The organism is Dyadobacter sp. 3J3 (genome assembly GCF_009801115.1).
GTDB lineage: Bacteria > Bacteroidota > Bacteroidia > Cytophagales > Spirosomataceae > Dyadobacter.
In genome coordinates this window covers 519,041-576,711 of sequence record NZ_VTOL01000002.1, presented here as the reverse complement: position 1 = coordinate 576,711, position 57,671 = coordinate 519,041, and the positions used below count along the sequence as shown (strand labels likewise).

The 57,671-nt window shown below is 39.6% G+C and carries 45 protein-coding genes and 3 tRNA genes (1 of these 48 cut by a window edge); 20 read left to right on the top strand and 28 right to left on the bottom strand.

The features are described from left to right. Positions 1-40 carry the 3' portion of a mechanosensitive ion channel family protein gene (locus tag FZF08_RS06300; protein ID WP_159467777.1) on the top strand. 746 nt of this gene lie to the left of the window's left edge, so only the last 40 of its 786 coding nucleotides appear in the window; its start codon lies beyond the left edge, outside the window; the stop codon is at positions 38-40. Positions 41-290: 250 nt separating this feature from the next. On the opposite strand, the gene FZF08_RS06295 is transcribed toward FZF08_RS06300, so the two are convergent. Next, positions 291-1,220 carry a Nif3-like dinuclear metal center hexameric protein gene (locus FZF08_RS06295; RefSeq protein ID WP_229216434.1) on the bottom strand — a complete coding sequence of 310 codons (930 nt, stop codon included), beginning with the start codon at positions 1,218-1,220 and terminating at the stop codon, positions 291-293. Positions 1,221-1,300: 80 nt separating this feature from the next. Further along, positions 1,301-3,766 carry a TonB-dependent receptor domain-containing protein gene (locus tag FZF08_RS06290; protein ID WP_159467776.1) on the bottom strand — a complete coding sequence of 822 codons (2,466 nt, stop codon included), beginning with the start codon at positions 3,764-3,766 and terminating at the stop codon, positions 1,301-1,303. Positions 3,767-4,122: 356 nt separating this feature from the next. On the opposite strand from FZF08_RS06290, the gene FZF08_RS06285 reads away from it, so the two are divergent. Together FZF08_RS06285 and FZF08_RS06280 are read left to right on the top strand one after the other, a co-directional pair. Continuing rightward, the gene (locus tag FZF08_RS06285; protein ID WP_159467775.1) at positions 4,123-5,244 is read left to right on the top strand and encodes a sensor histidine kinase; all 1,122 of its coding nucleotides are present in this window, start codon (positions 4,123-4,125) and stop codon (positions 5,242-5,244) included. 18 nt (positions 5,245-5,262) lie between these two features. After that, entirely contained in the window at positions 5,263-5,988 is a 726-nt protein-coding gene (locus tag FZF08_RS06280; protein WP_159467774.1) for a LytTR family DNA-binding domain-containing protein, read from the top strand. A 5-nt stretch (positions 5,989-5,993) separates the two neighbouring features. On the opposite strand, the gene FZF08_RS06275 is transcribed toward FZF08_RS06280, so the two are convergent. The 3 genes from FZF08_RS06275 to FZF08_RS06265 all read right to left on the bottom strand — a co-directional run bounded on the left by FZF08_RS06275 (position 5,994) and on the right by FZF08_RS06265 (position 7,485). Continuing rightward, positions 5,994-6,197: a KTSC domain-containing protein gene (locus FZF08_RS06275; RefSeq protein WP_159467773.1), complete on the bottom strand. Its 204-nt coding sequence runs from the start codon at positions 6,195-6,197 to the stop codon at positions 5,994-5,996. A 14-nt stretch (positions 6,198-6,211) separates the two neighbouring features. Next, positions 6,212-6,910: a lipid-binding SYLF domain-containing protein gene (locus tag FZF08_RS06270; RefSeq protein WP_229216433.1), complete on the bottom strand. Its 699-nt coding sequence runs from the start codon at positions 6,908-6,910 to the stop codon at positions 6,212-6,214. 287 nt (positions 6,911-7,197) lie between these two features. Continuing rightward, positions 7,198-7,485: an HU family DNA-binding protein gene (locus tag FZF08_RS06265; RefSeq protein WP_159467772.1), complete on the bottom strand. Its 288-nt coding sequence runs from the start codon at positions 7,483-7,485 to the stop codon at positions 7,198-7,200. Positions 7,486-8,107: 622 nt separating this feature from the next. Between FZF08_RS06265 and FZF08_RS06260 the strand changes: the two genes are divergently transcribed. From FZF08_RS06260 to FZF08_RS06245, 4 genes are all read left to right on the top strand, one after another. Then, complete coding sequence (locus FZF08_RS06260) at positions 8,108-8,296, top strand: hypothetical protein (RefSeq protein ID WP_159467771.1); 189 nt, start codon at positions 8,108-8,110, stop codon at positions 8,294-8,296. A gap of 176 nt (positions 8,297-8,472) precedes the next feature. Further along, a complete protein-coding gene (locus FZF08_RS06255; protein WP_159467770.1) occupies positions 8,473-10,224 on the top strand; it encodes an SMP-30/gluconolactonase/LRE family protein in 1,752 nt (583 codons plus the stop codon). Positions 10,225-10,372: 148 nt separating this feature from the next. Beyond that, the gene (locus FZF08_RS06250) at positions 10,373-12,886 is read left to right on the top strand and encodes a phosphocholine-specific phospholipase C (protein WP_159467769.1); all 2,514 of its coding nucleotides are present in this window, start codon (positions 10,373-10,375) and stop codon (positions 12,884-12,886) included. Positions 12,887-12,988: 102 nt separating this feature from the next. Next, positions 12,989-13,552: a hypothetical protein gene (locus FZF08_RS06245; RefSeq protein WP_159467768.1), complete on the top strand. Its 564-nt coding sequence runs from the start codon at positions 12,989-12,991 to the stop codon at positions 13,550-13,552. 1 nt (position 13,553) lies between these two features. On the opposite strand, the gene FZF08_RS06240 is transcribed toward FZF08_RS06245, so the two are convergent. The 10 genes from FZF08_RS06240 to FZF08_RS06195 form a co-directional block, all read right to left on the bottom strand. Further along, positions 13,554-14,627, bottom strand: a complete 1,074-nt coding sequence (locus tag FZF08_RS06240; RefSeq protein WP_159467767.1) for an asparaginase — start codon at positions 14,625-14,627, stop codon at positions 13,554-13,556. 30 nt (positions 14,628-14,657) lie between these two features. Beyond that, positions 14,658-15,425: a TatD family hydrolase gene (locus FZF08_RS06235; RefSeq protein ID WP_159467766.1), complete on the bottom strand. Its 768-nt coding sequence runs from the start codon at positions 15,423-15,425 to the stop codon at positions 14,658-14,660. A gap of 24 nt (positions 15,426-15,449) precedes the next feature. Continuing rightward, positions 15,450-16,451 carry a glycosyltransferase gene (locus FZF08_RS06230; protein WP_159467765.1) on the bottom strand — a complete coding sequence of 334 codons (1,002 nt, stop codon included), beginning with the start codon at positions 16,449-16,451 and terminating at the stop codon, positions 15,450-15,452. 60 nt (positions 16,452-16,511) lie between these two features. Beyond that, entirely contained in the window at positions 16,512-17,135 is a 624-nt protein-coding gene (locus FZF08_RS06225; RefSeq protein WP_159467764.1) for a polysaccharide deacetylase family protein, read from the bottom strand. Between the two features lie 168 nt (positions 17,136-17,303). Beyond that, complete coding sequence (locus FZF08_RS06220; RefSeq protein WP_159467763.1) at positions 17,304-18,812, bottom strand: glutamate synthase subunit beta; 1,509 nt, start codon at positions 18,810-18,812, stop codon at positions 17,304-17,306. A gap of 92 nt (positions 18,813-18,904) precedes the next feature. Next, complete coding sequence (gene gltB, locus FZF08_RS06215; protein WP_159467762.1) at positions 18,905-23,488, bottom strand: glutamate synthase large subunit; 4,584 nt, start codon at positions 23,486-23,488, stop codon at positions 18,905-18,907. Positions 23,489-23,887: 399 nt separating this feature from the next. Then, positions 23,888-24,310 (bottom strand): STAS domain-containing protein, encoded by a 423-nt coding sequence (locus FZF08_RS06210; protein ID WP_159467761.1) that lies wholly within the window; start codon positions 24,308-24,310, stop codon positions 23,888-23,890. Positions 24,311-24,360: 50 nt separating this feature from the next. After that, positions 24,361-25,296 carry a phosphoribosylaminoimidazolesuccinocarboxamide synthase gene (locus tag FZF08_RS06205; protein ID WP_159467760.1) on the bottom strand — a complete coding sequence of 312 codons (936 nt, stop codon included), beginning with the start codon at positions 25,294-25,296 and terminating at the stop codon, positions 24,361-24,363. Between the two features lie 18 nt (positions 25,297-25,314). Then, a complete protein-coding gene (locus tag FZF08_RS06200) occupies positions 25,315-26,034 on the bottom strand; it encodes a lipopolysaccharide assembly protein LapB (RefSeq protein ID WP_159467759.1) in 720 nt (239 codons plus the stop codon). 37 nt (positions 26,035-26,071) lie between these two features. After that, positions 26,072-27,034, bottom strand: a complete 963-nt coding sequence (locus FZF08_RS06195; RefSeq protein ID WP_159467758.1) for a VWA domain-containing protein — start codon at positions 27,032-27,034, stop codon at positions 26,072-26,074. A gap of 130 nt (positions 27,035-27,164) precedes the next feature. Between FZF08_RS06195 and FZF08_RS06190 the strand changes: the two genes are divergently transcribed. The 9 genes from FZF08_RS06190 (at position 27,165) to FZF08_RS06150 (ending at position 35,634) form a co-directional block, all read left to right on the top strand. Beyond that, a tRNA-Ser gene (locus FZF08_RS06190) sits at positions 27,165-27,251 on the top strand. Between the two features lie 87 nt (positions 27,252-27,338). Then, a tRNA-Pro gene (locus tag FZF08_RS06185) sits at positions 27,339-27,412 on the top strand. Positions 27,413-27,497: 85 nt separating this feature from the next. Then, positions 27,498-27,574: transfer RNA gene (locus FZF08_RS06180), tRNA-Arg, on the top strand. 675 nt (positions 27,575-28,249) lie between these two features. Further along, positions 28,250-29,356: an adenylate/guanylate cyclase domain-containing protein gene (locus tag FZF08_RS06175; RefSeq protein ID WP_159467757.1), complete on the top strand. Its 1,107-nt coding sequence runs from the start codon at positions 28,250-28,252 to the stop codon at positions 29,354-29,356. Positions 29,357-29,368: 12 nt separating this feature from the next. After that, positions 29,369-29,857, top strand: a complete 489-nt coding sequence (locus FZF08_RS06170; RefSeq protein ID WP_159467756.1) for a hypothetical protein — start codon at positions 29,369-29,371, stop codon at positions 29,855-29,857. A gap of 6 nt (positions 29,858-29,863) precedes the next feature. Beyond that, positions 29,864-30,025, top strand: a complete 162-nt coding sequence (locus FZF08_RS06165) for a hypothetical protein (RefSeq protein ID WP_159467755.1) — start codon at positions 29,864-29,866, stop codon at positions 30,023-30,025. A gap of 453 nt (positions 30,026-30,478) precedes the next feature. Continuing rightward, positions 30,479-32,770, top strand: coding sequence for a DUF1549 domain-containing protein (locus FZF08_RS06160; protein ID WP_229216443.1), 2,292 nt, complete (start codon positions 30,479-30,481; stop codon positions 32,768-32,770). A gap of 105 nt (positions 32,771-32,875) precedes the next feature. Beyond that, the gene (locus tag FZF08_RS06155; protein ID WP_159467754.1) at positions 32,876-34,297 is read left to right on the top strand and encodes a DUF1501 domain-containing protein; all 1,422 of its coding nucleotides are present in this window, start codon (positions 32,876-32,878) and stop codon (positions 34,295-34,297) included. 416 nt (positions 34,298-34,713) lie between these two features. After that, positions 34,714-35,634, top strand: coding sequence for a hypothetical protein (locus FZF08_RS06150; protein WP_159467753.1), 921 nt, complete (start codon positions 34,714-34,716; stop codon positions 35,632-35,634). A gap of 81 nt (positions 35,635-35,715) precedes the next feature. Here the strand turns inward: FZF08_RS06150 and FZF08_RS06145 are convergent, their stop codons facing one another. The 4 genes from FZF08_RS06145 to FZF08_RS06130 all read right to left on the bottom strand — a co-directional run bounded on the left by FZF08_RS06145 (position 35,716) and on the right by FZF08_RS06130 (position 43,683). Continuing rightward, positions 35,716-40,764: an ExeM/NucH family extracellular endonuclease gene (locus FZF08_RS06145; RefSeq protein ID WP_159467752.1), complete on the bottom strand. Its 5,049-nt coding sequence runs from the start codon at positions 40,762-40,764 to the stop codon at positions 35,716-35,718. 420 nt (positions 40,765-41,184) lie between these two features. Beyond that, positions 41,185-41,835 carry an HD domain-containing protein gene (locus tag FZF08_RS06140; protein ID WP_159467751.1) on the bottom strand — a complete coding sequence of 217 codons (651 nt, stop codon included), beginning with the start codon at positions 41,833-41,835 and terminating at the stop codon, positions 41,185-41,187. A 91-nt stretch (positions 41,836-41,926) separates the two neighbouring features. Continuing rightward, positions 41,927-42,796, bottom strand: coding sequence for an AraC family transcriptional regulator (locus FZF08_RS06135; RefSeq protein ID WP_159467750.1), 870 nt, complete (start codon positions 42,794-42,796; stop codon positions 41,927-41,929). 14 nt (positions 42,797-42,810) lie between these two features. Beyond that, positions 42,811-43,683: a M48 family metallopeptidase gene (locus FZF08_RS06130; protein ID WP_159467749.1), complete on the bottom strand. Its 873-nt coding sequence runs from the start codon at positions 43,681-43,683 to the stop codon at positions 42,811-42,813. A gap of 337 nt (positions 43,684-44,020) precedes the next feature. Between FZF08_RS06130 and FZF08_RS06125 the strand changes: the two genes are divergently transcribed. Continuing rightward, on the top strand, positions 44,021-46,999 hold the full coding sequence (locus FZF08_RS06125; RefSeq protein WP_159467748.1) for a DUF2723 domain-containing protein: 2,979 nt from the start codon (positions 44,021-44,023) through the stop codon (positions 46,997-46,999). Positions 47,000-47,066: 67 nt separating this feature from the next. Here the strand turns inward: FZF08_RS06125 and FZF08_RS06120 are convergent, their stop codons facing one another. The 5 genes from FZF08_RS06120 to FZF08_RS06100 form a co-directional block, all read right to left on the bottom strand. Then, complete coding sequence (locus FZF08_RS06120; protein ID WP_159467747.1) at positions 47,067-47,507, bottom strand: SRPBCC domain-containing protein; 441 nt, start codon at positions 47,505-47,507, stop codon at positions 47,067-47,069. Positions 47,508-47,525: 18 nt separating this feature from the next. Further along, positions 47,526-47,852, bottom strand: a complete 327-nt coding sequence (locus tag FZF08_RS06115; RefSeq protein ID WP_159467746.1) for a helix-turn-helix transcriptional regulator — start codon at positions 47,850-47,852, stop codon at positions 47,526-47,528. Between the two features lie 85 nt (positions 47,853-47,937). Then, positions 47,938-48,315, bottom strand: coding sequence for a VOC family protein (locus FZF08_RS06110; RefSeq protein WP_159467745.1), 378 nt, complete (start codon positions 48,313-48,315; stop codon positions 47,938-47,940). Positions 48,316-48,469: 154 nt separating this feature from the next. Further along, positions 48,470-49,060, bottom strand: coding sequence for a YiiX/YebB-like N1pC/P60 family cysteine hydrolase (locus FZF08_RS06105; RefSeq protein ID WP_159467744.1), 591 nt, complete (start codon positions 49,058-49,060; stop codon positions 48,470-48,472). A 72-nt stretch (positions 49,061-49,132) separates the two neighbouring features. Continuing rightward, complete coding sequence (locus tag FZF08_RS06100; protein WP_159467743.1) at positions 49,133-50,458, bottom strand: cytochrome P450; 1,326 nt, start codon at positions 50,456-50,458, stop codon at positions 49,133-49,135. Between the two features lie 369 nt (positions 50,459-50,827). Here FZF08_RS06100 and FZF08_RS06095 point away from each other — a divergent pair, with 369 nt between their 5' ends. Beyond that, positions 50,828-51,049: an NADAR domain-containing protein gene (locus FZF08_RS06095; RefSeq protein ID WP_229216432.1), complete on the top strand. Its 222-nt coding sequence runs from the start codon at positions 50,828-50,830 to the stop codon at positions 51,047-51,049. 17 nt (positions 51,050-51,066) lie between these two features. On the opposite strand, the gene FZF08_RS06090 is transcribed toward FZF08_RS06095, so the two are convergent. Both FZF08_RS06090 and FZF08_RS06085 read right to left on the bottom strand, forming a co-directional pair. After that, the gene (locus tag FZF08_RS06090) at positions 51,067-52,254 is read right to left on the bottom strand and encodes an esterase (RefSeq protein WP_159467742.1); all 1,188 of its coding nucleotides are present in this window, start codon (positions 52,252-52,254) and stop codon (positions 51,067-51,069) included. A 215-nt stretch (positions 52,255-52,469) separates the two neighbouring features. Beyond that, the gene (locus FZF08_RS06085) at positions 52,470-53,798 is read right to left on the bottom strand and encodes an acetyl-CoA hydrolase/transferase family protein (protein ID WP_159467741.1); all 1,329 of its coding nucleotides are present in this window, start codon (positions 53,796-53,798) and stop codon (positions 52,470-52,472) included. A 410-nt stretch (positions 53,799-54,208) separates the two neighbouring features. Between FZF08_RS06085 and cysC the strand changes: the two genes are divergently transcribed. Continuing rightward, positions 54,209-54,796, top strand: coding sequence for an adenylyl-sulfate kinase (cysC, locus tag FZF08_RS06080; protein WP_159467740.1), 588 nt, complete (start codon positions 54,209-54,211; stop codon positions 54,794-54,796). Next, positions 54,786-55,613, top strand: a complete 828-nt coding sequence (locus FZF08_RS06075; protein ID WP_159467739.1) for a hypothetical protein — start codon at positions 54,786-54,788, stop codon at positions 55,611-55,613. Before cysC ends, FZF08_RS06075 begins: the two co-directional genes overlap by 11 nt. Before the next feature lie 46 nt (positions 55,614-55,659). Here FZF08_RS06075 and FZF08_RS06070 read toward each other — a convergent pair whose 3' ends face one another. Together FZF08_RS06070 and FZF08_RS06065 are read right to left on the bottom strand one after the other, a co-directional pair. After that, positions 55,660-56,508, bottom strand: a complete 849-nt coding sequence (locus tag FZF08_RS06070) for an oxidoreductase (protein WP_159467738.1) — start codon at positions 56,506-56,508, stop codon at positions 55,660-55,662. A 227-nt stretch (positions 56,509-56,735) separates the two neighbouring features. After that, positions 56,736-57,638: an AraC family transcriptional regulator gene (locus tag FZF08_RS06065; RefSeq protein WP_159467737.1), complete on the bottom strand. Its 903-nt coding sequence runs from the start codon at positions 57,636-57,638 to the stop codon at positions 56,736-56,738. Positions 57,639-57,671 lie beyond the last annotated feature (33 nt).

Below are 57,671 nucleotides of genomic sequence, written 5' to 3'. Positions count from 1 at the left end.
AAGTCTGAAATCGTCGGGTCTAAAATTACCGGGTATGTGATTTGTATGAGTTTCGCGTCAAAAACTTGTTTGAAATCGGAGATTGAGCAACACTACCGGCCATCTCGGAAACCCATACATCCAACTAATAAAATTATATATTAGGTCACTGAGTGGGGTTATTTAACACTGTTAGATTTTTTTTCTACTTTAAATTGATTAAAAAAATAAAGTTATTGACATTTCTGGAGTTGGTAAGAAGAACCAGACCTGGATTAACCAGATCTGATTCTGAAACCTAGCTCTGGTTTTTAAATCCAAATAAAAGGATCACCCGATGCCAGATGTGTAATTTTCACGTCTGGCAATTTTGGTTGCAGCCACTCTGCAAACCATTCCATACCAGGTTCTTCACTTACGGCATGTCCTAAAACAATTAACGAGATTTTTTGACCAAAACTTCTCGCATCCCGAATGTATTCAGCCGTTTCCCATTCTGATAATTCCCCAACAATGAGCACATCCGGTTTTTCTTTTTCAGCTGTTGAAACTTGCATCGGTCCGCCCCAGGCTCCGGGCAGTAGCGCGATCCGTTCGCAATTTTGATCCAAATCGCCAATAATTCTTAGATGAGAAATAGCTAATGATTTTTTAAGATGTTCCACCAGTTTTTGCAAAGAAACCGGCGGAATTTTGAGCATAACTTCACCCGTTTTAAAGTATGGCAGCCAGTTGGCTTTTTTTGCCACACCGTAACTCACAGCATCCGGTTTCAGGGAATGGCAGTAATCATGAAAACGCCAGATTACCATTTTATGTTTCTCAAGCAATTCCTGCTTCTGTTTCAGAACTGCATTGTTTTTTACCCAATCCGATTTGTCGTTGTGATTATAAAATGACGGCTCATGCGTGATGATAAAATTTGCATTGCGTTTGACAGCTTCTTCAATGATCGAAATAGTGGGAAACATCGTGGAAATAATTCCTGTTACAACCTGATCCGCCTTTCCAATTTTGATGGTATCGACAGTATCTTTCAAAGGAGTAAGTCCGCCCTCTTTTAATACGAAATCCATTACTTCCTGGACCGTCCATTGCTTTTTTACAGACCAGTTATTTTCTTTTGAGAATGCAGGACTCAGGCTTAGCAAAGCCAAGCCAGCAGCAGATTTGATAGAATTTATAATGAATTTTCTTCGGTCTAAACCAGAAAGGTCGGACGATAGAACTTGGTTTTTCATGTGGTTTGACTGGAATAGTTTAAAAGTTAATCAAGGTATATCTAAATAATTTCGCAGCCAATACCAGAAAGTTGTTTGCTTTAATTATTATTTAAACGGTCCGCTTCATCTTTTGATCCGGACGAGGTACTACGTAGATTTTTACCGAGATTACCTCCAAAAGATTTAAAGTAGGTCAGTTTGAATATGGGAGAAACGCGCGATTCAGTATTAAAAGCCACATGATTTTTTATACAAAAAGCCTCAGTTGTCAGCGTTCCGTAGTAGTTGTTGATTTGCATGGTTCTTAAAATATCTGAAACTGAAAATTGCAGACTTCCTCCATTTCCTTTCAGCGTTTTCTTTATTCCTGAACTAAGCATCCCAAATCCTCTGGTTTTGATCGACCCGTTATAGGATGTTCCATTGTACCATCCGGAAATCTCCATCGTAAAATTTTGCGGCAGTTTAAAGGTCTGGCTAAAATTTGCAGAATATCCAAAATACGTTTTTTCTACCGGAACCAAAGTATAGCTCACTTTGAAATTTCTTATCCCACCAACAAAACCATAATTCATTGTCCACCAGTCCTTAATGTTAAATGGTAAACTGGCCTGGAAAGTAAAGTTATTTTGAAAATCCGGATTTTGGGGTGACACGTAAAGCAAATTTCCTTCCGGTTTTTGAGTAATCTGATAGCGGGCAATCGGATGGTCGTCATGACTAAAAAGTATAGCAAAAGCATAATTTCGGTAATTGTAGCCAATTTTTAGATTATCAGTAACGGTTGGTTTCAGTAAAGGATTTCCGGTATAAACTGCGGTCGGATCGCTGTATGAAACATAGGAAGCAAGATCCGTGTATGAAGGACGGCTGATTCTTTTGGAATAAGAAAGCTGCAATTCATTATTTTCATTAAATTTTTTGGAAAACGAAATGTTGGGGAACAGTTTTCCAAGTCTGCGATCGATCGTGTTTATATTTGTTTTCGGATCGTCCATATGTGTCTGAGAATATTCAAAACGGGCTCCGAAATTGAGATTTATACTTGGGTCAGGTAGTGTGCTGAAAGAAATATAACCTGCGCTAATGCTTTCTTTCATCTGGATCTGGTTCCAGGTTTCAGAACGGTTTACCCATTTTCCATCGATAAGACTTTCAATTCCCGACAAACTTTTCCCTTCCGAATAAGTCTGTTTTATCCCGGTTTCCATTTTCATTTTTTTTGAAATCTGTTTGGAATAATCTGATTTCAAAACGCCAACTTGTATGGCAGTCCTGGCAAATCCCTGTTGAATTGGGGCAAATAAACTGTCATTAGTCCCTCCCTGCATACCGTCAGCATTTAGAAAAGAACTCTTGATCTGTGAGGGATTATTATTTTTGAAACGCAGGTAGTTGAGATCAAAATTCAGTTTTTCACCTGACTTTATTTCCTTTTCGAGATAAAGAGAAGAAACTAAATTTTTCCAGTGATTATTTCCGCTTATTTGGCCGTCAAATGTGAGAAGTGAATCGGGCAAAACATTATATCTGGCATGCGTTTCTGATACGGAAGATGAGTTGCTGGCATTGTAAATTACGTTTCCACCAATAGTCACCCTGGAATTAATTTTATAGTCGAGCCCGGCAGTTGAGTTATGATTATTCTGGGCGGTTCTGGTTGTATCATAAACAGTTACGGCAAGTTTTCCGCCCAGAACAGGCATATTCTGAGAACTATTGATGAACATATAACTGTATGTCCGGTCATGAGAAAAAGAGTAGGAGCCGTAGCTTCTGATTTTCTCCGTGTTTTTACTCAGGTTAAAACCAGCCATTCCTTTTTCACGATAGCCGTATCCGCCTGTAAGTGAAACCGAGCCGCTCATGCCCCGATCCCTGTTTTTCTTCATCACAATATTAATTAATCCACCATTCCCGTCGGCGTCATAGCGGGAGGGAGGGGAAGTCAGTAGCTCAATTTTTTCAATATCATTCGCACTGGTTCCATTCAGCAATTCCACTACTTGCGACAATGCCATGCGCATCAGTTTTCCATTGATCATGACCATAACTCCGTCTTTCCCATTTAAAGAAATGCTGTTGTTTCGATGATCAATCACTACGCCTGGTGAGCGTTCTAAAACGGCTAAGGCGGAACTTCCTTTCGTGAGAATACTATTTTCAACATTAACTACTATGCCTTCAATTTTCTGTTCGAATAAAGGTTTCTCAGCCTTAATCACAACTTCAGCCAATTGCCTGGTATCTTCAATAATCTTTCTCGTACCTAAATTAAAAGAAATTCCGGTGCTGGGAATTTCGAAAAGTTGTGATGTCCAGTTTTGAAATCCTACGGCAGTAAAACGAATAACGTACTTACCGGCCGGAATATCTCCAATTTGGAAATCACCTGTTTCACTGGTTAGTGACCCTTTGATTAGTGAACTATCGACAGGATTCAAAAGAATTACATTTGCGAAAGGGATTGGCTGGTCTTTTTTCGTGACAAACTTTCCGGAGATCTGACCAAATGTTTGCTGTACCAATCCGAAGAGGATCAGGTTTAAAAGCAGTAATTTCATGGTATGAATTGTTTTATGAAATGCTGTCAATCAGTACATTAGAAAAATCATGAAGCTGACAACGATCACAAAAAAATCAGGAACCTGGTTGAAGAAGAAATTGGATTGACGTTTGCAGGAAGCTATTTGACCAAATACACAAAATGGGTCAATCTTGTCTTAATTTTTAAAAAATCACAGATAAAAACCGTTTACATTTCCAGAAACGCATTTTGTCAATCAATAGCCGCATTTCATATTTTTGATAAAGAAAAGCGCTTGAAAATCATTACTTTCGAAACTGAAATTTGTGATTAATATTGAACAAGTTAACAGAATTCAATATCACAAACCGCTATCCGAATCCAGACTGAAAAATGATAACTGAAAGTACATCAAACCAACACTGGTTTTTTAAATATAAACTTTACCATATTCCATTCTGGTGTGCATATCAGTATTTGTGGTGGGTCATTGCTATCGGAAACCCTTTCAAGGCGGCTGACAATATTCTTTTTACAGCGATGTCTGTAAAATTTCTGTTTTATGTTGTTTTTCAGGTCCTGGCTGTTTGCTTCAATCTATATTATCTGATCCCGAAATTTCTTGAAAAAAGCAGGTTTACTGAATATGTGATTTATCTGCTTTTGACAATTATGGCGGCTTCCTTACTCATTGTTCCGGGTTACTATCTGGCTGCTTTTTTTGCCGGAAAATCGCTCAATGAAATGTATGGGCCCAATGGAAGTTGTTTATATTTTTTGTCCACAACATCCTTGCCTTCAACCTTGGCGAGCATGACCCTGGCGATGAGTATCAAGCTTACTAAAAACTGGATCCAAACGGAAAATCGCCAGCGGGAACTGGAAAAGGAAAAACTGGAAACGGAACTGAAATTTTTAAAAAATCAGTTTAACCCTCATTTTCTTTTCAATACAATCAATTCCATCTTTTTCCTGATTCATAAAAACCCGGATATGGCCTCGGATGCCTTGGCAAGGTTTTCCGAACTTTTAAGATATCAGCTCTACGAGTGCAACGATATCCAGATTCCGCTAAGCAGGGAAATTGATTACATGAAAAATTTTATTGAACTTGAAAAACTACGGCAGAACGATAACATAGAAATTGGTTGCAGAATGAATGCGATCGATTCCGGGAATTTGGGTATTGCCCCGTTCGTTTTAATGATTTTTGTTGAAAATGCTTTTAAACATGTATCCAGGAATAGCGGAAAAACGAACTACATCAGTATAAATTTGGAGCTGAATAATACGCATCTGAATTTTTCAGTTTTTAACAGTACTTCGCCTAAATTGACCAGCGACTTGATTCAATATGGAGGAATTGGACTAAAAAATGTAAAGCGAAGACTTGATTTGATATATTCCGGACAGTACGCGCTTGATATACAAAACAATGATTCAGATTTTGAGGTAAAACTTTCCTTGAATCTTTCCGAACTTGTGATTCCTAAATTTGAAGAAATTGCTGCCTGATCCTCAAACTGCCCTATTATGTTGAATTGTGTGATTGTTGATGATGAACCGCTGGCAAGGGAAGGTATCGCCAATTATGTACGGGAAATTGATTTCCTGCATCTGACAGGCACCTGTGAAAATCCGGTTGAACTTATAAAAATGCTGGATGAAAATCCTGTTGATTTGATTTTTCTGGATATCCAGATGCCGAAAATGAGTGGAATTGATTTTTTGAAAATTATTAAAAATCCTCCGCTTGTCGTGATTACAACCGCTTTCCCAAGTTTTGCACTGGAAAGTTTTCAGTTGGATGTTCTGGATTATCTTCTGAAACCAATCACTTTTGAGCGGTTTTTCAAAGCAGCTTCAAAAGCCAAAGAGTATCATCAGTTGATAAACAGAGATATTACTAACGGAAATTCTCCGGAAGCAGCAGCGGATTATTTCTTTGTCAAATGCGGAAATAAATATGAAAAGATCATCCTGGCCGATATTCTTTTTATTGAAGGAATGCAGAATTATGTCACAATTTATACTGACAAAGGAAAATTTGTAACCTTACTTTATATGAAAAACCTTGAACAGAATCTGGATAGCCGCTTTTTTATCCGTGTTCATAAATCTTACATCGTTTCGGTGAACAGGGTGGAAGGTATTGAAGGAAATGAAATTTTTATTCAGTCGCACCGGATTCCTGTAAGCCGAAATCACCGTGAACAGGTTTTGAAGCAGATTGTGAGCAAAAATTTGTGGGTTAAATAAATATTCTACTTCAACTCAACTTTCACAAATTCGTAGTTGTTTTTAATATTCTGATTTAAAAAAGTCCCTTTGGAGTCTGAAGCTTTCATCGCTTCATAGACTTCCAAAAGGACTTTTTTATAGTCATAAACCATCCCGGAAACATAAATAACTCTTAATATTTCCGTTTCATCAACATATATCATTTTTGCAACAACGGATGACGGCATTTCTGACAAACGATTTATTTAAAACTTTCCAGTTTATTCTTCAAATCTGCAACAAGGTTTGAGCTTGTATGAGACGAAGTTAAAATAGTATTTGCATCCGACGAGTCATCATAAAACTCGTTGTTCGCTTTTTCATCAACAGATAAAGCGGCCCCATTCAGCGTGATACCCGCAAAAAGTCCTTTACTGCGTGAATAGGAGTACACTTCTGCCTCTAACTTGTAATCTGTTTGGGCCGACGAACTTCTTCCAACAGGTCCTGCCGCTACTGATAAATCACCGCCCAATGTAAAACTGCCTTTTCCAATTTCTGTAAGCGTTTTACTGCTTTTAAAAACCAGAATTAAATCGGTAGCCTGCACACCAATTTGTGCGCCAACACTGCCACCCGTAATGGTTACGAAAATAGGGTCGCTCCATTGCCCGTTTGTTCCTTTTATCATCGCAATACCTTTGCCATGTTTTGCTCCAACCAACAATCCGGCGTTAATCATTTTAGGTACAATGATAATTCCTTGCGAGAGTGTCATCAATTGTGCCGGTATGTTTTCTTTCATCTGGCTGAAATCATTTAAAACAGATGTAGCTGCTTTTATTTTATCATCTTCTTTATCCTGTGCAAAAGCAGGGGTGAAGGATGCAATATTGACAAGCATGGCAACCTGGAATATCTGAGAACTTAATTTCTTAATAAGCATGGTAAGTTTGGTCATATTTTAAACGAGTGGAAATACTTTCGCATTTGTATAAATGCTTAAACTATCGTGCCTGAGGTGTTTTTGGTTTTTTGGAATGAATTTTGGTTGTGATGATTTCGGAAAATATGGCTGGGAAAATTATCGATCCCCCAGGTTGAAACCTGGGGCTACCATGTCGGTCATGCCTACGGCATTTTGTTTTTGGTTGTGATTAGTTAAAATGGGTGTCGCATACACGAAAAAAAGCCCTGCAACGGTTAGCAGGACTTTTAGTATTTTGAACATTCAATGTGGTTGCAAACTTATTTTGGCTGTCCTTCTTTGACTTGATTTGTAAAATCCGGTGAAGGTTTGAAAAATGGAATGAAGCTTGCAGGCACCATTACCGAAGATTTCAATGAAATGTTTCTGGCGATTTTCGCCGCTCTTTTTTTGACAATAAAACTACCGAAACCGCGGATGTAAATATTTTCACCTTCACTCATCGAGTCTTTAACCGTTAAGAAAAAGGCTTCAAGGATTTGTTCAGTTTCCTCTTTTTGTATTCCGGTCATTTCGACCAGTTTGGAAACGGTTTCTGCTTTCGTCATTTGCTTAATTTTTAGGGTCGTTGTTTTACAAAGCTACAATTTTGCCTTGAAATAGAGCACTTTAATCGTAATTAGCAATTTAATTTTTTTGTTTGGCGGTTTAATTTTTCTCAAAATTACATTTTGGAAAATACATTCTGATTTAATTCCAGCTTTTCAACCGATTTTGGATATCCTCACTTCCAATACTTCCTTTGCGAAGAAAAATTATATGTTTTCTATAACGATATTATAGTGCAATTGTTGTCCTAACACCATAATCCCGGTGCTGAATCGTTCGGAATATAAAAATTGTCCTGTAAAATTTTCCACCGGAGTTTTCAAACAAAATGACTAATAAATAGCCGAAAATATTGTCCTTTCACTAAGGAGTTAGTTGTAATCTGATGGCAATTTATAAAGTCACATTTCGGAAGTTTTATACTCTTTTAAAGGCAACATGTTTATAGTAAAAGGTTGTATTTTTCTTAGGATTTTAAAAATCAGGTTGCCTTTATGTAAAGAAATGATCACTAAAAAATTGCTCGGTTGCAAGAGGTTCTGATCATTCAGGTTTTCTGCTGACATGTTATAGAGAAAACATTAGTTATATTTGCTGTTCTGAAAAATTGAAATTTGAAAAATGGCTGTACAGAAATATAATGACCGTGTGAAAGTAAAAGTTAAGAATCACCCTGATATCTGGATGATCCTGGAACACGAAAACATCAAAAAGGGCGCAACTACCAAATTTACTGGTAAGGTGAAATGTAGAAATACAGTAACCGGCGAAGTGAAATTTTTTAGTGAAAACAGCTGTGAGCTGGCTTAAAAGTATCATCGCTGATTTTTAACTTATTTATATTGAAAACTGGTAGCCGACAGCTGCCGGTTTTTTTGTTTTTGTATCAATTTGAAAAATGAATATGTAGAAGTCAGGATATGACAAGGAATAGTAGATTTTGAAGGATCGTCATTTTTACTATTAAATCCCTAATCCTGAAATCAATGAAACGAATTCCATTCCTTCTGCTCTTATTTTTTGTTCATTTTTTACAAGCGCAAAACACCGTTGAGAATTATGCAGTCGATCCTGCATCTGAGGAGCAGCCTAATGTTCCCAAAGGCGAGGTTTTGAAATTTACATTTGAGAATTCAAAAATATTTCCGGGAACCTGGCGTGAATACTGGGTGTATATTCCGGCTCAATATAAAGCCGATAAACCTGCTTGTGTTTATGTCAACCAGGATGGAATTCAGTGGAAGGCGCCAACGGTTTTTGATAATCTGATTCACAAAGGAGAAATGCCGGTAACTATTGGCGTTTTTGTCATGCATGGAAAAGTAAGAGCAGAATATTCCAATGAAGCTCTTGACCGGTTTAACAGGAGTTTTGAGTTTGACGGATTAGGAGATTCTTATGCGAGATTTATCCTGGATGAAATTTTACCCGAAGTAGAAAAGCAAAAGACAAGTGATGGCAGGGCGATAAAATTATCAAAAAATGGAAACGACCGTGCAATCGGCGGGTCAAGTAGCGGAGCGGTTTGTGCTTTTACGGCAGCCTGGGAAAGGCCGGATGCATTTACGCGGGTTTTCAGTGCGATCGGAACTTATATAGGTTTGCGCGGCGCCGACCGTTATCCGATTTTAATCCGAAAATACGAGCCAAAACCGTTGAGAATTTATATGCAGGATGGCAGCAATGACCTCAACATATACGCTGGCGACTGGTGGATGGCAAATCATACAATGCTTCGGGCTCTGACTTTTTCGGGTTATGAAGTGAATTATCAATGGGGTGTGGGCGGCCATAATGGTAAACAGGGAACGGCAGTTTTTCCCGCTGCGATGCGTTATTTATGGAAAGACTGGCCAAAACCGGTACCAGTTGGAAAAAGTCAGAATCAGTTTCTTTCAACCTTATTGAAGCCAGAACACAGCTGGGAATTAGTTGGAGAGGGATATAGATTTACCGAAGGCCCAACTGTTAATCAAGCCGGTGATTTATTTTTTCAGGATATTCCAAATGGTAAAACCTATAAAGTTGGGAATACTAATAAGGTAGAAATTGTAAACGAAACTTCATTTAATGCGACCGGAGCAGAGTTTGATAAGGAAGCTAATCGCTACGAAGTTGCCCAAAAAGCATCATCTATTGTTAAATATTCTCCGGATGGAAAAAAGGTGGATATTGCTACCAATATCGTCGGGAATGATTTGACGGTCGCCAATAATGGAAATGTATACGTGACTGTACCAGATGGCAAAGAAAAACCATCTTTGATTTTTCTGATCAGGCCAAATGGAGAAAAAGTGGAGGTAGATAAGGGTTTGCTTTATGCCAACGGACTGGCACTTTCACCGGACCAAACATTATTGTATGTTACGGAATCGGCCTCGCATTGGGTTTATTCCTATCAGATTTTGAAAGACGGAACGTTGGGAAGTAAACAAAAATTCGGTTGGCTGCATGTTCGGGATGCCGATGAAAATGCCTGGGGAGATGGCCTCACCTGCGACCGTGACGGCAGGATTTATGTGACGACAAAAGCAGGAATTCAGATTCTGGATCAGACTGGCAGGGTAAATGCCATTTTGCCAACACCCAATGGAAATGCATCAAATGTAGCTTTTGGAGGAAAAGATTTTGACATACTTTATGTAACTGCAAACGATAAAGTATACAAACGTAAGCTGAATACGAAAGGAGCAAATAACTGGGACAAACCAAATAAACCCGAAGCGCCTAAATTGTAAGATTTGAGTTTAGCTATTCGTACAGGATAAGCCGGATAATTAAAAGATAATCTGCACTTAACATTTGCTTAGATTTCCCGGGATAAATTTGATCTTTTACAGGATGTTGAAAAACATTTGATCAAAGGAATTTAGCATTTTATTCAACATGAATTCAAGAAGAGACTTCTTAAAGAAAGCCGCACTTTTGTCGGGTACGGGTGCGATGGCCAACATGTTACCGGCTGTTATTGAAAGAGCAATGGCGATTAATCCTGCTCTTGGAAGTACGTTTTACGACGCGGAACATATCGTGTTTCTGATGCAGGAAAACCGTTCTTTTGATCACCAGCTCGGAAGTTTGCAGGGCGTTCGCGGTTTTAACGATCCACGTGCGATTCAATTGCCGGATAAAAATAAGGTATGGCTTCAAACAAATAAAGAAGGTGAAACCTACGGGCCATTTCAACTCAATGTGAAGGATACAAAAGTGGCCTGGATGGGTTCTGTTCCGCATAACTGGACGGATCAGACGGATGCTATGAATGATGGGAAATACGATAAATGGCTGGATGTAAAGAAAGCCAGAAATAAAGAGTATGCAAAAATCCCCTTAACAATGGGTTATTGCGATCGTGCAGATTTTCCTTTTTATTATTCTCTGGCGGATGCTTTTACGGTTTGTGATCATAATTTTTGTTCAAGCATAACGGGCACGCACCCGAACCGTCATTATTTTATGACGGGTACTGTTCGTGAAAAAAATGAAGTGGATGCGATTGCACATTTGTGGAATAATAGCAACTATGAATATCCCGAATTAAGTTGGAAAACCTACCCGGAACGCTTGCAGGAAAATGGGGTTTCATGGAAAATTTACCAGAACGAGCTGACAATGGGTTACGGCCTGAAAGGTGAAGAAAGTGCCTGGCTTAGTAATTTCGGAACAAATGTGCTGGAATATTACAAGCAATATAATGTCAGACTTCATGAAGGAGGAATTGCCAATTTGCAGTCAAAAAAGGAAAATCTTTTGCAGCAGATCGGTGAAATGGAAAAGCAGCCTACTGACGAAAAAGTAGCTCAGCGCCTCGCAGCGGCGAAAAAATTACTTACACTAATTGAAACAGCGCAATCAAGATTTACTACTGAAACCTATAATAATCTTTCCGAGCAGGCAAAAGAATTACATAATAAGGCATTCATAACTAACATAAATGATGCTTATTACCACGAGCTTGAAGAACTGAAATATGATGATAAAGGTACCGAAAGAGAATTAAAAGTGCCCAAAGGTGATGTTTTTCATCAATTTAGAGAAGATGTCAAAAATGGTACTTTGCCAACCGTGTCCTGGTTGATGCCTCCTGCACACTTTTCAGATCATCCGGGCCAGCCGTGGTTTGGTCCATGGTATGTGAGTGAAGCAATGGAAATTTTGCTGGAAAATCCGGAGGTTTGGAAAAAGACAATTTTCATCGTTACCTATGATGAAAATGATGGATATTTCGATCACATGCCGCCTTATGTTGTTCCAAATCCGTATAAGGAGAATACCGGTAAAGTATCAAAAGGCATTGATCCGAAATTGGATTTTGCAACTAAAAGCCAGCAAACAAATCCTTCAATGCAGGAAAATAATCTTCGTGACGGTTCAATCGGTTTGGGATATCGTGTTCCGATGATCATCGCGTCGCCCTGGTCGCGCGGAGGTTTTGTGAACTCCGAGGTTTTTGATCATACGTCATCCTTGCAATTTTTGGAGAATTTCCTTGAAAAGAAATTTAGTAAAAAGATCCAGGAAGAAAACATTACAGCATGGCGCCGGACAATTTGTGGCGACCTCACTTCTGTTTTCCGGCCATACAATGGAGAGGCGATTACAAAACCTGAATTCCTGATACGGAAACCGTTTATTGAAGGAATTCATCAGGCGCAGTTTAAAAATGCTCCTGACAATTACAAGCAATTGACAAAAGCAGAAATTGAACAGATCAATACCAATCACCACGAGTCGCCCTATTTCCCAAAACAGGAAAAAGGTGTAAGATCCGCTTGTGCTTTGCCTTATGAAAATTATGTTCACACTGTTTTTGACAAAAGTAAAAACAGTATAGTACTTTCGTTTAAAGCAGGAAATAAGGTATTTGGTAACAAAGCAACGGGATCACCGTTTCGCGTTTATGCTATGAATCCTTATCAAAATGATTCTTTGCGCTCATGGGATTACAGCGTCGCGGCCGGTGATATGCTTAAAGATGAATTTAGTCTGACTGATTTTGAAAAGGAACAGTATCATTTCAGAGTGTATGGCCCGAATGGATTTTACAGAGAATTTGCCGGGAATAAAAATAATCCGTTGGTTAAACTTACCTGCACCTATGAAGCCAGCCGACTTAATCCGTCAAGATTAACTGGGAATGTGTTGATCACCGTTACTAATACCGATACCAAAACACACGTTCTATCGATACTTGATAACAGTTATAAAGCAGAAAATCAGAATAAAGCAATACCAGCCGGAGCTCAGACTTCAATCGTTTTAAATCTTTCGAAAAATTATAACTGGTACGATTTCAGTGTGAAAATAAAAGGTTGTGAAGCTTATCAGGAACGTTTTGCTGGTCATGTGGAAACAGGGCTTGTCACTAAAACAGATCCGTTGATGGGTGGAATTGTTTAGAAAATGATTTAACAAAATTGATCCTGAATGACTTTTTTTCTATCTTTTCAAAACGGATAGTTTAAGTTATTCAGGTTTAATTTTTATAATTACTGTACACTAATGGAAAACGCTTTGTCAGCTCAGGAAATTGAAGTTGTTGTTTCAAAAGAAGAATATTTCACAGCAGAAACTGTGATTTTCTGGACAGTTTTCAGCTTCAATAATAAAGAGTCTTTTGAAAAGGATTTTGCTAAAAAAAATAAGGCATTTCTGGATTTTGTAGAGAACAGTCAGTTAAAAATAATTCGCACGACAGAATCAACGATGGATCGTGGCGACTTTGTTTATAAATACCCTGTACACCAAATTTTGCTTACTCACGACCAATATCTTCTTTTAGAAAAATATAGAGATGCTCATCCGGAGCTTGGTGGAATGGCTGTCAAACCAGAATTTTCCAAACAAGATAAAGATAAATTATTTCATGAAATTACCGTTCAGGCGTGGCGTGAAGCAGATGAAATCGCAATCAAAAAAGGTCTTGTCTTGAAAAATGACTATCGATCAGAAGAAGTTGTCGAAAAGAAAAGTCAATGGGTAGTAGGTGCTCCTGCATCTGCCCGTTACGATCACTTCAAACAACCATTTTCTGCCACTTATAAATTCATTTTTAAAACATTGTAGATCAAATCGTCATTTCCCCACGCATCGGATTTTTTAGCATTTCAACGCATTTGGCATGATCTGTTTCTTTTCCAAAAACATACATCATTTTGGTAATAGCGGCTTCGGCAGTAATATCTGAACCGCTCACAACGCCAACCTGTTTTAAAAACTTACTTGTCTGGTAATGTCCCTGGGCCACGCGTCCACCATCACATTGAGAAACGTTGAAAATAATCACACCACGTGCGATCGTTTTTTCTATTTCTTCCAAAAACCAGGGAGCCGTAGTTGCATTTCCCGCTCCATACGTTTCCATGACAATGCCTTTTATTCCTTCAATTCCTAAAATTGATTTTACAACCTGATGACTTATCCCGGGAAATAGTTTTAAAAAAGCAACATTGGTATCCAGTTTTGACTGGATTTTTAACTTTTTATTCTGTTCAAAAGGATCGATAAATGGAAAATTCCAGTCAATTCTCACGCCTGCATTGGCCAATGGAGGATAATTTTCGGAATGAAACGCGTTGAAATCGGAACTTTCCTGTTTTTTGCTGCGGTTGCCACGGAGAAGATGTGAATTAAAATAGATGCAAACTTCGGATAGGACAGGTATGCCTTCTTCATTCGTTGCAGCGGCTAGTTCGAGTGCCGTTATAAAGTTTTCCCGTGCATCGGATCTTGCCACACCAATCGGCAACTGAGCGCCGGTAAGAATTACCGGTTTATTTAAATCTTCAAGTAAAAAACTCAACGCTGAAGCAGTGTAGGCCATCGTATCAGTCCCGTGCAGAATGACAAAACTGTCATATTTTTCATAGTTGTCAAATATGATTTTAGCAAGTTCAATCCATATTTCCGGATCCATATTGGATGAATCGATCGGCTCCTTTAAACTAAGGATAGTAATTTCGAAATCGAGCCTTCTTATTTCCGGGACTTTTTCAATAACCTGATCAAAATTGAACGGAACCAGTTGTTTTCCTTTTGTTTCGTAAACCATACCTAATGTTCCTCCTGTGTAAATTACAAGAACGGAAGCACGTGGCGGCTCAGGAGAAATTGGATTGATATGGATTGTATTGTAAGGCATTTTCTAGTTGCAATAATTATTCCGTTCTATTTAGTTTGCCAAAGTTAACAGAGACTTTGCTGTTTTTGTCGTTGTGTCAATGACTTCCTGTTTTGTAATTTGTTTTAAGTCCGCAACACGCTGTGCAACCAGATCAATGTAAGAAACTTCGTTTCTTTTGCCGCGATAAGGCGTTGGCGCCAGATAAGGACTATCGGTTTCCAAAACGAGATTTTCTAAATCAATAAAAGGAAGCACCTTATCCAGACCTCCGTTTTTGAAAGTAGAAACACCACCGATTCCCAGTTTAAATCCTAAATCAATTGCTTTTTGAGCTTCTTCCAGTGTGCCAATAAAACAGTGAAAAATACCAGTTAACGATGAATCTGCAAATTTTTCTATCAGGGCAACAGTTTCCCAAAAAGCCTCACGACAGTGAATATCAATCCATAGATTATGTTTTCTGGCAAGTTTACATTGGTATAAAAAAGCCTCTTCCTGTTGGGCACGAAAGGTTTTATCCCAAAATAAATCTATCCCGATTTCTCCAACGGCAATGAATTTGTATTTGTCAAGCCATGCTTCAACAATCTCCAATTCCTTTTCAAATCCTTCTTTTACGTAAGTAGGATGCAAACCAATCATAGGCAGACACTTATCCGGAAAGGTTTCTGCAAGCTGCATCATTCCCGGAATTGTCGTATGATCACAATTGGGCATCCATATTTGTTCAATCCCTAAATCCCAGGCACGTTGCAACATTTCGGTACGATCTTCATCATACTTTTCATCATAAATATGGGCATGCGTTTCTATCATGGTCTTTTTTTTACTTAAATTCTATCAATAGGTTCTGTCTTTCCAAACTGTTTTTCCTGGCAGAAAATGGACGGTCAGCATAAGAATTGTTATGCCCAGCATATAAAACCAAAAAAGAAAAACAGTTTTCCAGAGGTCTTTTTGTTTTAAAAAAATTAGTGATATTACACTGATTCCGGTAATCAAAATGTAATTCGAAACGATCATTCTGACACTTCGTGCAGGATCCCAGATAGCGATAATACCAATCATTGGAATTAAAAGTGCACAAATGATCAAACTTATTCTTAGAACTATTGGCGCCTGCATAATCCCATGCATCCATCGTTTTCTTTGGATCATTAATTCTTTAAAAGAAGAAACAGGCTCAGACAATGCAATAACTTCGGGGACATATGCCTGGACAAATTCATATTTATTCTCTGTGATAGCTTTAAAAAGTGCGTGATCTTCAACGATTGAAAAGTCAATACCTTCATAACCGCCAACGCTTTCATACGCCTTTCTACTCACAGCCATATTATTTCCAAGGCCTGTAATTCCAATGTTAAATAAAGCGAAAAACCGCATGACCGACAAGGTGAAAAGCCATTCCAGAGAAAGGAAATCAGCGAAGAAGCTGCTTTTTTTCATTCGGGTTAAACCAACAACAATGCCTGTATTTTGCTTGAAATATAACATCATTTTATCCACCCAGGTGGTAGGAACGGCGATATCAGCATCACAAAAGAAAAAATACTCTCCTCTGGCCTGATGTGCAAGTTGCGCCAGAACATTTGTCTTACCTTTTAAAAGCAGAGATTGTCCTGTGATTTTAAAGTACCTGAAATGTGGTTTATCTTTTATGAATTCCTGAATAATTTCAGATGTACAATCTGAGGAATCATCATCGCCGATACAAATTTCCAGATTATCTTTTGGAAATTGCAAAGCGTCAAGTGATTTTAAACAACGTTCTATATTTGCCTCTTCATTACGGGCGGCCAATAAAATACTTACTTTAACGGGAGGTAATAAATTAGACATAAAGTCCGGTTCCGGATTTTTTTAAAGATGGTCAGGAATTTTTATTTATTGAGAATAAATTCAGCGCATAGGTAATGCTTTAAACTGATACTCTTTTCCTGAGAAATGTTCTAAAAAGCGGGGCAAACTATATTGCATATTTTTTGCTGCTTTAAGGCTGTCATGAAATAAAACAATCGAGCCAGGACGTGCGTGTTTTATTGTTTTTTCAAGGCAGGTCTCAGGTTTTACAGCCGCTGAAAAATCTCCGCTCAAAACATCCCACATAATAATTTTTTTCGTTTCGGGAAGTAGCTTGGACTGGCTTTTTTTCATTCTTCCATAAGGGGGCCGGAATAAATTGGTTTCCAGGTCAAGTTGTTTTTCACACAAATTGATATTGGCCAGATATTCCTGATCTTCACTTTTCCAGCCATTCATATGGTTAAAAGTATGATTGCCGACCGAATGGCCCTGATCAAGTATTTTTGAGAAAACTGACGGGTGTTTTCTGACATTATCACCAATACAAAAAAAAGTTGCTTTGGCTTCAAACTGTTTCAAGGTATCCAGTACAAATTCTGTAATATCCGGAATGGGCCCATCGTCAAAAGTCAAAAAAATCTCTTTTTTTACGGTAGGAATGTGCCAGGTATAACGTGGGTAAATCGCTTTTAACCAGAATGGAGAATAGTGTAAAAACATTAATATGTGTGTTTACAAGAAATTCAAAATACAGATTTGTCAATCAAATATACGGATCATCACCCGTAAAAATTGATTCCTGGAATGGGAAAAGGCATGATAACAAAATAAGCCACTCAAAATGAATGGCTTATTTTGTTAAATCTTCTAAGTAATTATAGTCTGAAATCAGGCATGAGCAAAAACAGGGTTCAACATAGAAACCGCTTTTGCTTCCAGGAATGATTCTCCCATCAGGAATTCATCAACAGCACGCGCTGCTTCACGACCTTCACTGATCGCCCAAACCACAAGCGATTGTCCACGGCGGCAGTCACCTGCTGCGAAAACTTTTTCATTTGTTGTAGACTGATAGCCATTTGCTTTAATGTTACCACGTTCGTCAAATTCCAGATCAAGATCTTTCAAAAGTCCTTCCTGCTGAGGATGTAAAAATCCTGCTGCCAAAAGTGCAAGTTCACAAGGTAATATTTGTTCGCTTCCTGCTACTTCTTTCATTTGCATGCGGCCTGTTTCAGGATCTTTCTGCCAGTCAAGTTCAACAATTTTCAAACCTGCAAGATTACCGTTTTCGTCTCCAACAAAAGATTTTGTATTGATAGACCAGTGTCTTTCGCAACCTTCTTCGTGTGAGGTAGAAGTACGAAGCATCATCGGCCAGTTTGGCCAAGGTGTACTTGTATCACGATCTTTCGGAGGAACCGGCATAAGTTCGATCTGCGTTACAGATTTCGCACCATGACGGTTTGAAGTTCCCACACAGTCAGATCCAGTATCACCACCACCGATAACTACCACATTTTTATCCTTAGCCAAAAGCTGACCGTGTTTGTATTTTGCGCCCTGGTGATCAACTTCCGGGAAAATATCAGCATTACGTTTGTTCTGCTGACTCAAAAATTCCATCGCATAATGAACACCTTTCAATTGACGGCCTTCAATATTCAAATCTCTTGGAACGGTCGAGCCCATAGTCAATACCACAGCATCGTATTCGTTCAAAAGCTCGTCGGCTTTGATATCCACACCAACATTTATATTTGTAATGAATTCAATTCCTTCTTCCTGCATCACAGCAAGACGACGGTCAATAACTTGTTTTTCAAGTTTGAAATCAGGAATACCATAGCGAAGCAATCCACCGATTTTATCTGCACGTTCAAGCAAAGAAACGGTATGCCCAGCCTGGTTCAACTGATTTGCAGCAGCCATACCAGCAGGACCTGAACCTACAACGGCCACTTTTTTGCCTGTACGTTTTTGTGGAAATCTTGGCTTAACAAGACCCAGTTCAAAGGCTTTTTCAACAATTGATTTTTCGATAAATTCAATTGCAACCGGTGGTTTGTTAATCCCCAAAACGCAAGAGGCTTCGCAAGGTGCAGGACAAATTCTTCCCGTAAATTCCGGGAAGTTATTTGTCGATGCTAATATTTCATAAGCCAATCCCCAGTTTCCGTCATATACGGCGTCGTTGAATTCCGGGATGATATTTCCCAGCGGACAACCGTTATGGCAAAAAGGAATTCCGCAGTCCATACAACGTGCCGCCTGCTCCTTGGATTTTGACTCTATTGGTGCTGTTTCAATTTCTTTATAATCATGAAGACGTTCTTCAACGGCTCTTTTCTTTGGTAATTCCCTTTCAAACTCAATAAATCCGGTTGGCTTTCCCATTCTTAATATTTCCTTGTTAATCGTGATTCAAATAGGGCTGTCTGTTTTCAGTGGCGACCGGAGCTAACAGCCAAAAGCTAACGGCTAATAGCTCAAAGGTGGTCTACATCAACGACAATGTCCTGATATACAACGTTTTTGTCTGCAATTTGCTGGGCAAGTGTAATGCCACGTCCGTCAAGTGCTTTCTTGAAGTCACTTGGGAGTACTTTTACAAACAAACCAATCGATTCTTCCCAGTTTTGTAACAATTGGAAAGCCACGTTACTGGTGGTATACTGGAAATGTTTTTCCAAAGAATCACGCAAAATAAGCTGATCCTCTTCGTTGATAGCGTCTACAGCTACCATTTCAAAGTTCACTTTTTCACGGAAATCTCCGGCTTTGTCAAGGACATAAGCCACACCACCTGACATACCTGCTGCAAAGTTTCTTCCTGTTGCTCCAAGAACAACAGCCAAACCGCCCGTCATGTATTCAAGTCCGTGATCTCCAAGTCCTTCCACTACCACTTTGGCACCAGAATTTCTTACGCAGAAACGTTCACCAGCTGTACCACGAATATAAGCTTCACCAGAAGTTGCGCCATAAAATGCCACATTACCGATGATAATATTCTCTTCCGGTTTGAATTTAGAATCACGATCAGGATAAACGATCAGTTCAGCTCCACAAAGTCCTTTTCCAAAATAATCATTTGCATCACCTTCCAGTTCAAGACGAATACCGGCCGTATTAAATGCACCGAAACTTTGTCCGGCCGTTCCACGGAAGCGGAAATGAATACTTCCTTTTGGAAGTCCGACACCGCCATGAAGTTTTGAAATTTCATTGGACAACATCGTACCAACCGCACGGTTCAGGTTATTGATCGGGAATTCTCCGTATACTTCTTCTGAGTTTTCAAGAGCCGCTTTCGCCGCTTCAATCAATTTAAGATCAATAATTTCACTAATTCCGTGATCCTGATCTTCCTGTTTGTATTGTGCTACCGAAAGATCTGAATCCTTAAACAGGATCGCATCGAAATTAAGGTTTTTATATTTCCAGTGTTTCAGATCATTGCGTGGTTCCAGGTATTGGACCTGTCCAACCATTTCATTAACCGTACGGAAACCAAGCTGAGCCATAATCTCACGAAGTTCCTGCGCCATGAATGTGAACATGTTCACAACGTGTTCAGGTTTTCCGGAGAATAACGCACGAAGCTCTTTATTCTGTGTTGCAACGCCAACCGGACAAGTATTCAAATGACACTTACGCATCATAATACAACCTGCGGCAACAAGCGCCGCCGTGGCAACACCCCATTCCTCAGCGCCAAGCATCGCCGCAATTGCAAGGTCCTTCCCTGTACGAAGCTGACCATCCGCCTGAACAGTTACACGTCCGCGCAATTTATTTTTTACAAGTGTCTGATGCGTTTCAGCCAAACCAAGTTCCCATGGAAGACCTGCATGACGAATCGAACTCAAAGGCGAAGCACCCGTTCCTCCATCATATCCTGAGATCAGAATATGGTCGGCGTGTGCTTTTGCTACACCGGCAGCAACAGTTCCAACACCTGCTTCTGATACCAGTTTAACGCTGATACGCGCTGCACGGTTGGCATTTTTCAAATCGAAAATCAGCTGTGCCAAATCTTCAATTGAATAAATATCGTGATGGGGCGGGGGGGAAATAAGTCCAACACCCGGAGTTGAGTGACGCGTACGTCCAATCCAGTCATCAACTTTATGACCTGGAAGCTGGCCGCCTTCACCTGGTTTTGCACCCTGTGCTGTTTTAATTTGTAATTCACCTGCATTACTCAAATAATGGCTGGTAACCCCGAAACGTCCGGAAGCAACCTGCTTGATCTGAGAATTCATGCTGTCGCCATTAGCCAGTTTTTTGTAGCGAAGTTCGTCTTCTCCACCTTCACCTGAATTGGATTTTCCTCCAATACGGTTCATAGCAATAGCTAACGTAGTATGTGCTTCCCATGAAATCGAACCAAATGACATAGCACCTGTTGCGAAACGTTTGAAAATGTTTTCAACCGGCTCCACTTCTTCAATTGGAATTGGCGTTCCTTTTTTGAAACGTAACAATCCTCGAAGTGTTAGTGCTTTATGTGTTTGATCGTCAATCAGTTTTGAATATTTCTTAAACTCGGCATAACTATTATTTTTTGTCGAATGTTGCAACAAATGAACAGTCTGCGGATTGAAAATATGCGCTTCACCGCGTTGTTTCCATTGATAAAATCCACCAACTTCCAGACGAGGAGTCATGTTTGGACTTTCATGGTAAGCAACTTTATGGCGAACCAATACTTCACGCGCAATTTCAGAAATACCCATGCCGCTGATACGGGAAATAGTACCTGTGAAAAAGCGGTCAACCACATCTTTGTTCATACCAACGCATTCGAAAATCTGAGCGCCCTGGTAAGACTGAAGTGTTGAAATTCCCATTTTTGAGAAAATCTTCAAAAGCTCTTTGTTAACAGCCTTGATGTAGTTGTAATATAATTTATCGTCCGTAAACTCACCGTCGATCATGTTCTTGCGATTCATGAAAGAAAGCGTTTCAAAAGCCATGTAAGGACAAATACCTGCCGCGCCGTAACCGATCAGCGTAGCAAAATGATGCGTTTCCCAAACGTCACCAGCTTCTACAAGCAGGCCAACCCTTCCTCTCAAACCTTCACGGATCAGGTGATGATGAATGGCAGCCGTTGCAAGTAAAGTAGGAATTGGCGCGTGATCAGAATCAATCGCACGGTCTGAAAGAATGATGATTTCAAAACCATCTTCGATCGCTTCAACCGCGTACCGGCAAATTCTCGCCAAGGCACGTTCCAGTGCTTTTCCACCTTCATCTGCCCGGAAGTAGATGTTAATTGTTTTTGCCTGGAAATGGTTTTTATCAATAAATCTTAATTTATCAAATTCCGAAACCGTCAAAACAGGATGCGGTAATTCAATCTGACGGCAATGTTGAGGTGTTTCTGTCAGGATATTTTCTGTACTTCCTACAAACGAGATCAGAGACATAATCGCTCTTTCACGAATTGAATCAATAGGAGGGTTGGTTACCTGTGCAAAAAGCTGCTTGAAGTAACTTGACATATGCTGGCTTTGTTCTGAAAGAACAGCCAGAGGAACGTCTGTACCCATAGATCCGATCGCTTCCATACCGCTTTGCGCCATAGGAGCAAGGATCATCCGCAAATCTTCCGACGTAAATCCGAAAGCCATCTGACGTTTCAATAATGAAGAATCTTCATATTGTCTGTACGTACGGATTGGCTGATCAAGATCTTCAACACGTAATTTATTTTCATTCAACCACTCCTGGTAAGGCTGTGCTGAACAGATCTGTGCTTTAATTTCTTCGTCAGGAATGATACGGCCTTGTTCCATATCCACGATGAACATACGTCCCGGCTGCAAACGGCCTTTGGTTACGACTTTGGCCTGATCAACATCCAAAACTCCCGCTTCGGAAGCCATGATGATGGTATCATCATCCAAAACCCAGTAACGTGACGGACGAAGACCGTTACGGTCAAGCGTTGCACCAACCATTTTTCCGTCGGTAAACGAAATCGAAGCAGGTCCGTCCCAAGGTTCCATAATGGCTGCGTGATACTCGTAAAAAGCTTTACGTTCTGCATCCATCTGGTCGTTGCCATCCCAAGCCTCAGGTACCAGCATCATCATCACATGCGGAAGTGAGCGGCCTGAAAGGTGAAGCAACTCAATAGCATTATCCAGATTGGCCGAATCCGATTGTCCACGGTCACAAATCGGAAGGATCATATCCATTTCCTCTTTGCTGAAATATTCCGATTGGAAAGCTTTTTCACCGGCACGGATCCAGTTCACATTACCCTTAACCGTATTAATTTCACCATTGTGGGCGATATAACGGAAAGGTTGCGCCAATTCCCATTTTGGGAAAGTATTGGTTGCAAAACGGGAGTGAACCACAGCAAGTGCTGAAACCACCGATTCGTTTTCAAGATCCGGGAAATAATATTTCAACTGAGCTGTCGTCAGCTGTCCTTTGTAGGAAATTGTGCGGCAAGACAATGACGAATAATAAAAAGTACCTTTTGCACCTTTTACGGTATCATGGATCAGACGCGCAGAAACCTGGCGTAGTATATAAAGTTTACGTTCGAAAGCGATATCCTCAGTAACATCGTCCGGACGTTTGATGAAAAGCTGTTCTACATAAGGCTCCACAGACAAAGATCCTTCACCAAGCGTATTGTTCAGTGTTGGCACTTTTCTGTATCCCATCAGGGTCAAGCCCAGTCTTTTTAACTTTCGGTTTACAATATCCCTGCATTCTTCCCTGACAGTCTTGTCATTTGGAAAAAAGATCATACCTACACCATACTCACCCGCAGGAGGTAATTGGAAACCGATTTTTGAGCATTCTTCTACAAAATACTCATGGGGAATCTGTATCAGGATACCGGCGCCATCACCGGTGTTTGGATCAAAACCGGTAGCACCCCGATGCTCCATTCTTTCCAGCATGTGAATAGCGTCCGCCACGATCTGATGTGACTTACGACCTTTAATGTTGGCACGGAAACCTATCCCACATGCATCATGCTCAAATTCCGGGCGGTAAAGCCCCTGTTGTTCTACCATTGGTTCTGACATTTGCGACATATATCGAAGAGTGTAGATTTTTTTACAAATTCGTGTGTAGAATTTATATAAATAAGCAAATAAAATTAAATGCTTTCGCGCTATCGCATTAAGAATAGAGTAAAGCCACGCAAGATAATGATAAAAAATATTTGGTGTAATATCAAAACCGCAAAATTTTATCTAACCTATACAAAATTGGTTGTTTCGTTACAATAAATCTAATAATACTGATAATTTGATAATGAACTGTTGATATTGTTATGAATTTTTCAAAAGAAAATATTGGAATTTTTTGTTTTCTTATGTTCATCATAATCTTTTTTACGCATTGTTAAACTACTAATTTTTAGGCAAAAATAAAAAAACCATCACCCGTGGGATGATGGTTTTTTGCTTAAAAAGAACAATTCTAAGTAATCAAGGCTCGCTGGACTCACTTACATTGTCATAATCTTCTGCATCGTAGTCGTCTTCTCCGGCACCGAATTCGTTTTCAAGATTGTTCATAAAAACAGCATCAATGGCTTCTTCCTGCGTTGGGAGGATATTCAGATCAGGAATTTTCAGAGATTCAAGCAAATCGATAAAATCGTCGTCTCTGGTAACGATCACCAACATACCCAGGTCATTCTTGCATAACCAGTTTACTTTTTTCAATACGACAGTTCCACTGGTATCAATGGATTTTGTTAACTGCATATTGACAATGATATTGTTAAATCCTTCACGAAAAAGCTCACGGGATTTTTCCTCGAAAGCGGCTGGAATTTCATCAGCAAACGCCGTTTCTTCAAGGTCGATGTAGGCGTATTGTTCTTTTTTTTGTAGGCTGTGATTCATACGAGTTTTTGTTAAAACCAGATGATTTATTAGGTTGAGTATGGACCAGACTAGGCTATGGCTCTAAGAATGGCTTTTTCTATGCGTTGTAATGGATTGTCCAAATTGTTTTTCTGAAATTTCTTGCCAGATACTTTTTCAAAAAGCTCAATATAACGTTCCGAAATTTGTTGGATCCAGTCCTCTTCCATGGCTGGTACGGTTTGTCCTTCTTTTCCCTGGAAACCATTCTGAATAAGCCATTCTCTCACAAATTCTTTGGACAATTGTTTCTGAGGCTGACTTAATCTTTGGTTCTCCTCATACGAATCCTTGTAAAAATAACGTGAAGAATCCGGCGTATGGATTTCGTCTATTAAATAAATCGTGCCATCCAATTCTCCGAACTCATATTTGGTGTCGACAAGAATAAGTCCCTGATCCGCCGCCATTTCGGTGCCGCGGTTAAATAGTGCTAGCGTATAACGTTCCAGATGCTCGTAATTGTCCTGGGAAACCAGTCCATGACTTAATATTAGTTCGCGTGAAATATCCTCGTCATGCCCTTCATGCGCTTTTGTTGTGGGGGTAATGATAGGGGTAGGTAATTTATCATTTTCTTTCAATCCATCGGGCAAAGAAACTCCGCAAACTTCTCTTTTTCCTGCTGAATATTCCCGCCACGCATGTCCGGCCAGATAACCGCGAACGACCATTTCCACCGGAAAAGCATTGCATTTAATGCCCATGCTTACATTTGGGTCCGGAACTTCCTGCAACCAGTTGGGTACGATATCAGCCGTTGCGGATAAAAAATGTGCAGCGATCTGATTTAAAACCTGGCCTTTATAAGGAATAGCTTTTGGTAAAATAACGTCAAAAGCGGAAATTCTGTCGGTGGCAACCATCACCAGTTTATCTTCAAAAGAGTATACATCACGTACTTTTCCTTTGTAAAAACCAGTTTGGTTCGGGAATTGAAAATTAGTTTCTGGTATGCTGTTCATGGAGTTTTATAGTAAAAATTACCATTCTATTGTTTCATTTCGCTCAGACTTTTTAGCGTACTGTTTTCGTCTGAGCTGGTAAATATATTGGGATTCGTTTGATTTCATCGCATCCAAAATAAGACGGGCCTGTTCTTCCGACATATTCATGGATTTCAGGCTGCGTAATAATTGCTCGCGCTTAGCCGCTTCTTCCTGTTCAAATCCTTCCGGTTTTAGTTCTGGTTTTGATGGTGTTGGCTTATTTTGACTTGCTTCATTTTTCGCCATCCGATTGTCCTGGCTCGATTGCGAAGGTTGTTCAATTCCTGAAAAATGTGCTTTTAAAATAATATAATTTGATCGGGCAACCGTGTTTCCTGGTTCCAGCCGAAGCGATGTTTTTAGTCTTTCCAAAGCAGCTGCGGTGTCTTTTTTTGAAACCAGTATGAGCGCAACCTGGCAATTTGCAACGGAAGCAATGGTTTTGTCTTTTACATGATCCAGTAATTTATATTGATACAAAGCATCTTTCAACTGCCCTGCCTGATAATAGGAGTGGGCCATATTGAGCCGCGCTGCCGGATCGGAAAAAACAGAGCCGTACGTTATCTGATGATATAATTTGGATGCATTGACAAACTGCTTTTTCTTAAAGGCCATTTCCGCCCCGATCTTCCGTTCATTGGTTTTGGTAATAGCATCGAACGTCCGGTTGTCCCATAGCAAAAGCAGTAAGTACAATAATAAGGCGTTCATAACATTCCGGTTTGAAGGCAAAAATAAGAAGAGATACTCAGAGTCGGAAAGTTCCGATGGTAATTAACACGTCAAGGATTAACAAAAACAGTGCTGCACCAAGGAAATAGTAATATTTATTACTGACTACGGTGACGGTTCTTGAATCTACGAGCGTTCCGTCTGCGTTATTGATCTCGCTGATCATCCTGTTTACTTCATTTTTTTCATTGTTCAATTCGTAATATGACCCTTTTGTACTGGTCGCCATTGTTTGTAGGAAATCGTCGTCGAGCTTGCTGATTACAAGATTGTCTTTTTCATCTTTTAAAGGTTTTCCCTCCGATGGAATACTGCTGCCATTTTTTGTGCCGACGGCTGCAATATAAACACCGACGCCAAATCTTCTGATATTGTTGTATAGTGACCTGTAACAATCGCTTTTATTTTCACCATCCGTAAAGATGACGATCATTTTAGATCTTCCCGAACGATCATTTCCGTCAACCAGTTTTTTATATGCCAATTCCGTTGCGCCACAAATATTTGTCCCGCTGGTTGGCAAAAGTTCTGTTTGCAGGCTTTGGATGAAAAGTTCAAGAGCGGCAGCGTCATACGTGAGCGGAACCTGGACAAAAGCTTCATTTGAAAAAACGATGAGGCCTATTCGATTCGCATGTTGGTTCTGAACAAAATGGTTGATTTCAAATTTTACTTTTTCCAAACGTGTTGGCGTCACGTCGGTCGCATCCATGGATTTCGACAGATCGACGAGTACATAAATATCCTTTCCTTTCGACTGAATGGCCTGATCGGCTTCTCCGAAAGATGGCCCAAGCAAACTTACGATTAGCAAAGCAAAATAAATGGTGCGTAAAAAAAGCTTTAATATTAAAGTTCTGGCCGTGGTATTAAGTTGCCGCGCCACACGAATGGTTCGGTAAATGAAACTAATGTAGGCAAGAATAAAGAGAAATATAAAAAAATATTCAGTACTTTCAAAGGGGTAATTCCAGTTCATAATGAACGATTTGACTAATTTAAAGTTTTTCAAAAATAGACAATAGAAGCTTGTGACAAACTTTTTTTTTCGAAAACATTTGTTTTTCTGAATCAGAACCCCCTATATTTGCAACCCAGAACGGAAAGACGGAGGGATGGGTGAGTGGCTGAAACCAGTAGTTTGCTAAACTGCCGTACTCGCAAGGGTACCGCGGGTTCGAATCCCGCTTCCTCTACACTGTTTCATTAATGCGGGTCGCCGCAATTTAAGTGATGGTTTTTAAAAGTAATTTGATTACCATCGTAAAAAGGTTTTAAGGTTTCGGGGAGTGGCGCAGCCCGGTAGCGCATCTGGTTTGGGACCAGAGGGTCGCAGGTTCGAATCCTGTCTCCCCGACAATTATAACCATTGATCAGTTGGCAGTATCATTGAGCAATTTAAAATGCTCGCTGCATATCACCAACTGTTTTTATTTTAAAACGGTCCCGTAGCTCAGCTGGATAGAGCAACTGCCTTCTAAGTAGTAGGTCTTGTGTTCGAATCACAACGGGATCACCAAAAAGAGTATCAAAACTCGCTAAACTCCTGCAAATCAATCATTTGCGGGAGTTTTCTTTTTGCGGAATACCCCAAAATATTCAATAATTCTCAAAAAAAAGGTGCGTAATTCGGTGCGTCAAATCTCTGAATTTCCTGACTCACCAAACTCTATGCGTGAAATCCATATCTATTCCCCCCGAGAATTTCGCTTGATCCTTCAGATGCAGATATTATCTCACTTAGATGGCGAATGTTCATTTTAATTTGAAGGATCCAAGGTCAATCTGGAAAATTCGGAGGCACTGACCACCTTAATTCGGAAATTTGGGACATATCGTTTCGGTCGCGATTGACCAGTTCAAATAAATGATTGCCAGATATTTAACTACTGTTGACGAACAGTTTCTTAATGGTCAATCTGCCACGGAATCAGATGGTCAAATCATCCGAATTCTCCAACTATGGTGACTTTTTCAATATTAAACGCCAGCAGGAATGGCCAGAGTATAGCAACGAATTAAATTGTAATAAAGAGAGCCACCAAAGAAACTTTTGGCGCCGCCTTTTTAGCTGAGATACTTCACTTGACAAAAAATCAATACACAGTAATAATTTGCATTTTCCTGTTATGGTATAGGGTTTGTTTTTAAAATTTAGGGTTATTTTGAAGACTGGTCCAAAATACCTCAATCCATGCTGTCACCGAAAACCAAAAGAAATGTTGTCCGTGTCGTTCCTTTCGGAGTATTGTGGTTTATTTTTAGTCTGATTTATTGTGTACTGGAAAAAGGTATTCTTGGAGATCTGGACCATTATCCCTCCACAGGCAATGAATATAACTTTGCAACAAACCTTTTAGCCATCCCCGCTGCGGGTCTGATGATGGGTCTGATTACCGGAATTTTGGAGATCGGTTATTTCAGTAAGTGGTTTATAAAAAAGAGTTTCGCCAGAAAGATCGTACTTAAGTCCCTTCTGTATCTGAGCATTACTATCATTTTTCTGTTTGTCTTGATGTTGAGCAATGCACTTTATACGCAAAGTGAGCACTCTTTTGACAGTCTGTTATCACCAGCCTGGGCATTTTTGACTGACTACGCTGTGGTTGGTCTTATACTTTACATCGCTTTATTAATCCTGATTACCCAATTTTATGCTGAATTTAGTCAGAGTATTGGACCAGGCACATTAAGTAATTTTTTCTTGGGGAAATACCATCATCCAGTGGAGGAAGAGCGGATATTTATGTTCCTGGATATGAAGTCCTCGACTACAATCGCGGAAAATCTTGGCCATGTCAGGTACTTCGAGATGTTAAAGGAGTATTTTTTCGACCTGTCCGGTGCTGTTATTGATTATGGGGGCACAATCTATCAATATGCTGGTGATGAGATGATCGTGAGCTGGAAACTGAAAGACGGCTTAAAAAATAATGATTGTATTGAGTGTTTCTTCGCTATGAAACGCGCTTTGAAGAATCAGGCGGAAAAGTACAACAGCAAGTTCGGCATTTTACCCACGTTTAAAGCCGGGTTGCATTTTGGTATGGTTACTGCCGGGGAAATCGGATCGCTGAAAAAGGAAATCATCTTTACAGGTGACGTACTTAACACCTCCGCAAGGATCCAGGGACTTTGCAACCATTTCGATGCTGTCTTGCTGGTATCAGAGGACATAGCTAAAATTCTTCAGCTTCCGGCTACATATGCGATAAGATCGGTTGGAGAGAACCAACTGAAAGGCCGAATTAAAACAATGGAGATATTTTCCATTTCAAGCTCAGAAATCGAGCCAGTCTAGTTAATCATCGTTGTGGTTGATGCCACTATTAAAGCTACGGGAGCAACCGATAAAGGTTTAAGTATACCTGTTCAAAATCTAAGTCATTTCAACCCATTAAAAAATCATCGCCAGAGAGCTAACTTCTTGGCAATAACATCCTTTTTTATAAGTATCCAACCGTGGAACCCATACTGGGTAGTTCAAATGTTCATGGAAATATTTCCCTTAGAAGAAGGAAATTATACCTTTAATAAAGAAAAAAGATTAACTCTTATAACGAAGGTGAATGATAAAATGGATTCTAGATCAATACGAATGGATATTCGTCCGTTTTTGATCAAATTGAAAAATGAAATCGTGCTGTTGGATTGTGGTTTGGGCACAGATAATACTGGTATTTATGTAAACAAACAGGAGTTGGAATATCCGTTGTCGCAAACGGGCAATCCATTTTTCAATTACGATTTGCTGCTGCAATTATCTCCAATGCCAAACTTTCACATAATGAATGACTTGTAAGGTAATTTGTATGCCGAAATAGCTTTTGAGGTGGTTGGTGGCCGTACTCCTTATAATCAGACTTTCTGGATGTCAGGGGCGGATCAAACGATCTTTTATGGTGGCGATAATCTTCCGCAGGCTCATTACCTGGATTTCCATATGGCTTATAAAAATGATTTTGATTGAAAAATGACTATGATTTAGCGTAAGCGTTGCGAACGGTTGGCAAAAAAATAACCATCGGGCGATTCTGTTATACCATTGCCTGAATCTTCCTATGCTGACTTTTTGAAGGGCTAGGACCACAACACAAATTGACAGGCTGGAAGCAAGTATTAGGAAATCGGCTGGTATGAAATTGGTCACACCATCTCCTTCATCATTCAGTATCAATTTTGCCAAATGGCAATTAAACTTCCCTAAAATTCAAGAAATACTTCTGACCCCGGGTAAATATCTTATTCTTTCGTCTTATTTAATCAGAAATTAAAATTGCAGTTCTGGCTAATTATGCCAAAGAATCATCGTTTTATTCTCATATCTCAAAGAATGATTTAATAACCCCTTATTTTCATCGTGTTACTTCAAACTACTGAAACTTTCTGGCTCTGGCAATTTTTTGGCAGGTTGCACCCGCTCATGGTTCATTTTCCTGTTGGTTTACTTTGTATTGCACTGATATTTGAAATAATAGACTGGCGTGGTAAAAGTGGAAAATTAAAATATGCAATCAATATTCTCGTTTTGGCAGGAGCGGGAAGTGCTGTACTAGCGGTGATATTTGGATGGCTTTTGGCCAGCGAAGGAGAATATGGCGGAGATAGCCTGGAAATTCACCGTTGGTCTGGTATCGCTACGATGCTATTTTCTGTGGTTACTGCTTTTTTTATCCGGTATAATAAAATTGCAGCTTTTCGCTCATTCCTCTTTCTGACTGTTTTTGGAGTTTCCTTTGCTGGTCATTACGGAGCGATGCTTACACACGGTGATGACTATCTTTCGAGCGTACTTCCCTTTTCGAAACCTGAAAAACCGGATGCTCAGGAAGCTGATTTCGTTTTAACAAATAACGGTGCGCTAAATCCCCAGCAGGTTCAGGAACTCAATGTTGAGGTCAGGACAATTCTTGCTCACAATTGTTATAGCTGCCACGGCGAGCAAAAAGTAAAAGGAGATTTGAGGCTAGACAGCAAGGATGGAATTATGAAAGGCGGCGAAGATGGCGTTGTGGTTATTCCAAATCATCCCGATAAAAGTGAGTTGATCCGTAGAATATCTTTGCCGTCCGGAGATAAAGAAGCTATGCCAACCAAAGGAAAAAGACTGACAGAAAAGGAAGTTACAGTACTCAAATTCTGGATAGAAAAGGGTGCTCTTTGGCCTGACGGAAAAGAAAAAAGCATTTACCGCGTGGCGGCTCTCGAACCCCGTTTACCTGCACTTCCTGCCGAAAGTGGTGATATCGTCCAGCCTATTGACCGTTTTGTAAATGTGTATTTTCAAAAAAATAAAATTGAATGGAAACCGGTTGTAAACGACCGGATTTATATTCGTCGTGTATACCTTGATATCATCGGATTACTTCCTCCGACGGAAAAAGTTGAAGCTTTTGTTGTGGATAAAAATCCGGATAAAAGAGCTGCATTGGCAAAAGAATTGTTGAGTAGGAATGATGATTATGCCCAGCACTGGCTGTCGTTTTGGAATGATGCGCTCAGAAATGATTATACAGGAACAGGGTATATAACCGGTGGCCGATTTGATATTACAAAATGGCTTTATACTTCTCTGGAGGTAAATAAGCCTTATAACTGGTTTGTAAAAGAATTGATTAGTCCGGTGAAAGGTTCGGAAGGTTTTATTAAGGGAATAAAATGGCGGGGAACGATTAATTCAAGCCAGCGTACAGAAATGCAGGCTGCGCAAAATGTATCTCAGGTTTTGCTTGGGTTGAATTTAAAATGTGCGTCCTGTCACGACAGCTTTATCAGTGACTGGAAACTGGCTGACTCTTACGCCTTTGCCAATATTTTCGCAGACACTTTATTAGAAATAAATCGTTGTGATAAACCAACCGGGAAAATAGCAGGCACTAAAATTCTATATCCTGAACTGGGAGAAATTACGATAAATGCTACAACCGAAAAGCGTTTAAGACAATTGGCTGATTACCTTATACAACCAAAAGACGGACGACTTTACCGAACCGTTGTGAACCGAATCTGGGCGCAACTTTTAGGCCGGGGAATTGTTGAACCGGTTGATATGATGGATAATATGCCCTGGAGCGAAGATTTGCTCGACTGGCTTGCTTCTGATTTCGAGAAAAACGGGTATGATATGAAGAAACTGATTTTCGCTGTCGTGACTTCAAAAACCTACCAGCTTCCTTCGTCTTCGGTGAAAGAGCCAGGAGATATTATGGCTAACAGCTATAAATTCACCGGAATGGTGAGAAGACGGTTGACAGCGGAGCAATTCACAGATGCCATAAGTACTTCTTTCAAGCCAATGTATCCGGATTCTGCGATTGTTTTCAATCTTTTACCTGAAAAAATAAAAACAAAAGTTTCATTTGCCAGAGCGGCACTCGTGAAAAATGATCCTTTTCTGACCTCCTTGGGAAGGCCAAACCGTGAAACGGTTAGTACAAGCCGAACATCTCAGGCAAATTTGTTACAGGCACTGGAACTTACAAATGGCAATAAATTTACCCAGACATTGAAAAGTGGGGCGAAAGAATGGATTGTAAAATATCCTACAACGGATACACTAATAACTGAACTTTACAAACGTGCACTGGGAAGAAATCCCGTACCAAAGGAATTGGTGGCGGCCCGGAAAATCCTCGGTTCGAAACCAAGTGAAGAGGGGATTCAGGATCTCGTCTGGGCGCTGGCACTTGTACCGGAGTTTCAGTTAATTTATTGATATCATATTACTTGTCTGGAAATAGATATAATTATTTGAACAAATGTCGTTAATAACACGGACGCGTATGGCTAATGCCCAAGCGCTAAAAGCTAAATCCTAAAAATGAAATCCACCTGGAACAGAAGAGAATTCCTGCAAAGAACCAGCGCTGCGACGTTAGCCGCATTAGCTGCCGGTTCGCCATTGGCGAATGTTTTGACAGGCTGTAAACCCGGAGTAAATTCCACGGCTGACACTGTTATCTTGCTTTGGATGGCTGGCGGAATGGCACATACCGAAACCTTTGACCCCAAACTTTTTACACCTTATAAAACGGGTATGGAAGGGAATCGGGTTTTGAGTACGTTTAAATCAATGCCGACAGCACTGGACGGAATTCATTTTTCGGACGGCTTGCAATCCATTGGAAAAGTAATGGACAAAGGGACTTTAATCCGTTCCTACACCGCTGCGGATATGGGGCATATTCTGCATTCACGCCATCAATATCACTGGCATACCTGCTATGAACCGCCGCAAACCGTTGCTGCGCCACATTTGGGCTCATGGATTGCAAAGGAGTTGGGGCCGAAAAATCCGGTAATTCCTGCTTTTATTGACATTGGCCAACGTTTTACTTTGGGCGAAGGAGAAGAGTTGAAAGCTTTTCATACGGCTGGTTTTCTTGGTAATGAGTTTGGGCCATTTTTCATTCCGGATCCCAGTCAGGGATTGGACAGTGTGCGGCCTCCGGTGGGTATGGATGCCAAACGTTTTGAAAGAAGAAATCAGCTTTATAACGAACTGATCAGTAATAGTCCCGTAGGGGAGTTTGGCAGTGATTATCAACGGGAATCGTTGAAACGTTCTATGGAGCAAGCCTATGCTTTGTTGAATTCTCCGGAATCAAAAGCATTTGACCTGAGTACGGAACCGAAAGAAAGTTACAATATTTATAACACCGGCAAATTTGGGCTGGGTTGTCTTCTGGCCAGGAGATTAACAGAACAAGGTGCCCGATTTATTAGTGTAACTACTGAATATGAGCCATTTAAAGGTTGGGATACGCATGAAAATGGTAATACCCGCCTTGTTGAAATGAAAAAACAAATCGACGGTCCGATTGCCCAGCTGATCAAAGATCTTGACAAACAGGGATTGCTTGACAGAACGATGGTTGTTTTGGCAAGTGAATTTAGCAGAGATATCATGGTGGAAGGAAGTCCGGACTTGAAAGTTAAGGAGCAGGTTGCACAGCCTGATGTACTTTCGGATATGAAATTTTATGGTATGCATCGTCATTTCACCGATGCAGGTTCTATGCTGATGTTTGGCGGAGGAATAAAAAAAGGTTTTGTTTATGGTAAAACAGCTGATGAACGACCATGCAAAACCATTGAAAATCCCATAAAAATAGACGCCGTACATCAAACGATTTATCATGCACTCGGTATAGCAGAAGATACTCAGTATGAAGTAGAAAAACGCCCCTTTTACACAACTCCTGATGGAAAAGGAAAAGCGGTTATGGATCTGCTGACTTAGAAAATTTTAGTTTTTGAAACAAGATTCAAAAGCCTGGATTATTTTTAAATACAGTGTTTGTATTTGAAAATAATCCAGGCTTTTAACTTAATTACTGTTCAACATGTTGTGTTTGGTAATTCTCTACTGGCAATTCCTGTATTATTAATTTTGGGGCAGCATTGATTGCATCCATTGCAAATTATTTCTAATCTTTTTTGATTTCTCTGAGCCATCCTCCTTAAACTGTTTTTGTTGAAAAACAGCTGCGTCTACAAAGGGCTTCATTGAGGATGAAATTTCAATTCAGCAATTAATAAAGAAATCATTTAATGAATTGAATGTAAAAATTATAGATAGTTACACTCGTACAATGACTTTTCAAAGATTTTCACGTTTAAGAGTTTACGCACACACTTATTCTATTTTAAAGAAAAATGAATAGAGATGATACACTTTGGAAAGGGATTCTTGAAAATCTGTGTCCGGATTTCTTAAGATTCTTTTTTCAGGACGCTGATAAATTACTTGATATTGAAAAGGGATTTGAGTTTTTGGACAAAGAACTGGAACAGCTATTTCCGTCAGAAGAACTCGATGCACCAAAATTTGTAGATAAACTGGTTAAAGTATTTACAAAAACCGGGAAGGAGGAATGGGTTCTGGTTCACATTGAAGTTCAGGGATATAATGATAAGGATTTTGCAAAAAGGATGTTTACATATTTTTATCGTATCCTGGATAAATATGGTAGGCCAGTAACGGCAATCGCTATTTTTACAGACAGAAATAAAAAATACCGTCCTTCGGTTTTTGAGTATAAATTTCTTGGAACAAAAAATACCTTTTCCTTCAATACATATAAAATAATAGATCAAAATGAGGAGTTTCTCGCTCAAAACCATAATCCATTTGCGATCGTAATTCTAACAATACTCCTTGCACTAAAAAGGAAGAAACTGAACGATGAAAGTCTTTTCAATCTAAAATATTTATTGGCAAAGAATTTGTTGAAAAGGAAAATTGAAAAGAAAAAAATCGATGACTTGTTAATCTTTTTACATCAATATGTAAGGTTTGCAGATTCGGAATTTAGTATTAAATTTGATAAGGTTATTGAAGAATTAACTGAAAATAAACGAAATATGGGCATAAGAGAAATGGTGCTTGAGCGGGCTAAGAAAGAAGGAATTCAGGAAGGAATTGCTGAGGGAAACAAAAAAGGTAAAGAGGCCAATCAGGTTAACGTGGTTAAAAATATGCTTCTTGCAAAGAGATTTACTACTCAGGAAATAGCCGGTTTTACTGAGGTTTCGGAGAGTTTTGTTTTAAATGTAATGAAGAACCTGAATATATAAATTATAAAGATTTTGAATGCGAAAAAGCCGGTTGAATCATTTTCTGATGATTCAACCGGCTTTTCTGATAACCAAGTATCCTTATTTTACAACTACTTTAAGCGATTTATTCTCGTCGCCATTGGTTTGCAATTGAAGAAAATACACACCCGAAGATAGGGTTGAAGCAGGTTGAATAATCAATGTTTCCTGGCTTTCTGTTTTTTGTGCATTCACTTTAATTTCGACGCCGAAATTATTAAATAATCTCACAGAGGTATTTGCAGCATTAGTAGCTGTTACTGAGAAAACTCCATTATTTGGATTCGGATAAACAAAAGCTGCCTGTGATAATCCTTTAACAGAAACGCCAATAATTCTTGACAAGTCAGTCGTTCCATCAAGGTCAAGTTGCTCCAAACGATAATAATAAATCTGACCTGCTTTTACTTCTGAATCAGTAAATTGGTAAGCAGATTTGGCAGACGTTGTGACGTTTCCTACCACGTAAGCAATTTTTTCAAAAACGTTTCCGGTTGTACTTTTCAATACATCAAATCCAGCATTATCCTTCTCGTTTGCAGTTTCCCATTTCAGTACTGCTGCCTGATCAACCGATTGTCCTGTGAAAGAAATGTAATTAACAGGCAAAGGTTTTGCCAGATTCAAACCGATAATAATCGGGTCATGGTCAGAGGCGCGGAATTGATCTGCATTATAAAAACTTGAAACCTGGCTGGCAGTTTTAAATTCAGTATTGTAATCCAGTACACTTGGTTCGTCTGCGTTGATATGCCATTTTTCAGCACCCGTAACTTGTGATTGCAATGAACCCGTTGCAAGTGCATGATCAAGCGAACCAACCTGGCCATCGAAAACATAGGAATAAGAAGTTACCGGAAGCAAATTATTATAGCCCGCGGTTGCCAATCTTGTGATTGGATCTTCTTTTGCATAAGCATTCAAATCGCCCAAGATCAGATAATCAGTATCAGAAGTACCGGTCGGTTTTGTTGCAAGCCATGCGCTCAGATCGTCTGCCTGGCGTGTACGTGTGCCGTTTGAACTTCCCTGCCCGTCATTTGTATCCGTATCACCGGCAGCACCAGCACTTGATCCTTTGGATTTGAAATGGTTAACAACTACTGTGAAAGTTTCGTCATTTGAAATTTGTTTAAAGGTCTGCGCCAAAGGCTGACGACCAACAAGATTAAATGCCGCACTTGTAGTCAGTGTAGCTGGCGAGCCAACAGGTACAACTTTATCTTTTTTGTAAATAATTCCAACCGTAATCGCATCCGTTGCAATTGACCCCGGATTCACATACGTATAAATATTACTACCCGCTTCTGCATTCAGACCGTCTACTAAATCAGCGAGAGCCGTTGTTGGCGTAGCGCCATTATTTTGCAGTTCCATTAGTCCCAATACATCCGCCCCGGAACCGGTTAATGCTTTGATTACCTTTGTTTTTTGTCTGGTAAATTCTTCTGCTGTATTAGCACCTCGGAAATCAGTGCCGCTCGCATTAAGATCCAGTGATGTGAAATAGTTAAGTACGTTAGCACTTCCCACTTTCAAAGTTGCTGATCCAACTGATGGAGGAGTTACCGGACGAACATTTGTTGCAGTAAAATTAACTCCTGATGCAGTCTGAATTCTATATCCTTCCAAACGTTCATCCAGAATACCTGTAACGTTTGTTACCTGATCTCCACCTCTCAATGTATTTGTAGCGCTAAGAGGATTTCCACCGCGGCCAAAGATTATAGGATCAGGATTTTGTTTTCCGCTACCATCGTCAAGAATAATTTTACGTTTTGCAATTTCCGCTAGATAAGCTGAATATCCGGCCACACTTGGAGCGCTGAACTGCGTAAACTGATCAAGTCTGGCATCTGTTCCGGCAAGATTGCTGGCACCATCGGCCGATAGAACAACTTGTCCATAACGACCTAATTGAAAATATTCTGTCACTGCCAGATTACCAGTTGTCGCACTAAGATTTACCAGCATTCCTTCGTAGCGTTCCAAGTCAGAAACATTTGCTACCGGAAGTTTTACGGATGTCACGGTTGGTAGAGAAGCTGTTCCAATTTTTGTAAAACTTGTTAACGTTTTCAATTCCGTCAAACTCGTTGTAACGCCACTGGTTGTACTAACAAAATCTACAACCGTACCTGTAATATTAACTTTGTCGCCTTCAACTGGTGTAACTAATCCTGTTGGATCGGCCGCCAGGTTATATACAAAAATACCTTCCGATGTTGCAGGATTTGCATCTGCGTCAGCATCTTCTTCCTGTACATAAAATCCGCTCAATCCATTTGTACCCAAAAATGTACGGGTAACAATACCTTCGATGGTTTGAACGCCGGTAAGCGCTGCTGCACTTCCGCTTCCCTGAATATCATGAATTAAAGTGGCAACCAGAGGCGTAGTGCCTAAGGTGACAATTTCGCTACGGAATTTTTTGAAGTTATTTTGAGCCAAATCCTTTGCAACCGTTCCGTCCCCATAAAAAACTGCATCCCCATTATCCACTAAAAGCTGAATCTGGCTTGTACTGGTTAAGTTGGCAGGCATATCCACAATGGATTCGAAACTTCCATTGGTGTTTAATGCATTAAGATTTGCTGAGCGCAACACAGGTGCATCAGAATCAATTCCGGTCCAGGTATATAGTCTGAAATCTTTTGGAGCCACACCTGTTGCACCATCCGAAGGGCCGGCGATGATCAAATATTGTCCTGAAGTGTTTTTCTTAATTTCACGAATTCCACGTCCTCCCAGATCCAACTGAATTGGAGTGCCGAAAGTGGCCGGACCCGTCGTAGGATTTCCGGTCACAAGAGTTGTCATATTCGTCCAAGGAATAATTAAAGCACTGTTACGACTAGAAACGGGCTCTATTGGCCCACGGAAAGCAATATATCCTGTTGTCCCGTCAGGCGCAACGGTTAATCCTTCAATGTTAAATCCGTCAAGAGCAGGATCTTCCGGCATTTTTCCGGTTGCTGCACTTGCTGTCAATCCAAGAATATTGCCATTTGAAGTATCCCAGGCAAGTAAATCTGTTTTTAATCCATCATAACGGCCAACATAACTCAGCGTTGCAGATGCTCCGGTTCCTGAAATATCGGTAGCGAAAAGTCGGCTGCGGTTTGGTCTGTTTTTACCTTCTGAGGAATTTCCATGCGATCCCAGCCAGAATATACGGTTATCAATTTTGACAGAAGATTCAATATCAACTTCACGAGGTAAGCCTCCTGACAAATCGGTTAAGCCTAGTGAAGATGTGTAATCAAAACCATTAACAGGTAAGCCGGAATTTGTTCTGTTATATAATCTCAAAACCTGATTCTCATCATCGCCAACCAAAACATAATTGTCATCAATCGCTTGTGCAGTTGACGCATCACTCACCTGTGTAAGGAATCTTGTGGTTGAAGGCGTTCCGGATGCAGCGGATGCTGCATATTTTATGACGTAAGAATCGGTTAACGAGCCATCAGAAACCGTTACAGTAATATCGCTGTAACCTGCTCCAACCGGGATAATTTTAACATTACGACTATTGCCTGTTCCTGTAACAACCAGATTGGCATTTGTAACAACTGCTGTATTGCTACTTGAAGCAGTTACAACAAGAGATGCTGCCGCAGTTTCAACATCACTGATATTAAATTCTATACCAATCGTTGCGGCGGGATCCGTAGGGTCACTCATGACCCCACTTAAAAAAGCTGCGGGCGTAGCCACTGGACTATTGTCTGGAATACTCAAATAAGCAGTAGTTTTTTCAGCATCAAGGACCGTTTCGTTGTCAGCCAAAATCACCGGAGCATTTGCATTAGGTGCACCATCATTATCCGTAATTGTAATATTTTGAGAAACCGTAGAGCCCAAAGTAACACCTGATGAAGGATTACTAATTGTTAAAATGGCAGTTTCAGTTCCTTCGTCATCTGAATCGTCTGTAATTGTAAAGGTTGCAGTTCCCGAAGTTTGTCCGCTTAAAATGGTTATCGTTGGCGAACTTAAAGTATAATCTGAGGAAGTGATTCCGGTTCCTGTTACGGCAAGTGAAACTGTCTGATCTCCACTTACCGGAACAGATGAAGTAGCGGTTACAGTAATGACAGTCTGATTTGCTTCGGAGCCCGAAGTAGGATTTACTGATAGCGTAACGGCTGGAAGAGTAGGGCCGCAAGAAGTCAGAGGCGCATCTGTACCAGAAATTGTTATTGCAGTAGTTCCGGAAGCAGGGTTTACTGTATTCACGGAGCCGGTTGTCCAAACTCCGTCATCGTCTGTTGCGCAGCCAACAACATTGCCTGTGGTAACGCTTCTTTGTTCAATTCTTCTTACCCCATTAGGAAGTATGTTTGGAATAATTGCATTCCAGCTTCCGGCTGTTGTTAAATACCCACTTGTTACACTGCCAATAGTGACCCCAATGGATTCAACTGGGGAAACAAATAATGGTCTTCCAGTACCGGCTATGTTGTCATAAATGGCAACGAGATTTTTAGCTGTTGCGGAAGAAGTTTCTTTTAAAAATGACCCGTTTGTAGCTGCGGAAGTGGCACTGTATCCAAGAACTTTAATAGACACATCAAGGACATTTCGGGATAAAATTGTTCCTGTTGAACTGGCAATGACAATAACAGGGTAAATATCATTTCCCGCTGTGAACCGGGCATTTCCCGTATTTACAAACCCAAACCAGCCGGTGTAATTACCACTTCCGTCTGTTGTGAAGGTTTCATAATTACCCGCTGTGCCAGTGGATGCTCCTGTGGAGTACGTGTAAGTTGCTCCATTTGCACTGATCATAAGTGGATTTCCAGCTCCCGGATTTGTTCCTCCAAAATCCGTAGTGATGGCACCTCCGGTAAAATATCTGTAAACTGTGCTGGCTGTTAGTCCGGTTACAGTCGCTCTAAACATTACTGGCAAGCGGGTTGAAGTTCCGCTCGACATATATTGTGGAGTAATGACGGATGTAAATCCTGTTTGCGTAACAGCCTGTGCTCTTAGGTCAATTAAAAAAGAGCTGGACAAGAGGCAGATCAATAAGACGTGCCGGACTGCCTTTTTTAGACTGCGCGCATCAATCCCATTTTCTTTGGTAAAGATTCTCTTCATTTTTTTGTTTTAAATTAGTTGGATTAATAATGCAGGATTTCAAAGGAGCAGGGTATGACAAATAAGAATAAGACAGTTCAAAATTCTGTCTATTCTTCTTATTTCGGTCCAAATAATGAATGATGCTTGTGTTATGATTTTGTCACTCATGGAAATGATGAGTTAATGTATTGTAGAACTGTCTTTTGAAGGAAAGATTTTAGCCAGGTTCTTAGCTAATATCCGTATTGATTTTTTCCGAGCAAAGAAGAAAATTAATTGTGCCCGGTAATGTAATTTAATCAGAGAGAAGAACTGATAAGGATAGAGATATATTGAATTTTGAAGAGATTAAAACCACATCGGGCCGTTGCAATTTGTAACTTAATTACAAAAACAATCCTGTTGAAAAAATATCAGCAGGATTGTTTTTAAAGTATTTTATTCGCTCCATGGCGAGTGAAGAATACAGTCACAGAAATTTTTGCGGTGAAAATTTGGGATCATATAAGCGCAAACGTCCGCTTTTATATTACCAAAAGTTGTGTCTGTTTTGTGTTCGAAACCGGAAAAGAATGTTGGAATAATGTTCTTTTTGAAATCATTACTAGGAAATGCAGATATGATTTCTTCCCGATTGACATCACTCAGGTTTTCATATCCTTCACCCATTACATCCAGCCCGACACCGGAATACATCAACGCAACTTCGGGCTCCTTATGTTCTGCAATACCAATCGTTGTGTGTAATGCAATGGTATCCCAAACAAGTTGAAGTGATTCTTTGGGCAAACCGTGACTTTTCAAAAAATCCCTTGCTGCGTTAGCTCCATCGACTTCAAAACGTTTATCCGGACTGCTGTAATGAGATGTCAGACCGAGATCGTGAAAAATCGAACTGACGTATAACAACTCGGCGTCATACGCCAATGCATTTCTTTTTCCATTCAAAGAAGCAAAAAGGAATACACGAAGGGAATGATTGTAAATGAATTCAGTACCATGTTCCAGTAAAAGTTCAGTTGCCTGACTTGATATCGCACTATCCGGAATTTGAATTCCGGCTACGGATTTTAATTTGTTAACTGACATATAATAAATGATTTAACTTATTTGTTTGACATGAATTTCATGCACAAAATTAGTCAAGTCGTTAGCAGTAGGGAATGTCAAATCCGGTTGATCACATGCCAATTTTTACAAAATCGACACGATAGAGCTGGGGAGAAAAATGGGTATATTTTTTGAAAAAATGGCTAAACTGTTCCGGAGAATTGAAGTTTAGATCAAAAGCAATTTCTTTAACAGGCTTTGTGCTAAACTGTAAAGCCCGTTTCGCTTCGGTAATAATTTGCAGGCTGATAATATCTTTCGGGCCTTTGTTGCTGTTGTGCTTACATATTTCCGAAAGTTTTCTGGTTGAAATATTTAATTGAGAAGCGAAATCTGAAACGTCGTGTGTTGTGTTAAACTGGTTTTGTACTAATCCCAAAAACTGCCGGTAAATTTGTTTCTCAAAATTGTCATATGCCTTCGTTAAGGAGGCATTTAAGTTAGCCGTTTTGATCATGATTATTTTCAAATAAGCAGCCATTGCGTCTGGTTTATTAATATAATCTTCATTTTGGTATTCCAAAAGCAAATTATTAAACAATAAATCCATTTCGGGATATCCGGCTGTTGGGACAAAAATGTGCTGATTATCCGTTATATTATTGAACAAAACTGCTTTGCAGTTATTGGCGCTCGCCGGTGTTTTTTCCCAAAAGCAATCACCAAAACAAAGTTCGTAGCCGGAAATATTATCAAGTTTTGAAAAGGAAAAAATCTGTTCTTTTGCCAGCAAAAACAGTTCACTGCCTGAAACGGGAAAAGTAGTTCCATCAATAGTAAGAACGCCGTTTCCATCTTTAACCAGAAGTATACGATGATATTTCAGACGAATTGGAGAAGAAGAATTTAACGCATGGCTATTTAGTAAATGGATTGAAAATGAATCTTTTATATCTTTTTCAACAATTACATTTAATGAGATTTCGTGGGCTTGTTCCATTTGATTTTCAATATTTAACCAGCTATAAATGCTCTTTTTAAAAATGCTCCAATAAAACTTCCCGCAAAAGTTAAAACGCAACTTCCATACAAGCTGAAATTTTCAACTTCCTGGCGACCAGCATTTTCAGGGATGTCCGTGAAAAGAAAATATCCCGCCACCAAAAGAATGCATTGAAAAATAGCCAGTATCCAACCCTTTATCGGCTCAACAATACCAATCGTGATGGCTGAAAAAACGGCAAGCAAAAATGGTAAATGAATACCTTCTGATTTTTTGATGATCACGATGACCAAAATACTGGTAGCAATGATCAGCACAGAATTTATCGCAAGCCTCTTATCCAGAAATGGATCCTTCTGTTTTGTTACTGCTGGTCCGGCTGTCAGTTTTTGCTTTAAAATATCACTTTCTTTCCAAAAATTTTTTTGAGCTTCCACATCTCTTCCAAGTGCCTGATAAGCCAATCCCCGCCAATGGTAAGTCGCCTCGTGTTCATCGCCGTCGTACAAAACCGCTTTATCAAAAGATTCCAGCGCATCTCTGAGCAATTGAGCTTCATATTCTATTTTCCCTTTTTCCAGGTGAAGCTGGAATAATGCTCCGTCATAGCTCAGGCCTTTAATCAGGTCATTTTTGGCGGCAGCAACATTTCCGATTTTTTTGTAGCAAAGTGCCCGGTAAAGGTAGGCGAAACTGGATTTTGGTTTTGCCTTTATCTTTTGGTCAAAATAATCAAAAGCCTTTTCAATTTGTGACTCGTTGTAAAGATTAATTCCTTCCTGCAAACCGGCAGCTTCTTTCTCAGATTTGGTTCTTAAATCCGCATAATTCCGCAAATAATAGATGTAGCCAATCAATGAAAGTACAACCAGAACTTCAAGCATAAAACTAAATGATTAATATGGGCTCAAATTACTTATAAAATCTTTAAGCCGTAATCCGCGATTTACAAATAACCGTAAAATTTAAAATTCAGTTTGCCACGTATCAAATTGACTGCTATTGTACTGCCGACACATGAATATTGTTAAAGAAAGTTAAGGAGCGATCCATACATCCTTATGTTAACTTTTTTTAAGGATAACTGCTATCGTGAAGCGTATCGATTTACATAGTTTTGACCCATCGAAATATTCCTAATGACACCAGGGTGTTGATAATAAGTAATTTGCTATTAGCACTTTGCGTCAATACTACTGTGTCTAAACATCACGGATCAAAATGAAAAATTTCAACAGGATTAATAACCTGACAGGGTGGATTGTCTTCGCCATTGCCTTACTCACTTACGCGCTCACGATGGAACAAACTGCCAGTTTTTGGGACTGCGGTGAGTTTATTGCCTGCGCTTTTAAATTACAGGTGCCGCATCCACCCGGAGCTCCATTTTTCCTGCTTATTGGCAGAATTTTTTCTATGTTCGCGCTGGGCGATGTTGCCAAAGTTGCATTTTGGGTCAATATGCTTTCTGTGTTATGCAGCGCTTTTACAATTCTTTTTCTGTATTGGACAATTGCATTGCTGGCGGGAAAACTGATTGGCAAAAAAAATGAAGATCTCAGCACTGGCGATGTAATTCTTATTACAGGTTCAGGCATTGTTGGCGCACTCGCATATGCCTGGTCGGATTCGTTCTGGTTTTCAGCGGTTGAAGCAGAAGTTTACGCGATGTCATCATTTTTTACAGCGATCGTCATATGGGCAGTTTTTAAATGGGAGAGGATAGAGGATCCCGCTGAGGAAAACAGATGGCTGATATTTATTGCATACTTAACCGGAATTTCAATTGGAGTACATTTATTAAATCTTGTTACAATTCCGGCATTGGCGCTGGTTTATTATTTCAAAAAATACCCAAAACCTTCTGTTTTTGGTGGACTTATGGCCTTTGCAGGCGGACTTGTGGTTCTGGGAATTATCAATTCCGGTATCATTCCCGGACTTCCCGGACTGGCGGGTAAATTTGAAATATTTTTTGTAAATACATTTGGGCTGCCTTATAAATCCGGCGTGATTGTTTTCGTACTATTATTTATTGGCTCTCTGGTTTGGGCAATCCGCTATGCTCACCTACAAGAAAAAATTCTACTGAATACCTGCTTACTCTCGTTTGCATTTGTCTTAATGGGTTACGCGTCCTATCTGACGGTTTTAGTCCGTTCGGAATATAATCCGCCGATTAATGAAAATGACCCAAGTGATGTTTTGAGTTTTGTATCTTATTTGAAAAGAGAACAATACGGAAGCCGGCCACTTTTGTATGGTCCTTCTTTTACTTCAAAAGCGATCAGCCAAAAACCGGAATCAACTGTTTATTCAAAAAAAGATGGCAAATATGTTATCCAGGGTCACCGGTTCGACTATGATTATGAGCCGGGAAGCAGTATGCTTTTTCCGCGCATGTACAGTACGCAGCCCGGTCATCCACAACTTTATCAGCAAATGACCGGTTTGGCGGAAGGTCAAAAGCCAACCATGCTTCAAAACATTTCATTTCTTTTCTCACATCAGCTTGGGCATATGTACTGGCGCTATTTCCTCTGGAATTTTGCTGGCCGGGAAAGTGATGAAGAAGGTGCTGGGACACTGCTTCCCTGGGATATTTCAAAGATTTATCCATCTTCTATTTCACAAAATAAAGGTCATAACAACTTTTTGATGCTCCCTTTGCTTTTAGGATTTGCCGGAATGACTGCTCTTTATTTTAAAAAGAAAAAGGATTTACTGGTGCTGGGTCTGTTGTTTATTTTGACAGGAGTTGCGCTTGTAATTTATCTTAATTCACCGCCTGTTGAACCCCGGGAACGTGATTATATTTATGTCGGCTCGTTTTATATTTTCTGCATTTGGATAGGTCTGGGTGTTATTTCGTTGGCAAATGGATTAAGAAAATGGGTTGGTGATAATTCGAAAACAGCTGTTCTGGCAAGTGCTTTCGGATTGGTAATTCCGGTAATTATGGTAGCTCAGGGTTGGGATAATCACAACCGTAGTAACCGCTACCATTCCGTTGATTTTGCCAGGAATCTGTTGAATTCCTGTGCGCCTAACGCGATTTTATTTACGGGAGGTGATAATGATACTTTTCCGCTATGGTATGTCCAGGAAGTGGAAGGTTTCAGAACGGATGTACGGGTTTGTGTGCAAACATTCCTTGGGATTGACTGGTATATCAGACAGCTGAAAAGGAAAATGAATAATTCCGAGGCATTGCCGCTATCACTGGATACCAATAGTTACGCTTTTGGGAAAAATGACTACTTGCCATTTTACGAAATTCCATCCGTAAAATCCGGAATTAATTTGAAAGAATATCTGCAACTGATTCAGCAGCAAAACCGGGCGATTCAGGTGCCGCTGACAAGTGGAGAAATGGCTTCGATCTTACCTTCTTCGATCCTTTTTTTACCGATAAATACTAAGGAAGTGGAGAAAATGAACATTGTTAAAAAGGATCTTTTGCCAATGCTAAGTGATTCTATGAGCTGGAAAATTGGCGAAAAAGATTTGTACAAGAGCGACCTCGTTATGCTTGATATTATCGCAAGCAACAATTGGAAAAGGCCGGTTTATTTTTCAAGTACAATGGGCAATTCCAATAATCTGGGTTTGAAGGAATATATGCAGCTTGAAGGATATACATACCGACTGCTTCCAGTACGTGTTCCCGGCGCTTCGGACGGATACGTGAACTCTGATATCATGTATAACAACATGATGAACAAAATGTTTTGGCGCGAGTTGGACAATAAAAATACCTATTACGATCCGACTTATCTGGGTTCACCGGTAGCCACGGCTCGAATTGCATTTTTACGTCTTACGAATCAGTTGATTGCGGAAAACCGGAAAGACGAAGCCAGGAAAGTGATTAATAAAGCGTTGGCTGTAATGCCGGATAAAAGTATCCCTTACGACCAGATTTCTTCAAATTATATCGGTCTTCTTTTTGAATTGGGAGAAAATAAAAGGGCATTGGACACAGCCAAAACGATGGCTTTGCGAGCAAACGAAAATCTTGAATTCGCTAAAAATAATGATGTTTCAAAAAGCCGGGATATTAATACCGATCTGTATATTTTACAAACAATCGTGCATGAATGCAGGGAAGCGAAACAGGAAGTGGCGGCAATGGAATACGATACTCTATTTAAAAAGCATCTGTTAGCCTTTAATTTATATAGTAAAGAAGAAGAATAAAACGTAAATTTTCTCTATGAAAATGGCCCGTATCTTAATTCGTTAAGCTACGGGCCATTTCATTATATTACTGTTTTTCAACAAATTCTTTGAGGATTTTTCCAATAATTTCATTCCAGCCCATTGCAAAATTTTCCTTTTTGAAGTCATCAATAGGTGGGAAGGTTTCCAGTCCTTCGTGTGTTAATTTCAATCGGGTTTTGTCGTCTTCCGGGAAAAGTTCGATGGTCAAAACCGAGTTTCCCGGATAGCCGTCGTAACGCCAGCTGTATGCCAGTTTTTTTTCTTCAATTACTTCCGTTACAACACAAATATGTTTGAAAGATTTACCGTCGCTTCCTCCGTAAAAGACAAACTCAAAACCAACTTCGGGCTTAAAATCTTCGATTTCAAAGTACCATTGTTTCATCTTTTCATGGTCAGAAATAGCCTGCCAGACTTTGTCTGACCTGACATTATAAATTCTTTCTATGATAAAAGGATCGTTTTTTTCTTTTTCAGTTTCCATGTTTGGTATATCATTTGTTTAAGAATTTTTCTGTTCGTGATCGAGGAAGTCACCTAATGCATCCAGCTTTTCATTCCAGAACTTACTGTATTTATCTGTCCAGTCTGACAACTGTTTTAACTTTTTTAAATCTGCTTTAATGTGTTTTTCTCGCCCGTGCATTTGAACAGTTATAAGGCCGCATTCGCTAAGAATCCGGATATGTTTTGCCACAGCCGGTCTGCTCATTTCAAATTTTTCAACTACTGCATTCAGATTCATAGATCTGGCCGAGAGTAAATTGATAATTTCCCGTCTCGTGGGGTCGGCTATTGCCTGAAAAACATCTCTTCTTGGTTGATTCATAAATTATTAATAATCTTGGAGGCTCTGGCTCATACCTTATGAGCCAAGATGTTGAATGACTGTAAAGTGAGTTTAAAACTTAAAATCACGGATTGAATAGCTGTATTAAATTCCCGCAGGTATCATCAAAAATCGCCATGGTTCCCCATTCGGTAGTTTCTGGTTCTTTTTTGAAAACAACACCGAGATTTTTCAGCCTTTCATACTCTTCGTGAATATCGTTCGGAGCAAAAACAATAGCTGGTATATTGGATTGGTAAAGTGCTTCCTGATACGTTTTTCCAATAGGATTATCGGTTGGTTCCAAAAGAAGGGTAGTGCCGTTTGGATCTTCGGGAGAAACGACAATTGCCAGATTCTCTTCTGGCATAAATAATTTTTCCTGAAAGCCTAAAATTTCGGTGTAAAATTTAAATGCTTCTTTCGGATCATTTACAAATATTCCAGCCATTCCAATTTTCATAAATTTTCATTTTAAGATTAAAAAATAAAAGGAAACCATTCGGTTCTAAATTTAATGAAACCGAATGGTTTTATGAAAAAAAATATTAAAATTTTCTACGGAACCAAACTATTTTTTCTTAATGTCTGACAGCCGATTGCAGATAGCCGATAGCCTACTTCAATATCTCAATATAAGGTGAAGTTGAAATTCCTCCCGGATTAATTCCTGGCTCAGCCTCGGGAATTGGAATTCCGAGTTTTGCGTAATACTGTATCCAGACAGGAAAAAATTGGTCGCTTCCCGGTTTTTTGAACGTCATGGGTTCAAGTGTGAAAAAATCCTTTCCGGCATTGGCTTTTTTGAATGCATCATAGATCAATTCAGAACAGTAATATTTTTTATTGTTATAAATAAATTCGTCATCATAGGGTACCCCTTTTTCTTCAAGAGCATATTTGACTGCCGTTTTAGCGATGGAGGCATATTGTTTTTTAACACGTCCTACCAATATTGGATTTGAAGTTCGTTTCAGGAAAGTTTCCAGCGGTGTTAGTTGTACTTCTTTTCCTATGGCCTCAATAATCAAAACACTGTCTTTTTGAACATATACCAGACCGATGTGCGAAAAATTTCGGCCTCCAAAACTTGTAGTTACCTGCTCTATGGCATCACAAAGTGGGCCGCAATCAAGATCCTGAAAGATAAAATCTCCGGTTTTTAGTTTGATTCCGGATGGTATTTGTGCGAATACTAGTCCAGACATAGAGGAAAAGACGAAAAATAATACGAATAATTTTTTCACTTGTTAATTTGTAATCTCATTATAATGAGATTGTTATTTGATAAATAATTTTATACCGTTTGTAGATTTCAACACAATCTGAGGGTAAATCCCGACTTTATGTTTTGGATCGATTTCAAAATCAAATCGTTTAACCACGGCTGTCAAAATGAGTTGCATTTCCATCATAGCAAATTGCTGTCCGATACATAAACGCGGACCAGCGCCAAATGGCAAATAATTGTATTTTGCCCTGTTTTTAACATTTTCAGGACTGAAATTTTCCGGATTGAAAACCAGAGGATTTTCCCAGATATTTGGGTTGCGGTGCAATTCATAAACAGACATAAATACGGAAGTTCCTTTGGGTATAAGCTGACCTTCTACTTCATCATCTTCCAATGCTTCCCGCGTCATGGTCCATGCAGGAGGGAAAAGTCTTAGGCCTTCTTCCACGACTTGTCTGGTATAGGGTAATTTCATCAACTGCTCAAAACCCGGAACGGTATCGAATATTTTTGATTCTTCACGAATTTTGGCAACAATTTCGGGCTGTTTTGCAAGTTCCAAAAGTAGCCAGCTAAGACCCGTTGCCGAAGTTTCATGCCCGGCTGCAAACATGGTAATGGCTTCATCACGTATTTGCTGATCGGTCATTTGTGCTCCGGTTTCTTCGTCTTGGCTATCCAGAAGCAGTTGAAGCAGATCATTCGGTTTTTCCTTTACTCCGTGTCTTTCGTGAATGAATTCAAAAACCAGTTTGTTAAAATATGCCAGATCTGTTTTGAACTGTGTTCTTTCTCCGTTCACATACATCAAAGGAATTCTATATGGGCGACGGACGCGCGTCACTAAATAACGCTGGGTTCTGTTAACCTGATGGAAAATCTGCATTTTGTCTTCATTGGAAATATTCCCAAATAAGGTTTTCAAAGCGATATCCGCCGTAATTCCCATCATTTTGGCATCAATATCCACAGCAGCTTTTCCTCGAAAAACTTCCAATTCGTCCAGGAAATCAGAAGTGATTTTGCCCATCGTAACAAATAATTCCTGCAATTTTTCCCGGTGAAAAGCGGGCTGGACAAGTCGACGCTGACGAAGCCAGAATTCCCCTTCACTCGTAACCAAACCATTTCCAAGGACTGGATTGAGCATTTTAGACGAACTCCCTTTTTTGTAATTTTTATTATTCGTTACTAATATATGTCTGAAAAAAGCAGGATCCCGGCTTACAATAAATTCCCGGAAAAGTTTGATTCGAAAGGTATCTCCGCAGGTGTCAAATCCTGTGCGCAATGCAAATAAGGGATCTTTGGCAAAAAGAAAAGGTGCCTGGATATCAAATTTGGCAATTTTAAATAACGGGATTTCGGACATTGAGAATCAGGGTTAATAAGTTGGTAACAAGTCGAAATTTTCCATTACTCAACCGGGGCTTAAAGTAAATAAAACCAAAGATAAATATCTGGTTTCTGACTACACTTTTCTTCTCAATATGCCACCGAATCATCTGAATAAAACGGTTAAGTCCTTTGGGATATTAAATTTAACCCGATGTATTCGTATTTACTATTTTTTTACTCCATATCAGGTGGCTTGTTTTGTTCGGTTTGTTGTTTGCATTATTCAGGGCAATAAGCGGGAAATTCTCTTTCTCAAAATTGGATAATGCAATGAGACGTTGTATCACAAGAATTTCTCATATCCAGCTAACTATTAGGTATTTATTGTTTCAATAGCCCGTTTTTGAAAGGCTCGTTTCAAAAATTTAGACAAAATGAAGAGCTCAAATTATTTCTATTAAATACAAAAGACAGAATTTTGGTTGAAGCCAGTCCTGTTGATGAAATTTGGGGAATTGGTCTGGCAGCGAATGATGAAAAAGTGAAAAGCCCGAACCAATGGAACGAGCTTAATCTTTTGGGTTTTGCTTTAATGGAAGTGCGGGATATTCTGAATAATGAGTAACCCTATTGTTTAATGGCTTATTTCTTCTTCCACAAATTCGGCAATAACTTATCGTTCAACAGCATTCGCCAAGTTCCCCAGTCGTGTGCACCGTCGCCACCGATAAAGTATTCATGTTTGATACCATGTTTTTCCAAGGCTTCATGGGTTGCTGCTGAGCGTTTTCCTACGAAATCGACTTCGGCGCTTCCATGTCCAATTAATAAATAATCAACTTTTTCCTTCACTTTCGGGTCGTTGAAAAAAGTGGCATTCATCTTTTCTGTTTCAAGATCACCTGCGCTTAAAATTCCGAAAGAACTGAAAAGATCCAGATCGTTCATGCCAACAATTTGCGTATGACGTCCGCCCATAGAAAGTCCTGAAATAGCTCTTCCTTCTCTATCTATAATCGTGCTGTAATTTTTATCAATAAAAGGTACGATTTGCGATCTTAGTTCTTTTTCAAAAATTGCATAAGTTTTTTCTATATGGTTAGGATCATTTCGGTGTAAAACCTGGTTGTTTGGCATGGCAATAATCATCGGTACGATCTTGCCTTCTGCCAAAAGATTATCAGCAATAAAGTTTGCGCGGCCATCCAGCATCCATCCGGAAGCCAACTCGCCACTACCTCCCAGTAAATATAAAACCGGATATTTTTTCTTGGGATCATAGCCTGGCGGTGTGTAAACGAATATTTCGCGCTCACCGTCCAGTACCGTCGAATGATATATGTTTCTTGTAACACTTCCATGCGCTACATTTTTTGCATCATAAAAAGCAGGTCCGTTTCCATGGACAACAACATTGCTATATCCCGGCTGATTCGATGCGCCCGTCATCGTATTATTTGGATCAACAACGGCAACGCCATCCAATAAAAAACGGTAGACATAAATATTAGGTTTGACCGGACCAACTGTTAAAGACCAAATTCCATCATCCCCTTTCTTGAACGGTACCGGATCTTTCACGCCAAGTGCCAGCAAGATCGGTCCGCCGGTTAGCTTTACTTCATGGGCATCGGGAGCTTTCAGGCGGAAAGTTATGGTATGATCATCCCGGACATCAGGTGATACTACATTCCCACCATAGGGAACAAGATTTTGCGTATTTTTCTGCGGATTCCAATCCAGATTTACATTTGCCTGCTGTGCAAATGAGACAGATGTAATAGAAAAAAATGTATAGGTAAAAAAGGAAAAGGTTTTCAGTAAATTCATTTTACATTCATGTTGATTAGTAGTTATCCCAAGCAGACTTTTTGGTATATATTGAAAAGTAAGGGTGAGAGACACAATACTCGTAAAATGAAAACAAGTTTTACTTTTCTTTTATTTTTACTAATTATTCGGCCTGGATATGACGAATACGCAATGGACAAAATACTATTGCATCCATTGCGTAATTCCATTGCGTCCATTGCGGTAAAAAGAACTTACCCGTGAAAAACCCTTTCAGAAATCCCCGTAATAGCCGGACGGTTGTAACTTCCGAAACGGTCACAAAAAGCCTGTTCCAAAGATTCCCGATGATCCGGATGTGCGATGCTGATCAGTGCCCTCGCTCTTTGCTTTAAACTTTTTCCAAATAAATCCACAATCCCGAATTCTGTTACGACCCAGTGAATATGACCTCGGGTTGTTACTACGCCTGCACCTTCTTTCAGAAATGGAACAATTCTGGAAGCACCGGACGATGTTACGGAAGGCAAGGCAATGATCGGTTTTCCTCCCTCGGAAAGTGATGCGCCGTGAATGAAATCCATTTGTCCTCCAATGCCTGAATATTGATAGGTACCCAGGGAATCTGCACAAACCTGTCCGGTCAAATCCAGTTCCAGCGCTGAATTAATTGCAGTAACCTTAGGATTTTGACGAATAATACTGGTATCATTTACATAACCGATATCCATGACCCGGATAGACGGATTATCATTTACAAAGTCATACAACTTTTTGGTGCCCACCATAAATGAAGTGACCGATTTGCCCCTATTTAGTTTTTTACGACTGTTATCAATGATGCCACTTTCAATCAGAGGAATCACACCGTCAGACAGCATTTCGGTATGTAATCCAAGATTTTTTAAATGATTCAGATTTTTTAAAACCTGATCAGGAATGGCTCCAATGCCTACCTGCAACGTGGCGCCGTCTTCAATCAGAGAAGCAATATTCTTACCGATTTGCACCGTTGCATTTTTTACATTCAACGAATAATCTACTTCCGGCAACTTAGATTCTTGCCATACCAGATCATTAATTTTGCTGATATGAACAAATCCGTCACCGTGTGTTCTGGGCATATTAGGATTGACCTGGGCAATGATATATTTTGCTGTGTCTACAACTGCTCTGGCAATATCAACCGAAGTGCCGAGAGAACAAAAACCATGTGCATCTGGCGGAGAAACCTGAATTAGTGCAACGTCAACCGGCAGTTTTCCATTTTTGATAAGTTGTGGGATTTGGCTTAGAAAGATCGGAACATAATCTCCATAATCACTATTTACCACGGAACGTGTATTGGCGGAAACAAAAAGTGAATTAAAAAAGAAGCTTTTATGATGAACAGGGTTGTTGAAATCCACATCGCCCAATGTTGTAATACTTATAAATTCAACATTTTTCAACTCCCAGTGGCGGCGTTGCAGGGCTTCAACAAGATGCACGGGTGTAGCAGCGCTTCCGTGGATGAAAACTCTGTTTCCTGATTTGATATGTTTGACCGCTTCATCGGCTGAAACGTATGTTGGAATACTCATAGCTTTAATTTTGAACGTTTTTATAAGTTTTCAGAATCAAACCTCGATTTTGAAAATCGTTTTATGATGTAAATTTCATCGAATTGTATTCGCTGGGAAATGATAAAAGTTTGGTTGAAATATGACCATAATCAGTTTACTGACAGTCCTTAAAATAATTTTTTGAAAATTTATTTTTTTTATATAATTGACAAATAATGTGTTATGATTATGTAATTTAAAGTTACATAGTTCTATCTTAATTGGTAGTCAATGCAACAACCGCATATTTTTGTGAGTATTGACAAGTAAAGCATATTATGAAATTGTAAAATTTCCTTGCACGATTTTTGTATATCAAATTGTAATACGAGAAACCTGAAGAGACTTTTAAATTTTGTTCGCACATCCCGAAATAAAATAACAGACTTATGATCATTCAATTTTGCGGATTATCAGGAGCAGGTAAGACAACCCTGGCAGAAAATACGAAAAACCAGCTTCTGGGAAATGGTATTTGTGCCGAGATCATTGACGGAGATGTTTACCGTAGTAAACTTTGCAAAGATCTGGGTTTTTCAAAAGCCGACAGGCAGGAGAATATTAGAAGACTTGGTTTTATCGCCAGCCGGTTTTCCGCCCAGGGGATCGTCGCCATTATGAGCGTTATTAATCCTTATGAGGAAACGAGAGCGGAATTGCTCCGGGAATATCCAAACGTCAAAACCATTTTTCTGGATTGCCCTATAGAAGTTTTATATCAGCGTGATACCAAAGGTTTGTATAAAAGAACGCTCCTGGCTGATGATGATCCCCAAAAAGTAAGGAATCTTACCGGTATAAATGACATGTTTGAAAAACCTGAACGCCCCGATCTTTATATTAATACTTCAGAGAAAACGATCGCAGAAAGTACCACAGATTTGTGTGATTTGATACTGAAAAATATCAATTCCCAAAATCAACGAACCCGGAAATTAAACGAGTCATTTGTCAAATCCCGGATTTATGCAAAATAAAATACTGATTATTGCCGGAATGCACCGGTCTGGTACGTCTTTGACTACGCAGTGGTTGTATCGTTGCGGCCTAAATGTAGGTGAAAATCTTTTGGGTGCAGGAATTGGCAATGACGATGGTCATTACGAGGACATTGACTTTTATGAAGCGCAAAAACAGATTCTTAGAAATAAAAATATAGAGGATTCAGGTTTTACTGAAACGCCAGTGCCGGCGTTAATGATTGAAGAAAAGGAATTTTTGAAAAACATTATTTCAAAGAAAAACCAGGCAGCCGGAGAATGGGGATGGAAAGATCCACGAACCTGTCTTTTTCTTAGGGATTATGAAGATCTATTACCCGAAGCTTATTATCTGATTGTATTCCGGGATTGGAAATCAACCGTAAGTTCATTGATCAGCAGAACTTATAAAATTATCTATCCAACGGATGATATCGTTATAAAGGGCCTTTTTAAGGGATATCGCAAGAAGCTGGAAGTGAAAAGGAGGATCGAGGAATTGTGCAAAGAAAAAGCAACTAATTTTCTTAAAATCTGGATATTGTATAACAAGGAGATATTGAAATCCATGTCACGTTTGTCAAAAGACAATTATGCAGTTGTAAATTTTGGAGCACTTTTGGAATCAGACAAAAATGTATTTCATAAGCTTACCGATCATTGGAATTTTGGACTTCAATATATAAGTTTTAAAGAGATTTATAAACCGAAACTGATCAGTAAAGAAATTAATACAACCCAATTTATCGATAAGGTACTGATTGCAGAAGCTGAAAAAATTGAGACCATTTTACATAAAAAAACCACTTTTTAAAAGTGGTTTTTTTATGTAAAATGGGTTAAGTTATGGTATTCCTTTCTCAGGAATCGAAATCTGTCGAAACGGTGATGGCTCTATATTCTTCAAGATTTTTGGTCATTGTTTCAATTTTTCCCTGAGCCATTTCGTAAGAATCCTTGCCGAGGAAAAGATGCACTGGAATATTTTCTTTCGTTGCAATTTTGATCAAAATGGCTACTGCTTTTTCCGGATCTCCGGGCTGATTTCCATCGATTTCCTTTTCATGCGCTTGTACCGATGCCCGTGCACCGGCATAATCTTCGATAACATTTTTAGGAGCCACCATGGATTCGCTTGATAGAAAATCTGTGCGGAAATAACCAGGATAAATTACGGTGGCAGAAATTCCCAATTCTTTCACTTCCGAGGCAAGGGCTTCGGTGAAACCTGCCACGGCAAACTTGGTTGAACAATATATTCCAACACCAGGAAAATCTGCTCTAAAACCTCCGATTGAAGATATATTAAAGATTTTTCCGGAACCGTTCGCTCTCATGTAAGGAAGTGTCTGGCGAATTACATTAAGTGAGCCAAAGACATTGATATCGAAATTGTGGCGGGCCTCTTCATCGCTTAATTCCTCAACCGCACCAAACAACCCGTAACCGGCATTATTGACTAAAACATCAATTTGCCCGAATTTCTCAATTGTTTTTGACACTGCATCTTTGACACTTTGTTCGCTTGTGATGCTTACTTCCAGTGGAAGAAAACTTTCAGATTCGGCTGATCCAACAGCTTTGCTTAGTGAATCCATTGTTCTGGAAGTTGCTGCTACGCTATATCCGGCTGACAGTAATTGTTTTACGAGTGAAAGTCCCAGGCCTTTGGAAGCGCCTGTTACAAACCATACTTTTTTATTTTCCATTTGTTTCGCTATTATAATTTGATGAAACAAAGGTAGTATGGTGAATCAGGCGCGACATTGCGGATGGCAAACCAATGATTACGAAATTCAAACAATAGACATTTATTTGGATTTTGAGGAAATGTAATTTTAAATTTCCTGTATAATCACTTTTTTATTAACCATTTCATAAAAAAGCCAGCCTGATATTTCAGACTGGTAATTCGAAACTATAATTCTTATACTATTTAAATCGAACGGAAAGCCGTTGGGGTAATTTCTGTTTGTTTCTTGAAAAAATTATTGAAATGGGCTGCTTCTTCAAATCCCAGGCAATAGCTGATTTCAGAAATATTCCAGTTGGAATGTTTGAGTAAGGCCTTTGCTTCGTTGGTTATTCTTTCTGCGATATGGTGTGAGGTAGTTTTTCCTGTCGTGGCTTTTAATGCTCTGTTCAAATGGTTGACATGAACAGAAAGTTTTTCAGCATAATCCTGAGCCGAACGCATGGTAAATCGCTGTGACGGAGATTCGATTGGGAACTGTCTTTCCAGTAATTCGCCGAAAATGGATGTAATTCGTGTATTCGCATCGGCATGCTGATATAACATTTCAGTGGGTTCCATTTTAAGGGCATAGTGAATCAACTCCGTTACATAATTACGAATCAAATCATATTTGAAACGATAATTGGAATCCAGCTCTTCTCTCATTTTCTGAAATATCTGCGAAACGTGAAAATCCTGCTCCGGAGTCAGTGAATAAGAAGGCTTGTTTCCGGGCATGAACATCGGTAGATCACCAATTCCACCTCTCATCTTTTCTGTGAAAAAAAACTCCTTGAAAATGCAGAAATGACCGGTCAGATCCTCAGGGGCGTTTCCGGATAAGAGCGTATATGGTATTTGAGGATTAAAAAAAATGAGCGTACTGCCTTCTATTTCAATACTTTTATCAGCATAATGGTAAACGTTTTTACCGCGTACCAGACTGATTTTATAGAAATCCCGGCGACTGTATTTTACCGGATGTCCAATACAATCTTCCAACCTGAAAACATTGAAATGGCCTGGTTCATGTTGCAGGTTTTCAGGTAAAGTATTGAATTTGTTTATGTAAAAATCTTCTATCGATTCGGTATTTGTTTTCATGGCAGGATCGGAAGTAACTGACAAATTTTAAAG

What these genes read in the sequence shown, in the direction of transcription:
- FZF08_RS06295 (WP_229216434.1), bottom strand. Translation starts at nt 1,220, where the DNA reads ATGAAAAACCAAGTTCTATCGTCCGACCTTTCTGGTTTAGACCGAAGA.
- FZF08_RS06290 (WP_159467776.1), bottom strand. Translation starts at nt 3,766, where the DNA reads ATGAAATTACTGCTTTTAAACCTGATCCTCTTCGGATTGGTACAGCAA.
- FZF08_RS06285 (WP_159467775.1), top strand. Translation starts at nt 4,123, where the DNA reads ATGATAACTGAAAGTACATCAAACCAACACTGGTTTTTTAAATATAAA.
- FZF08_RS06280 (WP_159467774.1), top strand. Translation starts at nt 5,263, where the DNA reads ATGTTGAATTGTGTGATTGTTGATGATGAACCGCTGGCAAGGGAAGGT.
- FZF08_RS06275 (WP_159467773.1), bottom strand. Translation starts at nt 6,197, where the DNA reads ATGCCGTCATCCGTTGTTGCAAAAATGATATATGTTGATGAAACGGAA.
- FZF08_RS06270 (WP_229216433.1), bottom strand. Translation starts at nt 6,910, where the DNA reads ATGACCAAACTTACCATGCTTATTAAGAAATTAAGTTCTCAGATATTC.
- FZF08_RS06265 (WP_159467772.1), bottom strand. Translation starts at nt 7,485, where the DNA reads ATGACGAAAGCAGAAACCGTTTCCAAACTGGTCGAAATGACCGGAATA.
- FZF08_RS06260 (WP_159467771.1), top strand. Translation starts at nt 8,108, where the DNA reads ATGGCTGTACAGAAATATAATGACCGTGTGAAAGTAAAAGTTAAGAAT.
- FZF08_RS06255 (WP_159467770.1), top strand. Translation starts at nt 8,473, where the DNA reads ATGAAACGAATTCCATTCCTTCTGCTCTTATTTTTTGTTCATTTTTTA.
- FZF08_RS06250 (WP_159467769.1), top strand. Translation starts at nt 10,373, where the DNA reads ATGAATTCAAGAAGAGACTTCTTAAAGAAAGCCGCACTTTTGTCGGGT.
- FZF08_RS06245 (WP_159467768.1), top strand. Translation starts at nt 12,989, where the DNA reads ATGGAAAACGCTTTGTCAGCTCAGGAAATTGAAGTTGTTGTTTCAAAA.
- FZF08_RS06240 (WP_159467767.1), bottom strand. Translation starts at nt 14,627, where the DNA reads ATGCCTTACAATACAATCCATATCAATCCAATTTCTCCTGAGCCGCCA.
- FZF08_RS06235 (WP_159467766.1), bottom strand. Translation starts at nt 15,425, where the DNA reads ATGATAGAAACGCATGCCCATATTTATGATGAAAAGTATGATGAAGAT.
- FZF08_RS06230 (WP_159467765.1), bottom strand. Translation starts at nt 16,451, where the DNA reads ATGTCTAATTTATTACCTCCCGTTAAAGTAAGTATTTTATTGGCCGCC.
- FZF08_RS06225 (WP_159467764.1), bottom strand. Translation starts at nt 17,135, where the DNA reads ATGTTTTTACACTATTCTCCATTCTGGTTAAAAGCGATTTACCCACGT.
- FZF08_RS06220 (WP_159467763.1), bottom strand. Translation starts at nt 18,812, where the DNA reads ATGGGAAAGCCAACCGGATTTATTGAGTTTGAAAGGGAATTACCAAAG.
- gltB (WP_159467762.1), bottom strand. Translation starts at nt 23,488, where the DNA reads ATGTCGCAAATGTCAGAACCAATGGTAGAACAACAGGGGCTTTACCGC.
- FZF08_RS06210 (WP_159467761.1), bottom strand. Translation starts at nt 24,310, where the DNA reads ATGAATCACAGCCTACAAAAAAAAGAACAATACGCCTACATCGACCTT.
- FZF08_RS06205 (WP_159467760.1), bottom strand. Translation starts at nt 25,296, where the DNA reads ATGAACAGCATACCAGAAACTAATTTTCAATTCCCGAACCAAACTGGT.
- FZF08_RS06200 (WP_159467759.1), bottom strand. Translation starts at nt 26,034, where the DNA reads ATGAACGCCTTATTATTGTACTTACTGCTTTTGCTATGGGACAACCGG.
- FZF08_RS06195 (WP_159467758.1), bottom strand. Translation starts at nt 27,034, where the DNA reads ATGAACTGGAATTACCCCTTTGAAAGTACTGAATATTTTTTTATATTT.
- FZF08_RS06175 (WP_159467757.1), top strand. Translation starts at nt 28,250, where the DNA reads ATGCTGTCACCGAAAACCAAAAGAAATGTTGTCCGTGTCGTTCCTTTC.
- FZF08_RS06160 (WP_229216443.1), top strand. Translation starts at nt 30,479, where the DNA reads ATGGTTCATTTTCCTGTTGGTTTACTTTGTATTGCACTGATATTTGAA.
- FZF08_RS06155 (WP_159467754.1), top strand. Translation starts at nt 32,876, where the DNA reads ATGAAATCCACCTGGAACAGAAGAGAATTCCTGCAAAGAACCAGCGCT.
- FZF08_RS06150 (WP_159467753.1), top strand. Translation starts at nt 34,714, where the DNA reads ATGAATAGAGATGATACACTTTGGAAAGGGATTCTTGAAAATCTGTGT.
- FZF08_RS06145 (WP_159467752.1), bottom strand. Translation starts at nt 40,764, where the DNA reads ATGAAGAGAATCTTTACCAAAGAAAATGGGATTGATGCGCGCAGTCTA.
- FZF08_RS06140 (WP_159467751.1), bottom strand. Translation starts at nt 41,835, where the DNA reads ATGTCAGTTAACAAATTAAAATCCGTAGCCGGAATTCAAATTCCGGAT.
- FZF08_RS06135 (WP_159467750.1), bottom strand. Translation starts at nt 42,796, where the DNA reads ATGGAACAAGCCCACGAAATCTCATTAAATGTAATTGTTGAAAAAGAT.
- FZF08_RS06130 (WP_159467749.1), bottom strand. Translation starts at nt 43,683, where the DNA reads ATGCTTGAAGTTCTGGTTGTACTTTCATTGATTGGCTACATCTATTAT.
- FZF08_RS06125 (WP_159467748.1), top strand. Translation starts at nt 44,021, where the DNA reads ATGAAAAATTTCAACAGGATTAATAACCTGACAGGGTGGATTGTCTTC.
- FZF08_RS06120 (WP_159467747.1), bottom strand. Translation starts at nt 47,507, where the DNA reads ATGGAAACTGAAAAAGAAAAAAACGATCCTTTTATCATAGAAAGAATT.
- FZF08_RS06115 (WP_159467746.1), bottom strand. Translation starts at nt 47,852, where the DNA reads ATGAATCAACCAAGAAGAGATGTTTTTCAGGCAATAGCCGACCCCACG.
- FZF08_RS06110 (WP_159467745.1), bottom strand. Translation starts at nt 48,315, where the DNA reads ATGAAAATTGGAATGGCTGGAATATTTGTAAATGATCCGAAAGAAGCA.
- FZF08_RS06105 (WP_159467744.1), bottom strand. Translation starts at nt 49,060, where the DNA reads ATGTCTGGACTAGTATTCGCACAAATACCATCCGGAATCAAACTAAAA.
- FZF08_RS06100 (WP_159467743.1), bottom strand. Translation starts at nt 50,458, where the DNA reads ATGTCCGAAATCCCGTTATTTAAAATTGCCAAATTTGATATCCAGGCA.
- FZF08_RS06090 (WP_159467742.1), bottom strand. Translation starts at nt 52,254, where the DNA reads ATGAATTTACTGAAAACCTTTTCCTTTTTTACCTATACATTTTTTTCT.
- FZF08_RS06085 (WP_159467741.1), bottom strand. Translation starts at nt 53,798, where the DNA reads ATGAGTATTCCAACATACGTTTCAGCCGATGAAGCGGTCAAACATATC.
- cysC (WP_159467740.1), top strand. Translation starts at nt 54,209, where the DNA reads ATGATCATTCAATTTTGCGGATTATCAGGAGCAGGTAAGACAACCCTG.
- FZF08_RS06075 (WP_159467739.1), top strand. Translation starts at nt 54,786, where the DNA reads ATGCAAAATAAAATACTGATTATTGCCGGAATGCACCGGTCTGGTACG.
- FZF08_RS06070 (WP_159467738.1), bottom strand. Translation starts at nt 56,508, where the DNA reads ATGGAAAATAAAAAAGTATGGTTTGTAACAGGCGCTTCCAAAGGCCTG.
- FZF08_RS06065 (WP_159467737.1), bottom strand. Translation starts at nt 57,638, where the DNA reads ATGAAAACAAATACCGAATCGATAGAAGATTTTTACATAAACAAATTC.